Source organism: Kitasatospora sp. NPDC004799, assembly GCF_040609095.1.
In the GTDB taxonomy this organism is placed as follows: Bacteria; Actinomycetota; Actinomycetes; order Streptomycetales; family Streptomycetaceae; genus Kitasatospora.
This window is the reverse complement of sequence record NZ_JBEXJK010000024.1, coordinates 1-40,906: the sequence shown is the minus strand read 5'-3', so window position 1 is coordinate 40,906 and position 40,906 is coordinate 1. Positions and strand designations below refer to the sequence as shown.

General features: G+C 72.8%; 38 protein-coding genes. 30 read left to right on the top strand and 8 right to left on the bottom strand.

The window, feature by feature from the left end; translation table 11 throughout:
- The 20 genes from rho to ABZW03_RS05730 all read left to right on the top strand — a co-directional run.
- Positions 1-1,282, top strand: a 1,282-nt coding sequence (gene rho / locus ABZW03_RS05825) for a transcription termination factor Rho (RefSeq protein WP_355252775.1), incomplete at its 5' end; no start/stop codon positions are given.
- Between the two features lie 141 nt (positions 1,283-1,423).
- Complete coding sequence (locus tag ABZW03_RS05820; protein ID WP_355252772.1) at positions 1,424-2,548, top strand: LCP family protein; 1,125 nt, start codon at positions 1,424-1,426, stop codon at positions 2,546-2,548.
- A gap of 137 nt (positions 2,549-2,685) precedes the next feature.
- Positions 2,686-2,907, top strand: coding sequence for a 50S ribosomal protein L31 (rpmE, locus tag ABZW03_RS05815; RefSeq protein ID WP_329927982.1), 222 nt, complete (start codon positions 2,686-2,688; stop codon positions 2,905-2,907).
- Between the two features lie 132 nt (positions 2,908-3,039).
- The gene (gene prfA, locus ABZW03_RS05810) at positions 3,040-4,119 is read left to right on the top strand and encodes a peptide chain release factor 1 (protein WP_355252768.1); all 1,080 of its coding nucleotides are present in this window, start codon (positions 3,040-3,042) and stop codon (positions 4,117-4,119) included.
- A 63-nt stretch (positions 4,120-4,182) separates the two neighbouring features.
- Positions 4,183-5,049 carry a peptide chain release factor N(5)-glutamine methyltransferase gene (prmC, locus tag ABZW03_RS05805; RefSeq protein ID WP_355252765.1) on the top strand — a complete coding sequence of 289 codons (867 nt, stop codon included), beginning with the start codon at positions 4,183-4,185 and terminating at the stop codon, positions 5,047-5,049.
- A 55-nt stretch (positions 5,050-5,104) separates the two neighbouring features.
- The gene (locus tag ABZW03_RS05800) at positions 5,105-5,752 is read left to right on the top strand and encodes an L-threonylcarbamoyladenylate synthase (protein ID WP_355252762.1); all 648 of its coding nucleotides are present in this window, start codon (positions 5,105-5,107) and stop codon (positions 5,750-5,752) included.
- A gap of 32 nt (positions 5,753-5,784) precedes the next feature.
- Positions 5,785-6,426, top strand: a complete 642-nt coding sequence (locus tag ABZW03_RS05795; protein ID WP_355252781.1) for a protein-tyrosine-phosphatase — start codon at positions 5,785-5,787, stop codon at positions 6,424-6,426.
- A 275-nt stretch (positions 6,427-6,701) separates the two neighbouring features.
- Entirely contained in the window at positions 6,702-7,982 is a 1,281-nt protein-coding gene (locus ABZW03_RS05790; RefSeq protein ID WP_355252759.1) for a serine hydroxymethyltransferase, read from the top strand.
- 172 nt (positions 7,983-8,154) lie between these two features.
- Positions 8,155-9,444: an MraY family glycosyltransferase gene (locus ABZW03_RS05785; RefSeq protein ID WP_355252756.1), complete on the top strand. Its 1,290-nt coding sequence runs from the start codon at positions 8,155-8,157 to the stop codon at positions 9,442-9,444.
- A 299-nt stretch (positions 9,445-9,743) separates the two neighbouring features.
- Positions 9,744-10,187 (top strand): hypothetical protein, encoded by a 444-nt coding sequence (locus ABZW03_RS05780; RefSeq protein WP_355252754.1) that lies wholly within the window; start codon positions 9,744-9,746, stop codon positions 10,185-10,187.
- 285 nt (positions 10,188-10,472) lie between these two features.
- The gene (atpB, locus tag ABZW03_RS05775; RefSeq protein WP_355252751.1) at positions 10,473-11,288 is read left to right on the top strand and encodes a F0F1 ATP synthase subunit A; all 816 of its coding nucleotides are present in this window, start codon (positions 10,473-10,475) and stop codon (positions 11,286-11,288) included.
- A 91-nt stretch (positions 11,289-11,379) separates the two neighbouring features.
- Positions 11,380-11,616, top strand: a complete 237-nt coding sequence (atpE, locus tag ABZW03_RS05770; protein ID WP_031074289.1) for an ATP synthase F0 subunit C — start codon at positions 11,380-11,382, stop codon at positions 11,614-11,616.
- Positions 11,617-11,651: 35 nt separating this feature from the next.
- Entirely contained in the window at positions 11,652-12,212 is a 561-nt protein-coding gene (locus ABZW03_RS05765; protein WP_355252747.1) for a F0F1 ATP synthase subunit B, read from the top strand.
- Entirely contained in the window at positions 12,209-13,024 is an 816-nt protein-coding gene (locus ABZW03_RS05760; RefSeq protein WP_355252744.1) for a F0F1 ATP synthase subunit delta, read from the top strand. The genes ABZW03_RS05765 and ABZW03_RS05760 overlap by 4 nt, the downstream gene beginning before the upstream one ends.
- A 156-nt stretch (positions 13,025-13,180) precedes the next feature.
- Positions 13,181-14,755, top strand: a complete 1,575-nt coding sequence (gene atpA, locus ABZW03_RS05755; protein ID WP_355252741.1) for a F0F1 ATP synthase subunit alpha — start codon at positions 13,181-13,183, stop codon at positions 14,753-14,755.
- A gap of 32 nt (positions 14,756-14,787) precedes the next feature.
- On the top strand, positions 14,788-15,702 hold the full coding sequence (locus tag ABZW03_RS05750; protein ID WP_355252738.1) for a F0F1 ATP synthase subunit gamma: 915 nt from the start codon (positions 14,788-14,790) through the stop codon (positions 15,700-15,702).
- A 2-nt stretch (positions 15,703-15,704) separates the two neighbouring features.
- Positions 15,705-17,150 carry a F0F1 ATP synthase subunit beta gene (atpD, locus tag ABZW03_RS05745; RefSeq protein ID WP_355252735.1) on the top strand — a complete coding sequence of 482 codons (1,446 nt, stop codon included), beginning with the start codon at positions 15,705-15,707 and terminating at the stop codon, positions 17,148-17,150.
- A 186-nt stretch (positions 17,151-17,336) separates the two neighbouring features.
- A complete protein-coding gene (locus ABZW03_RS05740; RefSeq protein ID WP_355252732.1) occupies positions 17,337-17,720 on the top strand; it encodes a F0F1 ATP synthase subunit epsilon in 384 nt (127 codons plus the stop codon).
- A 148-nt stretch (positions 17,721-17,868) separates the two neighbouring features.
- Positions 17,869-18,369 carry a DUF2550 domain-containing protein gene (locus ABZW03_RS05735; protein WP_030057523.1) on the top strand — a complete coding sequence of 167 codons (501 nt, stop codon included), beginning with the start codon at positions 17,869-17,871 and terminating at the stop codon, positions 18,367-18,369.
- Between the two features lie 85 nt (positions 18,370-18,454).
- Positions 18,455-19,027: a cob(I)yrinic acid a,c-diamide adenosyltransferase gene (locus ABZW03_RS05730; RefSeq protein ID WP_355252729.1), complete on the top strand. Its 573-nt coding sequence runs from the start codon at positions 18,455-18,457 to the stop codon at positions 19,025-19,027.
- 36 nt (positions 19,028-19,063) lie between these two features.
- Here ABZW03_RS05730 and ABZW03_RS05725 read toward each other — a convergent pair whose 3' ends face one another.
- Complete coding sequence (locus ABZW03_RS05725; RefSeq protein WP_355252726.1) at positions 19,064-19,684, bottom strand: hypothetical protein; 621 nt, start codon at positions 19,682-19,684, stop codon at positions 19,064-19,066.
- 156 nt (positions 19,685-19,840) lie between these two features.
- Between ABZW03_RS05725 and ABZW03_RS05720 the strand changes: the two genes are divergently transcribed.
- The 5 genes from ABZW03_RS05720 to ABZW03_RS05700 all read left to right on the top strand — a co-directional run bounded on the left by ABZW03_RS05720 (position 19,841) and on the right by ABZW03_RS05700 (position 25,942).
- Positions 19,841-21,049 carry a histidine kinase gene (locus tag ABZW03_RS05720; RefSeq protein ID WP_355252723.1) on the top strand — a complete coding sequence of 403 codons (1,209 nt, stop codon included), beginning with the start codon at positions 19,841-19,843 and terminating at the stop codon, positions 21,047-21,049.
- Positions 21,046-21,696, top strand: a complete 651-nt coding sequence (locus ABZW03_RS05715; RefSeq protein WP_355252720.1) for a response regulator transcription factor — start codon at positions 21,046-21,048, stop codon at positions 21,694-21,696. Before ABZW03_RS05720 ends, ABZW03_RS05715 begins: the two co-directional genes overlap by 4 nt.
- Before the next feature lie 168 nt (positions 21,697-21,864).
- A complete protein-coding gene (locus ABZW03_RS05710; RefSeq protein WP_355252717.1) occupies positions 21,865-22,734 on the top strand; it encodes a 3-hydroxyacyl-CoA dehydrogenase family protein in 870 nt (289 codons plus the stop codon).
- 352 nt (positions 22,735-23,086) lie between these two features.
- Positions 23,087-23,416, top strand: a complete 330-nt coding sequence (locus tag ABZW03_RS05705; protein ID WP_355252714.1) for an STAS domain-containing protein — start codon at positions 23,087-23,089, stop codon at positions 23,414-23,416.
- Between the two features lie 246 nt (positions 23,417-23,662).
- Positions 23,663-25,942 carry an ATP-binding protein gene (locus ABZW03_RS05700; RefSeq protein WP_355252711.1) on the top strand — a complete coding sequence of 760 codons (2,280 nt, stop codon included), beginning with the start codon at positions 23,663-23,665 and terminating at the stop codon, positions 25,940-25,942.
- A 4-nt stretch (positions 25,943-25,946) separates the two neighbouring features.
- Here ABZW03_RS05700 and nucS read toward each other — a convergent pair whose 3' ends face one another.
- Positions 25,947-26,606 (bottom strand): endonuclease NucS, encoded by a 660-nt coding sequence (gene nucS, locus ABZW03_RS05695; protein WP_355252708.1) that lies wholly within the window; start codon positions 26,604-26,606, stop codon positions 25,947-25,949.
- Positions 26,607-27,085: 479 nt separating this feature from the next.
- On the opposite strand from nucS, the gene ABZW03_RS05690 reads away from it, so the two are divergent.
- Positions 27,086-27,478 carry an SCO5389 family protein gene (locus ABZW03_RS05690; protein ID WP_045694845.1) on the top strand — a complete coding sequence of 131 codons (393 nt, stop codon included), beginning with the start codon at positions 27,086-27,088 and terminating at the stop codon, positions 27,476-27,478.
- Between the two features lie 87 nt (positions 27,479-27,565).
- Here ABZW03_RS05690 and ABZW03_RS05685 read toward each other — a convergent pair whose 3' ends face one another.
- Entirely contained in the window at positions 27,566-28,714 is a 1,149-nt protein-coding gene (locus tag ABZW03_RS05685) for an LLM class flavin-dependent oxidoreductase (RefSeq protein WP_355252778.1), read from the bottom strand.
- A 390-nt stretch (positions 28,715-29,104) separates the two neighbouring features.
- Here ABZW03_RS05685 and ABZW03_RS05680 point away from each other — a divergent pair, with 390 nt between their 5' ends.
- Positions 29,105-29,428, top strand: coding sequence for an ATP/GTP-binding protein (locus ABZW03_RS05680; protein WP_355252705.1), 324 nt, complete (start codon positions 29,105-29,107; stop codon positions 29,426-29,428).
- 38 nt (positions 29,429-29,466) lie between these two features.
- On the opposite strand, the gene ABZW03_RS05675 is transcribed toward ABZW03_RS05680, so the two are convergent.
- Positions 29,467-30,234, bottom strand: coding sequence for an ABC transporter permease subunit (locus ABZW03_RS05675; protein ID WP_355252702.1), 768 nt, complete (start codon positions 30,232-30,234; stop codon positions 29,467-29,469).
- Entirely contained in the window at positions 30,231-31,235 is a 1,005-nt protein-coding gene (locus ABZW03_RS05670; protein ID WP_355252699.1) for an ABC transporter ATP-binding protein, read from the bottom strand. Before ABZW03_RS05670 ends, ABZW03_RS05675 begins: the two co-directional genes overlap by 4 nt.
- Before the next feature lie 183 nt (positions 31,236-31,418).
- Between ABZW03_RS05670 and ABZW03_RS05665 the strand changes: the two genes are divergently transcribed.
- Positions 31,419-32,216 (top strand): alpha/beta hydrolase, encoded by a 798-nt coding sequence (locus ABZW03_RS05665; RefSeq protein WP_355252696.1) that lies wholly within the window; start codon positions 31,419-31,421, stop codon positions 32,214-32,216.
- Entirely contained in the window at positions 32,213-32,533 is a 321-nt protein-coding gene (locus tag ABZW03_RS05660) for a hypothetical protein (RefSeq protein ID WP_355252693.1), read from the top strand. The genes ABZW03_RS05665 and ABZW03_RS05660 overlap by 4 nt, the downstream gene beginning before the upstream one ends.
- A 111-nt stretch (positions 32,534-32,644) precedes the next feature.
- On the opposite strand, the gene ABZW03_RS05655 is transcribed toward ABZW03_RS05660, so the two are convergent.
- From ABZW03_RS05655 to mce, 3 genes are all read right to left on the bottom strand, one after another.
- The gene (locus tag ABZW03_RS05655) at positions 32,645-33,574 is read right to left on the bottom strand and encodes a cellulose-binding protein (RefSeq protein ID WP_355252690.1); all 930 of its coding nucleotides are present in this window, start codon (positions 33,572-33,574) and stop codon (positions 32,645-32,647) included.
- Positions 33,575-33,691: 117 nt separating this feature from the next.
- A complete protein-coding gene (locus tag ABZW03_RS05650) occupies positions 33,692-38,419 on the bottom strand; it encodes a hypothetical protein (protein WP_355252687.1) in 4,728 nt (1,575 codons plus the stop codon).
- Positions 38,420-38,951: 532 nt separating this feature from the next.
- Positions 38,952-39,392 (bottom strand): methylmalonyl-CoA epimerase, encoded by a 441-nt coding sequence (mce, locus tag ABZW03_RS05645; RefSeq protein ID WP_355252684.1) that lies wholly within the window; start codon positions 39,390-39,392, stop codon positions 38,952-38,954.
- Positions 39,393-39,634: 242 nt separating this feature from the next.
- Here mce and ABZW03_RS05640 point away from each other — a divergent pair, with 242 nt between their 5' ends.
- Positions 39,635-40,828, top strand: a complete 1,194-nt coding sequence (locus ABZW03_RS05640; protein WP_355252681.1) for an acetyl-CoA C-acetyltransferase — start codon at positions 39,635-39,637, stop codon at positions 40,826-40,828.
- Positions 40,829-40,906: the final 78 nt, after the last annotated feature.

Sequence of the window (40,906 nt, the reverse complement as noted above, 5' to 3'; positions counted from 1 at the left end):
GACCGAGCAGGCCCAGCAGGGCGGCTACGAGGACGACGAGTTCGGCGAGGGCCGCCGGGGCCGGCGCGGGCGCTACCGCGACCGCCGCGGCCGCCGCGGGCGCGACGGCTTCGAGGCCGGCACCGTCGAGCCGCAGATCGGCGAGGACGACGTCCTGATCCCGGTCGCGGGCATCCTCGACATCCTCGACAACTACGCGTTCGTGCGCACCTCCGGCTACCTGCCGGGCCAGAACGACGTCTACGTCTCGCTCGCCCAGGTCCGCAAGAACGGCCTGCGCAAGGGTGACGCCATCACCGGTGCGGTGCGCCAGCCGCGCGAGGGCGAGCGCCGCGAGAAGTTCAACGCCATGGTGCGGCTGGACTCCGTCAACGGCATGGACCCGGAGAGCGGCCGCGGCCGCCCCGAGTTCAACAAGCTCACCCCGCTGTACCCGCAGGAGCGGCTGCGCCTGGAGACCGACCCGGGCGTGCTGACCACCCGGATCATCGACCTGGTGTCGCCGATCGGCAAGGGCCAGCGCGGTCTGATCGTCGCGCCGCCGAAGACCGGCAAGACCATGGTGCTCCAGGCGGTCGCCAACGCGATCACCCACAACAACCCCGAGTGCCACCTGATGGTCGTCCTGGTCGACGAGCGTCCGGAAGAGGTCACCGACATGCAGCGGTCGGTGAAGGGCGAGGTCATCTCCTCGACCTTCGACCGCCCGGCCGAGGACCACACCACCGTCGCCGAGCTGGCCATCGAGCGCGCCAAGCGCCTGGTGGAGCTGGGCCACGACGTGGTCATCCTGCTGGACTCGATCACCCGCCTCGGCCGCGCCTACAACCTGGCCGCGCCGGCCTCCGGCCGCATCCTGTCCGGTGGTGTCGACTCGACCGCGCTGTACCCGCCGAAGAAGTTCTTCGGTGCCGCGCGCAACATCGAGAACGGCGGCTCGCTGACCATCCTGGCCACCGCGCTGGTCGAGACCGGCTCGCGCATGGACGAGGTGATCTTCGAGGAGTTCAAGGGCACCGGCAACATGGAGCTCAAGCTCGACCGGAAGCTCTCGGACAAGCGCATCTTCCCGGCCGTCGACGTGGACGCCTCCAGCACCCGCAAGGAGGAGATCCTGCTCGGCAACGAGGAGTTGGCCATCGTCTGGAAGCTGCGCCGGGTGCTGCACGCGCTCGACTCGCAGCAGGCGATCGAGCTGCTCCTGGACAAGATGAAGCAGACCAAGAGCAACGCCGAGTTCCTGATGCAGATCGCCAAGACCACCCCCGGCTCCGGCGACTGACCGTAGCCGGACGGCTGTCGAAGCACGGAACCCCGGATCGCGCGAGCGGTCCGGGGTTCCGTGCGTCCGGGCCCGTTCTGTTTCGGATCCGGGACAACTTGAGGGCGTTTGGAGCACCTTGTCCGATTTACTCTGGACCGTATGGCCGAACACAAGAGGGTCCTGAGCCGCCGCCGCAGACTCCTGCGGACGGCCGCCTGCGCGTTCGCCGCGCTCGTCGTCCTCGGCGCCGGTGCGGCCCTGTTCGCCTACTTCAGGTTCAACGGCAACATCAGGAGCGTCGACATCGACGCCCGGCTCGGCGACGCCCGGCCGCCGGCCGCCACCGACGGCTCCTTCAACATCCTGGTGCTCGGCTCCGACTCGCGGACCGGCGACAACGGCTCGATGGCCGGCGGGGACACCGGCGACACCGCCCGCTCGGACACCGCGATGGTGGTGCACATCACCCAGGACCACTCCCGCGCCCAGATCGTCTCGATCCCGCGCGACACCCTGGTCACCCGCCCCGACTGCGTCGACGCGAAGGGCCGGCAGGTCCCCGGCGCCAAGCGCGCGATGTACAACAGCGCCTTCGAGAGCGGCGGCGCGGCCTGCGCGGTCAGGACCACCGAGCAGCTCACCGGGCTGCGGATGGACCACTACCTGCAGATCGACTTCGCCGGCTTCGCCCGGGTCGTGGACGCGATAGGCGGGGCCACCGTGACCACCACGGTGGCCATCCACGACAAGGACAGCGGGCTCGACCTGCCGCCCGGCGAGCACCACCTGGACGGGCAGCAGGCGCTGGCCTTCGTGCGCACCCGGCACGGCGTCGGCGACGGCAGCGACCTCGGCCGGATCGAGCTCCAGAAGCAGATGGTGCGGTCGCTGCTGAAGCAGGTCGGGGGGACCGGGCTGCTCACCAACCCGGTCAAGCTCTGGTCGATCGGCGACACCGTGACCAGGAGCATCACCACGGACTCGGCGCTCGGCTCGGTGAACTCGCTGGTGGGGCTCGCCCAGGAGCTCAAGGGGATCGGCCCGGACCAGCTGAGCATGGTCACCCTGCCGGTGGAGACGGCCCCCAGCGACCCGAACCGGGTGGTCCCGCGGCAGCCGCAGGCCGGGCAGGTCTGGGCGGCGCTCAAGGCCGACCGGCCGTTCCCGTCGGAGGTCGTCTCCGCGCAGCCGGAGAACCCCGCCCAGACGGCCCCCGCGGCCGTTCCGTCGACCTCCGCGCGGACCGCGGGGAAGCCGACCGGGAAGGCCGCTCCCGCGCGCTGAGGGGGCCCGGAATATCCCGGAACGCGACCCGGTTTGGGAAGATGCGGCCGGTCCTGGCAGACTGGTCCGTCGGTCCCGGTTCACGTGCGGTGCTCCAGCCGCCGACCCGGTGCCCTCCCGAAACCTAGGAGACCCCCTTGAAGTCCAACGTTCACCCCGAGTACGTGGTCACCCGCGTGACCTGCACCTGTGGCGCGGAGTTCGTGACCCGCTCGACCGAGACCAGCGGCGAGATCCGCGCCGAGGTCTGCTCGCAGTGCCACCCGTTCTACACCGGCAAGCAGAAGATCCTCGACACCGGTGGCCGCGTGGCCCGCTTCGAGGCCCGCTTCGGCAAGCAGCACAGCGCGAAGGCCTAGCGCTCCCTCGGCGCCGGTTCCCGGTGCCCCCGTACTCGTTGTCGGGGGCGCTGGGGGCCGGCGCCGTTCGCGTCCCCCGCGCTCTCCCCACCCCCCACACGTTTCCGAGTCCCCGGGAAGAAGGCCACCCCCATGTTCGAGGCAGTCGAAGAGCTCCTCGTCGAGCACGCCGACCTCGAGACGAGGCTGGCCGACCCGTCCGTCCACGCCGACCAGGCCAACGCGCGCAAGCTGGCCAAGCGGTACGCCGAGCTGACCCCGATCACCCGGGTCTACCGGCAGTGGCGGCAGGCCGGCGAGGACATCGAGGCCGCGCGTGAACTCGCGGCCGAGGACCCGGAGTTCATCGCCGAGGTGAAGGACTCCGAGGCGCGCCGGGACGAGCTCACCGAGGAGCTGCGACTGCTCCTGGTGCCGCGCGACCCGAGCGACGACAAGGACGTCATCCTGGAGATCAAGGCGGGCGAGGGCGGCGAGGAGTCCGCGCTGTTCGCCGGCGACCTGCTCCGGATGTACCTGCGCTACGCGGAGCGGGTGGGCTGGAAGACCGAGATCATCGACTCCAACGAGTCCGACCTCGGCGGCTACAAGGACGTCTCGGTGGCCGTGAAGACCAAGGGCAGCACCGAGCCCGGCCAGGGCGTCTGGGCCCGGCTGAAGTACGAGGGCGGCGTGCACCGCGTGCAGCGCGTCCCCGCGACCGAGTCGCAGGGCCGCATCCACACCTCCGCGGCGGGCGTGCTGGTCACCCCGGAGGCGGAGGAGGTCGAGGTCGAGATCCTCGCCAACGACCTGCGGATCGACGTCTACCGCTCCTCCGGCCCCGGCGGCCAGTCGGTCAACACCACCGACTCCGCGGTCCGGATCACCCACCTGCCGACCGGTATCGTGGCGTCCTGCCAGAACGAGAAGAGCCAGCTCCAGAACAAGGAGCAGGCGATGCGCATCCTGCGGTCGCGGCTGCTGGCCGCCGCGCAGGAGGAGGCCGAGCGGGAGGCCTCGGACGCGCGCCGCAGCCAGGTCCGTACGGTCGACCGCTCCGAGCGGATCCGCACGTACAACTACCCCGAGAACCGCATCTCGGACCACCGCACCGGATTCAAGGCGTACAACCTGGACCAGGTCCTGGACGGCGAACTGAACGCGGTGATCCAGTCCTGCGTGGACAAGGACGCGGCGGCCAAGCTCGCCGCGGCCGCCCAAGAGAACTGAGACCGGCGCGCCCCAGCCCGCGTTTCGCCCGAAGCCGGAGCGCAGAAACAAGAGGTCGTACGGATGAACCTGCTGCTCGCCGAGGTGGCCCAGGCCACCCAGCGGTTGGCCGCGGCCGGCGTGCCGTCGCCGCGCTTCGACGCGGAGGAGCTCGCCGCCTACGTCCACAACGTCAAGCGCAGCCAGCTGCACACGGTGAAGGACGCCGACTTCGACGCCCGGTACTGGGAGGCGGTCTCCCGCCGCGAGGCGCGCGAGCCGCTCCAGCACATCACCGGCCGGGCGTTCTTCCGCTACCTCGAACTGGAGGTCGGCCCCGGGGTGTTCGTGCCCCGGCCGGAGACCGAGACGGTCGTCGAGTGGGCGATAGACGCGGTCCGCGACATGGACGTGGCCGAGCCGCTGGTGGTGGACCTGTGCTCGGGCTCCGGCGCGATCGCCCTCGCCCTGGCCCAGGAGCTGCCGCGCTCGACCGTGCACGCCTTCGAGCTGGACGAGGGCGCGCTGGAGTACACCCGGCGCAACATCGAGGCCAGCCCCGACCGCGCCCGGGTCACCCTGCACGCCGGTGACGCCACCAAGGCCTTCGAGGACGACCGCTCCTGGGACGGCCGCTTCGACCTGGTCATCTCCAACCCGCCGTACATCCCGCTCACCGAGTGGGAGTACGTCGCGCCGGAGGCCCGCGACCACGACCCGCAGATGTCGCTGTTCTCCGGCGAGGACGGCCTGGACACCATCCGCGGCATCGAGCGGGTCGCGGCCCGGCTGCTGCGCCCGGGCGGCGCGGTGGTGATCGAGCACGCCGACCAGCAGGGCGGCCAGGTGCCGTGGATCTTCAACGAGGAACACGGCTGGACGGACACCGCCGACCACCGCGACCTGAACAACCGGCCGCGCTTCACGACGGCGCGCAAGGCCGCGCTGTGACCGCAGTGAGGGCCGTAGTGACCGCCATGAGCCACTCCGGAAGGGGACCGCACCGATGAGCCGCCGCTACGACTGTGCCGATGCCGGGGACCGCGCCACCGGTCTGCGCGAGGCCGCCTCGGCCGTCCGCCGCGGCGAACTCGTCGTGCTGCCCACCGACACCCTGTACGGGGTCGGTGCGGACGCCTTCTCCCCGGAGGCCGTCGGCGAGCTGATGGCCGCCCGCGGCCGCGGCCGCAACACGCCCTCGCCGGTCCTGGTCGGCTCGCCGACCACCCTGCACGGCCTGGTCACCGACTTCTCCGAGCAGGCCTGGGAGCTGGTCGACGCCTTCTGGCCCGGCGGGCTCACCCTGGTCGCCCGGCACCAGCCCTCGCTGCGCTGGGACCTCGGCGACACCCGCGGCACCGTCGCGGTCCGGATGCCGCTGCACCCGGTCGCCATCGAGCTGCTGAACGCCACCGGCCCGCTGGCCGTCTCCAGCGCCAACCGGATCGGCGGGTCCTCCCCGCTGACCTGCGACGAGGCGCAGTCCCAGCTCGGCGACGCGATCTCGGTCTACCTGGACGGCGGGGCGGCCGAGGACTCCGCCACCTCGTCGATCGTCGACGTCACCGGCAAGGTCCCGGTCCTGCTGCGGGCCGGTGCGATCAGCGTCGAGCAGCTGAGGGAGGTCGTCCCCGACCTGGAGGCCGGCAGTTGACGCCCACCGCCTCGCTCCACGCCGGGCCGGGCATAGCGCCGTACCTGAGCGTGGGCCCCAGGCCGCTGGACCACTTCCGGATCCTGTTCGTCTGCACCGGGAACATCTGCCGCTCGCCGATCGCCGAGCGGCTGACCCGGCGTGAGCTGGACACCCGGCTGAGCCCCCGGGTGGCCGGGCGGATCCTGGTCGAGAGCGCCGGCACCTGGGGCCACGAGGGCGCGCCGATGGAGGACCACGCCGCCACCGTGCTCGACGAGTACGGCGCCGACAGCGGCGGCTTCACCGGCCGCGAGCTGCTGGACGAGCACGTGGTCGAGGCCGACCTGGTGCTCACCGCGACGCTGGACCACCGCGCCCAGGTGATCTCGATGGGCCACGAGGCGGGGCTGCGCACCTTCACGCTGAAGGAGTTCACCCGCCTGGTGCGGACGATAGACCCGGGCACCCTGCCGGACCCCCGGCGCGGCGCCGACGTCACCGAGCGGGCCCGCGCGCTGGTCCGGGCGGCCGCCGCGCTGCGCGGCTGGCTGCTGGCCGCCACCCCGGAGTCGGACGAGCTGGACGACCCGTACGGGGCGCCGATCGGCATGTTCCGCAACTGCGGCGAGGAGATATTCCACGCGGTCGACCCGGTGGTCACCGCGCTCACCGGCGTCCCCGCCCCGCGCTGACCCGCGCCCCGCGCTGACCGCGCGAGCCCGCTCCGTCGCGCTGACCGCGCGAGCGAGCCGACGGCCCGCGCCGGTGCCGAAAGGGAGAAGGGCCGAGCCGCCGACGAAGGAGGTGGCGCAGTGCCCGCCGGCCGTCGGCGCCGGGTCCGGAGCGGCCCGGAGGCGAGCCGAGCGCAAGGAAGGGGCGCCGCGCCGGACGGCGGCTCGGCGGGCCGGGCACGGGCAGCGGTCCTACGCTGGGTGGCACAGTCCCCGCAGCGCCCGGGAGCCCCGCCATGACCGTCACCGATGCCGCGACCGGCCCCACCGCGACCACCGGGCGCCCCTGGGCGTCCGAGGTGCTGCACCGGGCCGATCCGCAGCTGGCCGACCTCCTCGCCGCAGAGGCCGAGCGGCGCGCCGAAACGATCCAGCTGCTGGCGGGGGAGAACCTGACCACCCGCGCCGTCCTGGCGGCCCTCACCGGCCCGCTGATCGACAAGTACGCCGAGGGGTACCCGGGCCGCCGGCACCACACCGGCTGCGCGCTGGCGGACGCTGCCGAGCTGCTGGCGATCGACCGGGCGCGTGAGCTGTTCGCCGCCCCGCACGCCAACGTCCAGCCCCGGTCGGCGACTTCGGCGATGCTGGCGGCCTACGCGGCGCTGCTGCGGCCCGGCGACGGGGTGCTGGCGATGTCGCTGGAGCACGGCGGCCACCTCAGCTGCGGCTCGCGCGCCAACTTCTCCGGCCGCTGGTTCGCCTTCACCGGCTACGGCGTGCGCGAGTCCGACGGGCTGATCGACCTCGACCAGGTCCGCGACCTGGCCCGGCAGCACCGCCCGAAGGCCATCGTGGCGGGCTCGATCTCGTACCCCCGGCACCCGGACTGGGCGGCGTTCCGGGAGATCGCCGACGAGGTGGACGCCTATCTGATCGCCTCCGCCGCGCAGACCACCGGGCTGATCGCGGCCGGGGTGGCGCCCTCCCCGGTGCCGTACGCGGACGTCACCGTGGCGGCCACCCACAAGCTGCTGCGCGGTCCGCGCGGCGGGCTGCTGCTGTGCACCGCGGAGCTGGCCGAGCGGATCGACCGGGCGGTGTTCCCGTTCAGCCAGGGCGGCGCGGCGATGAACGAGGTGGCCGGCAAGGCGGTGGCCCTCGCGGAGGCCTCCGCGCCCGGCTACCGGGCGTACGCGCGGGCGACGGTGTCCGGGGCGCGGGCGCTCGCCGCGGGCCTCGCGGAGGCCGGCCTGCGCCCGCTGACGGGCGGTACCGACACCCACCTGGTGACCGCCGACGTGAGCCCGCTCGGGGTGACCGGCGCGGAGGCCGAGCGGCGCTGCGCGGCGGCCGGGCTGCTGCTCGGCAAGTGCGCGCTGCCGTACGACCCGGCGCCGGCCGCCGAGGCCTCCGGCATCCGGCTGGGCACGGGCACGGTGACCAGTCAGGGGATGGCGGAGCCGGAGCTGGCCGAGATCGCCGGGCTGATCGCCCGGGTGCTCGCCGGGGGCGCGGTCGCCCCGGCCGCGGCGCGGGTCCGGGAGCTGGCGCTGGCCTTCGCCGACCGGGTCTGACGGCGGCCGTCCGCGGGTATCCGGATCTCCTACCCGGGAGGGCGAACCGCGATGCACGGTCCCGGCGTCCGACTCAATAAGGTGTGTGCCGTGGCGACGCACCTCGAACCCCGGGAAGGCAGGGGAGTACCTTCGGTACCTCCCCGTTCGACAGTGATGCAGGAGGCCAGTGGTGCGTGAGTATCTGCTGGTGCTGTTCTGCACGGCCGCCGTCACCTACCTGCTGACCGGCCCGGTCCGGAAGTTCGCCATCGCGGCCGGGGCCATGCCGCCGGTGCGCGCCCGCGACGTCCACCGCGAGCCCACTCCGCGGCTCGGCGGCATCGCGATGTTCGGCGGACTCTGCGCGGGCATCCTGGTCGCCTCGCAGCTCGACAACCTGAGCAAGGCGTTCTCCCAGGGCACCGACATCCGCGCGCTGCTGTCCGGCGCCGGGATCATGTTCCTGCTCGGGGTGCTCGACGACAAGTGGGGCGTGGACGCGCTGGTGAAGCTCGGCGGCCAGATGATCGCCGCCGGTGTGATGGTCTGGCAGGGCGTCACGGTGATCAGCCTCCCGGTGCCCGGCGTCGGCCCGGTCGCGGTGAGCCCCACCCAGGGCATGGTGATCTCGGTCGTCCTGGTCGTCGTCATGGTCAACGCGGTGAACTTCATCGACGGCCTGGACGGCCTGGCCGGCGGCATGGTCTGCATCGCCGCGATGGCCTTCTTCCTGTACAGCTACCGGCTCTGGTACGGCTACACGGTCTCCGACGCGGCTCCCGCCGTGCTGTTCAGCGTGCTGCTGATCGGCATGTGCCTGGGCTTCCTGGCGCACAACATGCACCCCGCGCGGATCTTCATGGGCGACTCCGGCTCGATGATGCTGGGCCTGATGCTGGCCGTCGCCGCGATCTCCATCACCGGCCGGGTCGACCCGGACCTGATCAGCAACGAGGCCGGTTCGCAGACCGCCGCCGTGCACGCCCTGGTGCCGATCTACATCCCGCTGCTGCTGCCGCTGACGGTCATCGCGCTGCCGCTGGCCGACCTGCTGCTCGCGGTGGTCCGCCGCACCTGGGCCGGCCAGTCCCCGTTCGCCGCGGACAAGCGCCACCTGCACCACCGACTGCTCCAGGTCGGCCACTCGCACAGCCGCGCCGTACTGATCATGTACTTCTGGGCCGCGCTGATCGCCTTCGGCTCGGTGGCCTTCTCGGTGACCAACACCGGCCGCACCGTCGTCCTGACGCTCGCCGGGCTCTGCCTGGTCGGCCTGGTGGTGCTGCTCGTCCCGCGGTTCCGGCCGCGCGCCCCGCGGGCGGTGCAGGCCTTCGTCCCCCCGCGCTACCGCCGGAAGCAGATCGGTCCGATGGCCGAACTGTCGGCGAAGGACAAGCAACTCCTCGGTGAAGCCGGACGCGACTCCGGCGTGGACCCCGCCGCGGTCGGCTCGCACCACAAGGCCACCGGCCGTCACTGACAAGGGAGTTGAGGGACCATCGGATCGCGTTCACCCGAACGGCGGAACTGTTGCGCCATCGGTGTGACAGGTGCCACACATTCATGGTAAAGCTCTCATCAAATAGTTTGTGATACCGTTCACGAGTACCGAGAACACGCCGAAAGACCTGACAGGTGGATGACTTCCGTCCCTGTCGGTCTCCCTCCCCGGGCCCGCCGTTCCGATGGGCGGCCCGCGGCGATGCCTCGGTCCGGTGTCACCCGCCACCCGTTGTGCCCGTCCCCCCGCCACATCGACATGCCGCCGGAGCTGCCGACATGCCGTCCACCGACGCCCGGATCCTCCGAGGCGCCGCGATTCCCACTGCGGTCGCCGGGATCATCGCCATGGCGATCTCCTTCGCCGTCGCCGGTGGGAAGGGGCTGCTCGGCGCCCTGTTCGGCGCACTGCTGGTGATGGCCTTCTTCAGCTTCGGCCAGGTCGCGCTCGACCGGCTGACCAGGTCGAACCCGCAGATCATGATGGCCGCGGCGCTCCTCGTCTACACCACGCAGATCCTGCTGGTCGGCATCGTGCTGGCGGTCTTCAAGGACACCGAGCTCTTCAACCGGCAGGCGTTCGCCTTCACCCTGCTCGGCTGCGCCCTGATCTGGACGGGCTTCCAGGTGCGCGGCGCGCTCAAGGCCAAGACCTTCTACGTCGACCCCGACGCCTCCGAAAAGAAGGGCGACGAGCCCTCCGACAAGGGGCGTCAACAGTGACGAGGCCCGACTGTCCTCCCAACGAGGGGGGCGGTGTTTATGCCGCGCTGACGGGCTGCTATCGTCCGTCGCAACAACGGAGTACGGGAAGAGGCCAGGTCTGTCCGGACAGCGGACGGATCGCCCCCCTGATCCGCGCAGTCTTCGATGATCCCGCTGTGGTGCAGTGCACCGGCGCGCGGGGTCGGCGAGAAACCCATCAAGTTCCAGTGCCGCTCCGTGGCCCCAGGCCACGCCGACACACCGAGGTTGCCGTATCCATGCGTCACGACGAAGGAGTCCGTGGTGAGTGCTGAACTCACGTCCTCGCTCGCCTCAGGCAGTTGCCACTTCGGGGACGCTGGCTGCGGCTTCCCGGCCCCGGGCCTGAACGAGTTCCAGTTCAAGCCGATCTTCTCGATCGGCAGCGTCGAGTTCAACAAGCCGATGCTGCTGTCGATCATCGTCGCGCTCCTGGTCGTCGTGTTCTTCTGGGCCGCCTTCGCCAAGCCGCGTCTGGTCCCCGGCAAGCTCCAGCTGGTCGGTGAGATCGGGTACGACTTCGTCAAGCGCTCCATCGTGCTCGAGACGATCGGCAAGAAGGGCGAGAAGTACGTCCCGATGCTGGTCTCGATGTTCTTCTTCATCTGGTTGATGAACATCATGTCGATCATCCCGTTCGCACAGTTCCCCGTGACGGCGGCGATCGCGTTCCCGGCCGGCCTCGCGGCGGTCGTGTGGATCACCTACATGACGCTGACCTTTAAGAAGCACGGCTTCGTCGGCGGTCTGAAGAACCTCTGCTGGCCGTCGGGCATCCCCGGCTGGGTCATGTTCATCCTGGTGCCGATCGAGTTCTTCTCGAACATCTTCGTGCGCCCCTTCACGCTCGCGGTCCGAGCCTTCGCGAACATGTTCGCCGGCCACCTGCTGATCGTGATGTTCTCCATCGCCTCCTGGTACCTGCTCAGCCCGTCCCTGGGCGCGCTGTACGGCTCGGCCTCGTTCATCGTGGCCGTCGGCCTGACCGCCTTCGAGCTGCTGGTCCAGTTCCTGCAGGCCTACATCTTCGTGATGCTGGCCAGCAGCTACATCGCCGGTGCCCTGGAAGAGGCGCACTGAGCCCCGGGGCCACGGCCCCGCCGAGAACCACCTCCCGGATCGCCCGGTGGCCAATCACCACCGGTTCACCACCCTGCAAAGGACAACGTCAATGAGCATCCTCGCTGAGGGCACTGTCTACGGTTCCGTCGCCTCCCTGGGCTACGGCCTCGCCGCCATCGGCCCCGGCATCGGCGTCGGTCTGATCTTCGGTAACGGTGTCCAGGCCATGGCCCGCCAGCCCGAGGCTGCCGGTCTCATCCGTTCCAACATGTTCATCGGCTTCGCGCTGACCGAGGCGCTCGCCCTCATCGGCATCGTCATGCCGTTCGTCTTCGGCAACAAGTAATCCCGCCGTAGACCCTTTCTGAGGAAGGTCCAGATATGAGCATGGCGATCGTCCAGCTCGCGGCCGAGGAGAAGATGAACCCTCTCCTCCCCGCGTGGCCCGAGATCATCATCGGCCTGCTCTGCTTCTTCATCGTCTTCGGTCTGCTCGGCAAGAAGCTCCTCCCCAGCATCGAGAAGGTGCTGTCGGAGCGCCGGGACGCGATCGAGGGCGGGATGGAGCGCGCCGAGGCCGCCCAGGCGGAGGCCCAGGCCCTGCTTGAGCAGTACCGCGCCGAGCTCGCCGAGGCGCGCCACGAGGCTGCCCGCATCGTCGAGCAGGCTCGCGAGCAGGGTGCCGCCCAGCTCGCCGAGATGCGCGAGGAGGGCCAGCGCCAGCGCGAGGCCATCGTCGCCGCCGGTCACGCCCAGATCGAGGCGGACAAGAAGCAGGCCACCGCGGCCCTGCGTCAGGACGTGGGCTCGCTGGCCACCCAGCTGGCGTCCCGCATCGTGGGCGAGTCCCTCGAGGACCACGCCCGGCAGAGCGGCGTCATCGACCGCTTCCTGGACGAGCTGGAGGCCAAGGCCGCCGTTGCTCAGGGTGCGGCCAAGTGATCGGCGCCAGCCGCGAGGCGCTCGCCGCCGGTCGGCAGAACCTGGAGAGCCTGACCGACTCCACCTCGGTGGACGCGGCCGCGCTGGCCGAGGAGCTCACCGCCGTCACGGCCGTGCTGGACCGTGAGGTCTCGCTGCGCCGCGTCCTGACCGACCCGTCGCGGTCGGGCCAGGACAAGGCCCAGCTGGTCAGCTCGCTGCTGACCGGCCAGGTCTCCGGCGAGGCCGTCGACCTGGTCTCCGGTCTGGTCCGCTCCCGCTGGTCGGGTTCGCGCGACCTGGTGGACGCGACCGAGGAGCTCGCCGCGTACGCCGAGATCATCGCCGCGGACAGGGCCGGCGCCCTGGACGACGTCGAGGACGAGCTCTTCCGCTTCGGCCGGGTGGTGAGCGGCTCGCACGAGCTGCGCGCCGCGCTGACCGAGCCGAAGGCCGGTGCCGTCGCGAAGACCGCGCTGATCAAGAAGCTGCTCGGCGGCCGCGCCAACGCCGGCACCGTCCGGCTGGTCACCGCCCTCGTCAACGTGCCGCGTGGCCGTAGCCTGGAGCAGGGCCTCGAGTCCTACTCGAAGCTCGCCGCCGCGCGTCGCGGCCGCGTGGTGGCCCTGGTCACCACCGCGGTGCCGCTGTCGGACACCCAGAAGGAGCGCCTGTCCGGTGCTCTGGGCCGGATGTACGGCCGCCAGGTCCACCTGAACATCGACGTCGACCCCGAGGTCGTCGGCGGCGTCCGGGTGCAGATCGGCGACGAGATCATCAACGGCACCGTGTCGAGCCGCCTCGAGGGCGCTCGCCAGTCGCTCGAAGGCTGAGCACCGAAGCAGCACATCCGACCCTCGGTCGGGAAACCGGCTCCCCAAGGAGCCGGCACATCGTACGGCCGGTTCGGAAGACCCGGCCGAGAGTCGAATACTTGCGGCCCTCAATGGCGGGCCGAGGATCGCAAACTAGGAGAGCAGGGAAGCCTGATGGCGGAGCTTACGATCCGTCCGGAGGAGATCCGGGACGCGCTGGCCGACTTTGTCCAGTCGTACCAGCCGGACGCCGCTTCTGTGGAAGAGGTCGGCACGGTCACTGACGCGGCGGACGGCATCGCGCATGTCGAGGGCCTGCCCTCGGTCATGGCGAACGAGCTGCTGAAGTTCGAGGACGGCACGCTCGGCCTCGCGCTGAACCTCGACACCCGTGAGATCGGTGTCGTCGTCCTCGGTGAGTTCGGCGGCATCGAAGAGGGCCAGACCGTGCGCCGCACCGGCGAGGTCCTCTCGGTCCCGGTCGGCGACGGCTACCTCGGCCGCGTCGTGGACCCGCTGGGCAACCCGATCGACGGCCTGGGCGAGATCGCCGCCACCGGTCGCCGCGCCCTGGAGCTGCAGGCCCCCGGCGTCATGGCCCGCAAGTCGGTCAAGCAGCCGCTGCAGACCGGCATCAAGGCCATCGACGCGATGACCCCGATCGGCCGTGGCCAGCGCCAGCTGATCATCGGCGACCGCCAGACCGGCAAGACCGCGGTGGCCGTCGACACGATCATCAACCAGCGTGACAACTGGCGCTCGGGCGACCCGGAGAAGCAGGTCCGCTGCATCTACGTCGCCGTGGGCCAGAAGGGCTCCACCATCGCGTCCGTCCGCGGCGCCCTGGAGGAGGCCGGCGCGCTGGAGTACACCACCATCGTGGCCGCTCCCGCCTCCGACCCGGCCGGCTTCAAGTACCTCGCCCCGTACACCGGCTCGGCCATCGGCCAGGAGTGGATGTACGACGGCAAGCACGTCCTGATCATCTTCGACGACCTGTCGAAGCAGGCCGAGGCCTACCGCTCCGTCTCCCTGCTGCTGCGCCGCCCGCCGGGCCGCGAGGCCTACCCGGGTGACGTCTTCTACCTGCACTCCCGCCTGCTGGAGCGCTGCGCCAAGCTGAACGACGCCCTCGGCGGCGGCTCGATGACCGGTCTGCCGATCATCGAGACCAAGGCCAACGACGTCTCGGCGTACATCCCGACCAACGTCATCTCCATCACCGACGGCCAGTGCTTCCTGGAGTCCGACCTGTTCAACGCCGGCATCCGCCCGGCCGTGAACGTCGGTATCTCGGTTTCCCGCGTCGGTGGCTCCGCCCAGATCAAGGCCATGCGCTCGGTCGCCGGCCGCCTGCGTCTGGACCTCGCCCAGTACCGCGAGCTGGAGGCCTTCGCCGCCTTCGGTTCCGACCTGGACGCGGCCTCCAAGGCCCAGCTGGAGCGCGGTGCGCGCATGGTCGAGCTGCTGAAGCAGGGCCAGTACCAGCCGTTCCCGGTCGAGGAGCAGGTCGTCTCCATCTGGGCCGGCACCACCGGCAAGATGGACGACGTCCCGGTCGCCGAGATCCGCCGCTTCGAGCGCGAGTTCCTGGACCACGTCCGCCTGCAGCACAAGGACCTGCTCGCCGGCATCGTCGAGACCGGCCTGCTGGCCGACGGCACCGTCGACGCCCTGACGAAGGCCATCGAGTCCTTCAAGGCGGGTTACCAGACCGCTGACGGCAAGCTGCTCTCCGAGCAGGCCTGAGTCCGGTAGCGAGGGAAAGGACGTAACGACCCATGGGAGCACAGCTTCGGGTCTACAAGCGCCGGATCCGCTCTGTCACCGCGACGAAGAAGATCACCAAGGCGATGGAGATGATCTCCGCGTCGCGCATCGTCAAGGCGCAGCGCGCGGTGGCCGCCTCCACTCCGTACGCCGACGAGCTCACCCGCGCGGTGACGGCGGTGGCCACCCGGTCCAACGCCAAGCACCCGCTCACCACCGAGAACCCGGACGCCAAGCGCGCCGCCGTCCTGCTGATCACGGCGGACCGCGGCCTGGCGGGCGGCTACTCGACCAACGCCATCAAGGCCGCCCAGACGCTCACCGAGCGCCTGAAGGCCGAGGGCAAGGACGTGGTGACGTACATCATCGGCCGCAAGGGCGTCTCGTACTACACGTTCCGCGGTCTGACGATCGCGGACTCGTGGACGGGGTTCTCGGACAAGCCGACGTACGGTGACGCGAAGACGGTGGCGGCCGACCTGATCGAGGCCTTCACGGCCGAGACCGGCGGTGTGGACGAGCTCCACCTGATCTCGACCGAGTTCGTGTCCATGCTGACGCAGAACGCGGTCGAGGCCCGGCTGCTGCCGCTGAAGCTGGACGAGGTCCAGCTCAGCGACCAGTCGCCGGCCAAGGCGGAGATCTTCCCGCTGTACGACTTCGAGCCGTCGGCGGAGGGCGTCCTGGACGCGCTGCTGCCGCGGTACGTCGAGAGCCGGATCTACAACGCGCTGCTGCAGTCGGCCGCTTCCGAGCACGCCGCCCGCCGCCGCGCGATGAAGAGCGCGACGGACAACGCCGGCGAGCTCATCAAGTCGCTCACGCGGCTTGCCAACTCGGCCCGTCAGGCCGAGATCACCCAGGAAATCAGCGAGATCGTCGGTGGCGCCAACGCGCTCGCTGACGCGAGCCGCGGGAGCGAATGAGTATGACCACCACTGTTGAGCCGACCACGGCGACGGGCCGCGTCGCGCGGGTCATCGGCCCGGTCGTCGACGTGGAGTTCCCCGTCGACGCGATCCCGGACATGTACAACGCCCTGCACGTCGAGGTGGACAACCCCGACGGCACGGGCAAGAAGACCCTGACCCTCGAGGTCGCCCAGCACCTCGGCGACGGCATGGTCCGCGGCATCTCGATGCAGCCGACCGACGGCCTGGTCCGTGGTTCGCAGGTCACCGACACCGGTGCCGCGATCTCCGTCCCGGTCGGCCAGATCACCAAGGGCAAGGTGTTCAACGCCCTCGGCGACGTGCTGAACGTGGACCAGGCGGAGTTCGACAAGCAGGTCGAGGTCCGCTGGCCGATCCACCGCAAGGCCCCCGAGTTCAAGGACCTCGAGTCCAAGACCGAGATGTTCGAGACCGGCATCAAGGTCATCGACCTGCTCACCCCGTACGTCCAGGGTGGCAAGATCGGTCTGTTCGGTGGTGCTGGTGTCGGCAAGACCGTTCTGATCCAGGAGATGATCTACCGCGTCGCCGAGAACTTCGGTGGTGTGTCGGTGTTCGCCGGTGTCGGCGAGCGCACCCGTGAGGGCAACGACCTCATCGACGAGATGGTCGACTCGGGCGTTCTGGACAAGACCGCGCTGGTCTTCGGCCAGATGGACGAGCCGCCGGGCACCCGTCTGCGCGTCGCGCTGTCCGCGCTGACCATGGCGGAGTACTTCCGTGACGTCGAGAAGCAGGACGTGCTCCTCTTCATCGACAACATCTTCCGGTTCACCCAGGCCGGTTCCGAGGTGTCGACCCTGCTCGGCCGCATGCCCTCCGCGGTGGGCTACCAGCCGAACCTGGCCGACGAGATGGGCCTCCTGCAGGAGCGCATCACCTCGACCCGCGGTCACTCGATCACCTCGATGCAGGCGATCTACGTCCCCGCGGACGACCTGACCGACCCGGCGCCGGCCACCACCTTCGCCCACCTGGACGCGACCACCGTTCTGTCGCGCCCGATCTCGGAGAAGGGCATCTACCCGGCCGTCGACCCGCTGGACTCCACGTCCCGCATCCTCGACCCGCGGTACATCGCGCAGACCCACTACGACACGGCCGTCCGTATCAAGGGGATCCTGCAGAAGTACAAGGACCTCCAGGACATCATCGCGATCCTCGGTATCGACGAGCTGTCCGAAGAGGACAAGATCACGGTGCACCGCGCCCGTCGCATCGAGCGCTTCCTCTCGCAGAACACCTACGTGGCGAAGCAGTTCACCGGTGTCGAGGGTTCGACCGTGCCGCTGTCGGAGACCATCGAGGCCTTCAACGCGATCGCGGACGGCAAGTACGACTCCGTCCCGGAGCAGGCCTTCTTCATGTGCGGTGGCATCGAGGACCTCGAGAAGAACGCCGCCGAGCTGGCGAAGAAGTAATCGCGGCCGGTAGCAGCTGTGCGTGACCGTGAGGGGTGGCCCCCGAGCCTGGGGACCACCCCTCACGTCGCATCGGCTGTGATTCCGGTCAAATCCGTGCCGCCGGTTTCATGCCGGGGGCGCGGGGCCGTTATTCTTACCGAAACTCCCGAGTAATCGGGCGTTGCATGAGCCTAGGAGCCCACGTTGGCTGAGCTGCACGTCGAGCTGGTCGCAGCCGACCGCAAGGTGTGGTCCGGTGCGGCCACCATCGTCGTCGCCCGTACGGCCTCCGGTGACACCGGCATCATGCCGGGCCACACCCCGGTGCTGAGCGTGCTGGAGACCGGTCCCGTCACCATCCGCACGGTGGACGGCGGCACCGTGGTCGCCGCGGTGCACGGCGGCTTCATCTCCTTCGCCGACAACAAGCTGTCTCTGCTCGCGGAGATCGCCGAGCTGGCGGACGAGATCGACGTCGCGCGTGCCGAGCGCGCGCTGGAGAAGGCCAAGTCGGACCTGGACGCGCACGCCGAGCGCCGCGCCGAGGTCCGTCTGTTCGCGGCGCGCGGCCTCAAGGCCCACGCCTGAGTGCGCCGGACCCCGGCTTAGCGGGGTCGACCGACGGTCCCGGGGACGCGTGAGCGTGACCCCGGGACTGTCGTCGTAGTTGGTAGGTCAGCGCGGTCGCTTGATACGACCGCTACGGGGAACGCGGGTAGCGAGGAGGTGGGTGAGCATGGTCCTCGCGCTTGTGGTGTGTGCGGCGGTCGTGGCCCTGGGTGTGATCGGGCTGATGGCCTTCGCCGTCCGGCGCCGCCTGATCCAGCGGGTCGGCGGCACGTTCGACTGCAGTTACCGGCTCAAAATGCCCGCCGACGCCTCGACGCAGCCCGACCTCGACGAGAACGGCAAACCCACCTCCGCCCCGGTCCCCCCGACCGACGGCAAGGGGTGGGTTTTTGGTATCGGCCGGTACAGCGGTGACTCGATCGAGTGGTTCCGGGTCTTCTCGTACGCCCCGCGGCCGCGCAAGGTGCTGCCGCGCCGGGAGATCGAGGTGCTCGGCCGGCGCTACCCGGAGGGCCAGGAGGAGCTGGCCCTGCTGTCCGGGTCGGTGGTGCTGCGCTGCCTGCACAACGGGGCGCCGCTGGAGCTGGCGATGAGCGAGGACGCGCTGACCGGTTTCCTGGCCTGGCTGGAGGCGGCCCCGCCGGGGCAGAGAGTCAATGTCGCGTAGCGACGGCGCTCGATGGGGGCGCTCTCGCGCCACGGGGTTCCGAGACGGGGTTAACGCCGCCTAACCGGGCGGCTAGTCTGGCCGCATGGTCAATCTGACGCGCATCTACACCCGTACCGGCGATGACGGCACCACCGCGCTCGGCGACATGAGCCGGACCAGCAAGACCGACCCGAGACTGATCGCGTACGCGGACGCCAACGAGGCCAACGCCGCGATCGGCGTGGCCCTGGCGGTCGGGGAGCTGCCGGAGGACATGGCGGCGGTGCTCGTCCGGGTCCAGAACGACCTGTTCGACGTCGGCGCCGACCTGTCCACCCCGGTGGTGGAGGACCCGAAGTACCCGCCGCTGCGGGTCCTGCAGTCCTACATCGACCGGCTGGAGGCGGACTGCGACGAGTACCTGGCCCGGGTGGAGAAGCTGCGCAGCTTCATCCTGCCCGGCGGTACGGCCGGGGCGGCCCACCTGCACCTGGCCTGCACGGTGGTGCGGCGGGCCGAGCGCTCGACCTGGTCGGCGATCGCGGAGCACGGCGACAGCGTCAACCCGCTGACCGCGAAGTACCTCAACCGGCTGTCCGACCTGCTGTTCATCCTGGCCCGGGTGGCCAACAAGGAGCGCGGCGACGTGCTCTGGGTCCCGGGCGAGAACCGCTAGGCCGCGCCCCGGGTCCTACGCGGCGTACAGGGCCGTTCAGGGCCGGTCGGCCGGGGTGCGGCCGGGGGCGGAGCCGACGAGGGTCTTGTCGGTGACCACCCGGCCGTTCTCGACCCGCACGCCGGCCGGCGGCTCCTTGGGCCAGATCGAGTAGCAGGCGGCCACGACCACGTTGACCCCGGCCGCGATCCCCAGCTTGAGGTACCACTGGGCGAAGGTGCCGAAGTGGGCGGCGCCCGCGGAGAGCGGGACGAGCAGGGTGATCAGGCCCAGCGTGACCGCGGCCGACACGACGGTCCGGCCGGCGATCTGCCACTCGTACCTGGTCCGCTCCGGCCCGTACTTGGGCGAGGGCAGCGGCTTGGGACCGCCGGCGAAGCGGTGCAGGAAGTGCCGGTCGGCCCAGCGGACCAGCGAGGGGCCGTAGCCGATCGAGAAGCCCGCGTAGCTCGCGGCCAGGGCGTGCGTCCAGCTCGCGGTGGCGCCGCCGCGCAGGTCGAACACGGTGAGTGCGTAGAGGGTGAGGTCCACCACCGGCAGGCCGACCAGCAGCGCGGTGCTGGTGCGGCGCCACCGGAGCAGGTAGCGGGTGGCGAGGCCGAGGCCGAGCAGGATCCAGAAGGAGATCTCGGCCGCGACGATGAGAGTGACGATCACGTTCTGCTCCCGGATGTTCGACGGTGCTTCCAGCCTCGTGCGCGGGCGCGCCGCTGTCGTCGTCGCCCGGTGCCGTCCGGTGCTGCACCTTTCGATGTAGCGGGCTCCTCCGTGGACCGGAGCCCGGGCGGGCGCCGGGGGTGGTGGGATGGGACCGTGCCCCTTTCGTTCCCCGCGCTCCCCGCGCGCCGCCAGGACCAGCTGATCGCCCTGTTCGGGCTGCTCGGCGGCACGGTGCTGATCGTCTTCAGGGCGTACGACCAGGCCGGCCGGGTGCCGCCGTGGGCGGTGGTGCCGCCGCTGCTGGTGATGGCGGGGCTGGAGCTCTTCCGGCGGACCAGGCCGGTGCTGGCGGTGTCGGTCGGCGGGCTGGTCTTCGTGGCGAGCGTGTTCCTCGGCAACCTGACGGCCACGCTGATCCTGTACACCGACCTGCTGTACGCGGCAGTGGTCTACGGCAGCGCCCGGATGTCCCGGGTGCTGCACCTGACCGGCGGGGCCACGGTGGTGGTGCTCACCACCATGGCGGCGGGGTACGTCGGCACCTCCTTCGCGCTGCTGGTGGTGGTGCTCAGCGCGCTGGTCTTCCTCGGCCCGGTGTGGACCGGCGACGTGGTGCGCAAGCACCGGCAGCAGGCGGAGGCCGAGCGGCTGCGGGCGGAACAGACCGCGCTGCTCTCGGAGATGGACCGGCGTGAGGCGGTCGTCGCCGAACGGGCGCGGATGGCAAGGGAGTTGCACGACGTGGTGGCCAACCACCTGTCGGCGATCGCGATCCACGCGACCGGCGCGCAGTCGGTGGCCAGGCGCCGGAACCTGCCCGCGGACGACCCGCTGGTGGAGGTGCTGGCGGTGATCCGGGAGAACAGCGTCCAGGGATTGGCCGAAATGCGTCGCATGATCGGACTGCTCCGGGACAGCGGCGGGGGAGAGGCGGACGAGTCGTACGCGGCGCCCGACCTGGCCGCGGTGGACGCCCTGCTGGCCAAGGCCCGGGCAGCCGGCCAGGACGTCGGGCTGGACTTCGAGCTGCACGAGCACGGCGAGCGCGGCGAGGTGCCGGTGCCGGTCGGACTGGCCGCGTACCGGATCGTCCAGGAGTCGCTGACCAACGCGCTCAAGCACGCCGGGCCCGGACTGGTCAGCCTGCGGCTGGAGTTCGCGCCCGAGGAACTCCGGATCGCCGTCGACAGTCCGTACCGGAGCGGGCCGGGCCGCGAACTGCCCGGGGCCCGGGCCGGGCTGGTGGGCATGGCGGAGCGGGCCGGGCTGCTCGGCGGCAGCTTCGAGGCCGGGCCGGAGGACGGGTGCTGGAGGGTGCGCGCGGTGCTGCCGCGCGCCGGGGCGAACGAGGAGCGGGCATGACGATCCGGGTGCTGGTGGCGGAGGACCAGGCGGCGGTACGGGCGGCGCTGGTGATGATCCTGCGCGCCGAGCCGGAGTTGGAGGTGGTCGGGCAGGCCGCCGACGGCGAGGAGGCCGTCCGGCTGGCGCTGGAGCTGCGGCCGGACGTGGTGCTGATGGACGTGCAGATGCCCCGGCTGGACGGCGTCTCGGCGACCCGCGAGGTGGTCGCCGCCGGGGCCGGCCAGGTGCTCGTGCTGACCACCTTCGACCTGGACGAGTACGTCTACGGCGCGCTGCGGGCCGGCGCGTCCGGGTTCCTGCTCAAGGACCTGGAGGCGGACACCCTGGTCGAGGGCATCCGCACGGTGGCGCGCGGGGACGGGATGCTGGCGCCCTCCGTGACCAAGCGCCTGATCGGGGCCTTCGCCCGCCCCGGGCGGCCGGTCGTCCCGGAGGCCCGGACGGCGGTGGGCGCGCTGACCGGCCGCGAGCGGGAGGTACTGGCCTGCATCGGGGCCGGGATGTCGAACGGGGAGATCGCGGCCCGGCTGGAGATGGCGGAGGCGACCACGAAGACGCACGTCAGCCGCATCCTGGCGAAGCTGGGCCTGCGCAGCCGGGTGCAGGCGGCGATCCTGGCCCAGGACCTCGGTCTGACGATCTGATCACCTGACCACGTCGGTCGCAGATCACACTCCCGATCGCTACTGCCCGGGCGGATTGGGCACTAAAGTCCGGGCCAGAGCGACGCGGCTCCTGCGGTGGGTGACCCCTGCCCTGAGCCGCCTTCAGGGCCCGCCCGCGAGGCGGCGACGGCATCGGGAGACCCAGCCATGAGCAATGCGTCCAGCAAGCAGATCGCCGTGATCGGTGCCGGCCTGATGGGCGCCGGCATCGCCCAGGTCTCCGCGCAGGCCGGCCACCCGGTGGTGCTGCGGGACGTCACCGAGGAGGCGCTGCAGCGCGGCCTCGCGGGCATCCGCGCCTCGTACGAGAAGTTCGTCGCCAAGGGCCGGCTGAGCGCCGAGGACGCCGAGGCCGCGCTGGGCCGGATCACCACCACCACCGACCTGGGCGCCGTCGCCGAGGCCGACATCGTGGTCGAGGCCGTGTTCGAGCAGCTGGAGGTCAAGGAGGGCGTCTTCCGCGAGCTGGACAAGCTCGCCAAGGACGGCGCCGTGCTGGCCTCCAACACCTCCGCCATCCCGATCACCCGGATCGCCGCCGCCACGCGGCGCCCGGAGTCGGTCGTCGGCGTCCACTTCTTCTCGCCGGTCCCGATGATGAAGCTGGTCGAGCTGGTCCGCGGCTACAAGACCAGCGACGAGACGCTGGCCGCCGCGAAGGCCTACGCCGAGGGCGTCGGCAAGGAGGTCGTGGTGGTCAACCGCGACGTGGCCGGCTTCATCACCACCCGCCTGATCACCGCGCTGGTCGTCGAGGCCGCCAGCCTGTACGAGTCGGGCGTGGCCACCGCCGAGGACATCGACACCGCCTGCCGGCTCGGTTTCGGCCACGCGATGGGCCCGCTCCAGACCGCCGACCTGACCGGCGTGGACATCCTGCTGCACGCCGCCCGCAACATCTACACCGAGACCCAGGACGAGAAGTTCGCCCCCCCGGAGATCATGGCCCGCATGGTCACCGCCGGTGACCTGGGCCGCAAGAGCGGCCGCGGCTTCTACCCGTACGAGGGCAAGTGAGCCGCCGGCGCTGAACGACCGCGGGCCGTACGGTCGGAGCACCGTACGGCCCGCTCCGCCGGGGCGGGTGAGTTTCCTCACGCCGGGTGCCGCAGACGGGTGATTTGGGCGGTAATCGAGCGTAGGTGTGGGGCCGACCTGCGTATATTCCCTCGGACGGGTGAAGTTGCTTCAGATCCGGCCGGAACCAGCAACCTGCGGAGCCGGTTCACCGTCAGATGAGGGAACCCGGCATTCCGCCCGGGTCCGGACGTGGGGCCGCGGCCCCTCCGGATGCACCCGCCGCTCCCGCACCCGGCACGGCCGGGGCGGACCCGCCCCGCACCAGGCCGCCCAGGCGAAGGAGGAGAGCATGCGCATCACCGGCGACCACACGGCGCTGGCCATCGAAGGCCGCCTCGACGTGCGCACCGCCGCCGACGCGCGGGCCCGGCTGCACCAGGCCGTGGACGGCGGCCTCGGCGACCTCGTGCTCGACCTCGCCCGGCTGGAGTTCTGGGACGCCACCGGGCTCGGCGTGATCATGGGCACCCACCGGCGGGCCGGCCGGATCGGCCGCCGGCTGGTGCTGCGCTCCGTCCCGGCCCAGCTGCAGCGGCTGCTGGTGGCCACGAAGCTGCACCGCATCCTGGCCGTCGACGGCGCCGCGGGCGTCGCCGAGGCGCAGGGGGCCGCGCTCTAGTCACCTCCGCGCCGCGCGCCGCACCGTGCGCCCGCCCGCCCCGACTCCGCCCGCGCAACGCCCCTGGTCAGCGCCGCCGACCGGCCGTCCGCCGCGGACCGCTCTGCACGGCCGGGGCCGAATGTGCGAGAGTCTGCCCGTCAGAAGACGGCCGCCGGGGCTGCCTCCAGCCCGGCCGCGGCCGCTACCGGGACGTCAGCCGGGCGGCGCGGGGCGCCGACGGCCGAGCACGATGCGGAGCAGAACGTGGCACAGCCATCCGGCGAGTTCCGGCAGGAGCCGGTCCGCACCCGTGGCGGCGAACTGGTCTCCGGCGCCCTGCTGGTGGGCGTCGGCGCCCCGGAGGGCTCCGAGGTCAGGCCCTGCCCCGAGGAGTGGCGCCCGCGCCCGCGCCGGATCGGACGCAGCGAGCCCGCCCGCGGTCCGGTCGGCGGCGTCGGCCGCGCGGTCGGCCCGCTCGCGCTCGGCGCCGGGCCCGCCGACCTGCCGATGCTGGACCGCGAGGCCGACGTCACCGAACTGCTCGGACTGCTCGCCGACGGCCGCTCGATACGCCTGGTCGGCCAGGCCGGCTCGGGCCGCAGCGCACTGCTGTCGGCCGTCGCCGAGGCCGCCGCCGACCTCGCCCCCGGCGGTGTGGTGCAGCTCTGCGGCCACCGCCGGACCGTCCCCGACCTGCTCCAGGACCTCTTCGCGGCCACCCACCACGCCCCCGGCTACCGCCCCGATCCCGGGCAGCTGGCCGCCCACCTCGCCGAGGTCGGCGCGATCGTGGTGATCGACGCCGCCGAGCCCTCCGGCGCCGAGCTGGAGCAGCTGCTCGCCGCCGCCCCCGGCTGCGCCTTCCTGATCTCCGCCGCCCCGGACAGCCCGCCGCTGCCCGCCGGCTCCCGGCTCCAGGACCACCTGGTGGCCGGGCTCTCCCGCTCCGCCTGCCTCGCCCTCACCGCCCGGCTGGCCGGGCGGCCGCTGGACGTCGACGAGAAGGCCTGGGCGGTGGACCTCTGGTTCGAGTCCGAGGGCCTGCCGCTGCGCTTCGTCCAGGCCGCCGCGCTGCTGCGCCAGCGGGACGTCGCGGTGGACGCGCTGGTCGCCGCCGAGGACGACCGGCTGGGCGTCTTCGGCGCCGTCGACGAGCCCCGCCACGACCCGGACCCGGCGATCCGGGAGAACGCGCTGCGCAGCACCGTCCCGCTGCCCTCGGTGGCGGAGACCGCCTCGCCGGCCGTCCGGCTCGCCGAGGGGCTGAGCGAGCCCGCGCAGGCCGTGCTGCGGCTCGCCGTCGCGCTCGGCGGCGAGTGCCCGACCGCGCCGCACCTGCCGGCGCTGATCGACGTCGGGCAGGGCGAGGCCGCCCTCGCCGAACTCGCCGACGCCGGACTGGCGGTGTCCATCGGCGGGCACCACCGGCTGACCGCCGGCGCGCTCGACCTGCTCGCCCCGCACTGGCCGGCCCGCGGCTGCGTCGACGGCGCCGCCCAGCACTTCGCCTGGTGGGTCGGGCACGGCTCGGTGACGCTGGAGCAGGTCGCCGCCGAGGCGGAGGTGCTGATCGGGGTGCTGCTCGCCGACCGCACCGCCGGGCGGCACGAGGCGGTGGTCCGGCTCGCCCGCGCGGCGGCGCCCGCGCTGGCGCTGTCGCTGCGCTGGGGCGCCTGGGAGCGGGTGCTCCAGCTCGGCCTGGAGGCGGCCCGCCGCACCGGCTCGGCGGTCGACCAGGCCTGGTTCCACCACGAGGCGGGCGTGCACGCGATCTGCGTCCAGCAGCCCTCCCGGGCCGTCGCCGAACTGGAGACCGCGCTCACCCTGCGGAGCACGGCGGGCGAGCAGCGCGGGGTGGCGGCCGCCCGCCGGATGCTCGACCTGCTGCGTGCCGAGGGCCGGCAGCTGCCGGCCGCCGCGCCCGCCGCGCCGGCGTCCGGCCGCGCGCCGGTGATCCGCAAGATCGCGGCCCGGGTGCCGGCCGGGCTGAAGTCCAGCCGGCGGCGCCGGGCGGTGGTGGTCTCCACGGTGGTGCTGACCCTGGGGGTGCTCGGCACGGCGGTGGCGATGAGCTTCAGCGGGCCGGAGGAGGCCCGGGGGACGGACCCGCACAGCGGCCGGCTGGATGGCGGCGGCTCGCAGGACCCGCCGTTCCCGCAGTCCTCCGGCAGCGCCTCGCCGGGAACGGCCGGTGCCGCGCCGGGCAGCCCGGCGGACCGGCCGAGCAGCGCGGAGCCGTCCGCGAGCGGCAGCGCCTCGCACTCGCCGAGCGCCTCGCCGACGAAGAGGGCGAGCTCCTCGCCGGGCGCGGGGGAGTCGTCGGCCCCGCCGCCGTCGCAGCCGCCCGCTCCGGGCCAGCCGCAGCCGCCGGCCCCGCAGCCGGGTCAGCCGCAGCCGCCCCAGCCCACCGGGCAGCCGTCGAAGCCGACCGAGTCGAGCCACAGCCCGTCGTCCCCGCCGTCCACCCCGAGCACGCCGCCGGCCACGTCGGGCTCGCCGACGACGCCGAGCGGGACGGCCAGTCCGACCACGGGGCCGTCCTGAGCGGTCAGAACAGCTTGAGCTTGTCGTCGTCGATGCCGCGCAGCTCGTCGTAGTCCAGGACCACGCAGCCGATGCCGCGGTCGGTGGCCAGGACGCGGGCCTGCGGCTTGATCTCCTGCGCGGCGAAGACGCCCTTGACCGGGGCCAGCAGCGGGTCCCGGTTGAGGAGTTCGAGGTAGCGGGTGAGCTGCTCGACCCCGTCGATCTCGCCCCGGCGCTTGATCTCGACGGCCACCGTGGCGCCGTCGGAGTCGCGGCAGAGGATGTCGACCGGGCCGATCGCGGTGGGGTACTCGCGGCGGATCAGCGACCAGCCGGCGCCGAGCACCTCCATCCGGTCCGCGAGCAGCTCCTGGAGGTGGGCCTCCACGCCGTCCTTGATCAGGCCCGGGTCGACCCCGAGCTCGTGGGACGAGTCGTGCAGCACCTCCTCCAGCGTGATGATGAGCTTCTCGCCGGCCTTGTTCTCCACCGTCCAGACCCCGTCGGCCTCCTTGAGGACGCACGGCGGGGACATCCAGTTGAGCGGCTTGTAGGCGCGGTCGTCGGCGTGGATGCTGACGCTGCCGTCGGCCTTGACCAGGATCAGCCTGGTGGCGGACGGCAGATGGGCGGAGAGCCGACCGGCATAGTCGACTGAGCAGCGGGCAATTACGAGACGCACGGTCGACCACGCTAGCCCACCGGGGCCAGTTGATGCGATTCCGCGACGGCAGGGTGAAGAAAGCGCGAACCCGGCCACCATGGAGGTCCCGCGGTCCCGCCGCCGCCCGTCGAGGTCTGGCGCCCTTCTCAGCGAGTCGCTACGGTGTGTGACGGCACGCTCGCGGGACCGCTGTCAACGGGGACGGAGACTTCCGATGAACGGTCCGACGGGATCCGGCCAATCTGGTGCACCGCACCATGTTTCCGGAGTAATCCGCAGGAATGACCGGCCTGCCGCGCCGTTGACTGCCACGCTGTTCTGAGCGCGTTCGGTGTCCGGGACGTCACGTCCCGTGGTGCCGCCGCGGTCGCGAAGGCGCCGGAAACCCCTGTCCCTCGGTGTTCCGGACGCCCCACGCGCATCGCCACCCTCACTGTGAGCTTGACCTACGCACGACCACCCGGGCGCCGCGCGGGTGGACCGCGAGAGGAGAATCCATGTCGCTCGACGTCTCACCGGCCCTGCTGGAAAAGGCCGAGCGGGGCGAGGTCGACGAGCGGGAATTCGTCGACTGCGTCCGCGTCTCGCTGCCGTACGCCTGGGACCTGATCAGCTCGCTGGTCGCCCAGGCGAAGGTCGACGGCACCGACTTCGCCGACAACCAGGTACCACCGCCCAGCGAGCAGGCCCGCGGCCAGCTGCTGCGCGCCCTCGCCAGCGACGCCATCCGGGGCGCCCTCCAGCGCCACTTCGGGGTCCGGCTGGCCTTCCAGAACTGTCACCGGGTGGCGGTGTTCCTGCCGTCCGAGGCCAACGAGGCCCGGTACGACCGCTTCACCTCCGTCCGGGAGCAGCTGCTCAACCAGTCCGAGGAACTGCGGGACTGCTGACCCGGCGGGCCCCCGCCGCGGCGCCGGCCGCCCCGTCCCCCGGTGCGGGGGGAGGGGCGGCGGCCCGGGCCCGTCCGCCCGCGGCGTTCAGCCCAGCTGCGGCAGCACCTCGGAGCCGAGCCGGGCGATGTTGTGCAGGGTCGCCGCCTGGTCGCCGCTGCCCTCGGCGAGTAGGGCGAAGCGCCGGATGCCGGTGCGCTCGGCGGTGGCCAGCAGCCGGTCGGCGCACTGCCGCGGGGTGCCCACCGCGTGCAGGTCGCAGAGCAGCTCGGTGTACTGGCGCGGGTCGCGCATCCTGCGCTCGCGGCCGTCCACGGTGCGGTGGGCGCCGAGCCCGTACTCGAACCAGCCGGGCATCGCGTTCAGCAGGGTGGACCGGGCCGCCGCGGCGCGGTCGTCGACCTGGGCCACCCCGGCCGCGACGTGCCGGCGGCCGATCCGGCGCAGCTGCTCCTCGCCGCGCCCGGCGGCCAGCCAGGCCGTCCGGTAGAGCTCCAGCATCCGCAGCTTGTCCTCGTCCCCGGAGTGCATGCCGAGCAGCATCGGCAGGCCGCGCTCGGCGGCCAGCCGCACCCCGCCCGGCGAGGTGCAGGCGACCACCACGGGCGGGCCGGCCACCGGCAGCCCGGCGGCGGTGAGCTCCTCGCCGAGGCCCTCGTCGTCCCGGCGCTGGCGCGGGAAGCGCACCGGGCCGGACCGCCCGTCGAGGCCGAGCCAGCTGCTCAGGCCCGGCCGCCGCACCGGTTCGGTGGCCCGCGGCACCACCGCGACCTCGGGGAAGGCGAACTGCGGGCCGTCCGCGCCCACCCGGGAGCCGCGCAGCCAGCGCAGCAGCAGGTCCAGCCGCTCCGGGAAGCCCTTCTCGAAGGCGTCCACGCCGCCGCCGAACACGTCCAGGTCGATCCACGGCCCGCCGCGGCCCACCCCGAGCGTGAACCGCCCGCCGGAGGTGAGGTGCAGCAGCGCGGCCTGCTCGCCGAGCCCCACCGGGTGGCGGGTGGAGAGCACGCTGACCGCCGTGCCGACGCCGATCCGGCGGGTGCGGCCGAGCAGCATCGCGGCCAGCGTGGCGGCGTCCGGGCACACCCCGTACGGCACGAAGTGGTGCTCGGCCAGCCAGACGCTGTCCAGGCCCGCGCCCTCGGCCTCGACGGCGGAGCGGACGGTGCGCTCCAGCGCCTCGCCGTGGCTCTGCCCGGGGAACTGCGCGGACAGCAGGAACAGGCCGACCCGCACCGGCCCGGTGGCCGGGGGCAGCGCGCCCGCCCGCTGGGCCGTCGGCAGCGGCTCGCCCGCGACGGCCGTCACCGGCGGGACGGAGGTCAGCGTCGGGCCGGGGGCGGCCGGCCCGGCCCCGGCGGGCCGACCGCTCTCGGCGCGGGCGCTGGTCTTGCTCATCGTGGGGCCTCCTCGGGTGCGCGCAGGGTCTGCGGGCCCCGCCTTCTCCCCTCGTGGGTATCCGATGTCATGTGCCAATGGCACGCGGAACCCGGGATTTCCCCGATGATCGGGTGGATCTCGGCAAAAACGCCGAAGTGCCGGTCGGAGCCGTGGTAGTGGCCGTGCGGCGGCCCGGCCGGCCGTAGGCTGGAACGACTCAGAGCCCAGGAGGAGAGGGAGTCCGCCGTGTCGCCGCGCCGCAACCGGATCAAGAGCGCCGCCCCCCGCGAGAGCGCGGAGTCGGCCGCCCCGCTCGGCGGCTCGCTGCGCCGTACCGAGAGCTACCAGGGCGACGACTGGGTGGTCCAGACCGTCGCCGGGACGGCGGGGCGGTTCTACCGCTGCCCGGGCTGCGACCAGGAGATCCCGCCGGGGACGGGCCACGTGGTGGCCTGGCCGATGCACGGCGCGGGGGTGGACGACCGGCGGCACTGGCACCGGGCCTGCTGGGGCGCGCGGGAGCGCCGGGCCTCCAACGTCCTGCGGGGGCGCGGCGCTCCGCGGTACTGACGGTCCCTCCGGCCCGGCCGGGCGCCGCCGGGCAGGCCCTACGCGTCGCGCCGCTTGAGCACCAGCGCGCCGCCGACCAGCGCTGCCGCCGTCCAGGCGAGGCAGATCAGGAAGCCGGTCCACGGCCCGTACGGCTGGCCGTGCTGCTCGTACACCAGCAGCATCCGCGAGCCCGCGTAGTCGGGGAAGTAGTGCGCCAGGGTCTTGACCTTCGGCACCGCCGAGAGGATCGGCGAGAGCAGGAAGAAGAACGGCACCAGCACGCCGAGCGCGAGCGTCTGGTTGTGCAGCATCGTGGTGACGCCCGCCGCGAACAGGCAGAGCAGCGTCAGGTACAGCGCGGCCCCGAACACCGCCCGCAGCACGTTCGGCTCGCCGATCGAGGTGGAGTGCTCGCCGAGCAGCGCCTGCCCGAGGAAGAAGGTGGCGAAGGCCGTCACCACCGAGACCGCGAGCGCCAGCGCGCCGAGCACCACCGCCTTGCCGGCCAGCAGGGTGGCGCGCTGCGGGACGGCGGCCAGGGTGACCCGGATCATGCCGCTGCTGTACTCGTTGCCGATCGCCAGCACGCCGAAGACGATGATCGCCAGTTCGCCGAGCATGATGCCGGAGAAGGACGTCCCGGTGGCGTCGAACGGGGACTGCTCGTGCCGGCGGAACTCGGTGAAGTTGTTGTTGGTGAGCAGGGACAGCAGCGCGCCGATGCCGACCGTGACGACGAAGGTCAGCGCGAGCGTCCAGACCGTCGAGCGGACGCTGCGGATCTTCGTCCACTCGGAGCGCAGGATCGCCGGGAAGGACGTCATCGCAGTTCTCCTCCTGCCGGGCCGGTCTGTCGTGCCGGTCCGCCGTTCCAGCCGGCGCCCCACTCGGCGGGCGCGCCGGCCGCGTCCAGGCCCGGTCCGTCGCCCGCGTGGTACTCCACCGAGTCGGCCGTCATCTGCATGAAGGCCTCCTCCAGTGAGGCCTGCTGCGGGCTGAGTTCGTGCAGCACCACGCCGTTCGCGGCGAACAGCTCGCCGAGCCGCGCGATGTCCCCGTCGACCACCTCGTAGGAGCCGTCGGGGCCCGGCTCGGGCCGCAGGCCGGCCTCGGCCAGCACGTCGAGCAGCCGCTCGGGCTCCGGGCCGCGCAGCCGTACGGCGGAGCGGGAGTTGCGCCGGATGAACTCCGGCATCGACAGGTCGGCGAGCAGCCGGCCCCGGCCGATGACCACCAGGTGGTCGGCGGTGACGGCCATCTCGCTCATCAGGTGGGAGGAGACGAAGACCGTCCGGCCCTCGCCGGCGAGGCGCTTCATCAGGTTGCGGATCCAGAGGATGCCCTCCGGGTCCAGGCCGTTGACCGGCTCGTCGAACATGACGATCTCCGGGTCGCCGAGCAGGGCGGAGGCGATGCCCAGGCGCTGGCCCATGCCGAGGGAGAAGCCGCGGGCCCGCTTGCGGGCGACGGGGGTGAGGCCGACCAGGGCGAGCACCTCGTCCACCCGGCGCTCGGGGATGCGGTTGCTCTGGGCGAGCCAGAGCAGGTGGTCGCGGGCGGTGCGGCCGGGGTGGACGGCCTTGGCCTCCAGCAGCGCGCCGATGTACTTGAGCGGCTCGCTGAGCTGCCCGTAGTGCTTGCCGTCGATGGTGACCCGGCCGGCGGTCGGGCGGTCGAGGTCGAGGATCATGCGCATGGTGGTGGACTTGCCGGCGCCGTTGGGGCCGAGGAAGCCGGTCACCACGCCCCGGGGCACCTGGAAGCTGAGCCGGTCCACCGCGAGCGTCTTGCCGTAACGTTTTGTCAGGTCGTGCAACTCGATCATCCGCGCTCCCTCAGTTCCTTGCCAGGCTAGGACAAAGGGGATACCCCGGCCTGCTGAGTGAACCTGCTGAGTGGGTCCGACGGGCGCGCCGGAATAGGTTGGGAACATGAGCGAGCGAAGCGAGCGAATCATCGAGAGGCGCGTGTGGGCGAACGCCCCTGCCGAGCGAAGCGAGGTGGGCGCGTGAGTGAGATCCCCTCTGCAGTGTCGGTCCGCGAGAGCGGTACCGGAACGCCACTCGTGCTGCTGCACGCCTTTCCGTTGAACGCCTCGATGTGGTCGTCCCAACTGGACGCGCTGCCCGGCCTGACCGGGGACGAAGCGCGGGTGCTCGCCCCCGACCAGCGGGGGTTCGGCGGCACCGCGCTGGGCGCCGACGAGCCCTCGCTGGACCTGGTCGCGGACGACCTCGCGCTGCTGCTGGACGCGGCCGGGATCGAGCGCGCGGTGGTCGGCGGGCTCTCCATGGGCGGCTACGTGGCGCTGGCCTTCGCCCGCCGCCACCCCGGCCGGCTGGCCGGCCTGCTGCTGGCCAACACCCGGGCCACCGCCGACACCGACGCGGCCCGGGCCAACCGGGAGCGGATCGCCGCCGCCGTCACCGCACGGGACAGCGTGCGGCTGCTGCTGGACGAGCAGGTCGCGGCCGGGCAGCTCGGGCCGGACTCGCAGCACCTGGTGGAGCGGGTGCAGGCGATGGTCGCCGCCGCGCCGCCGGCCGCCGTCGCCTGGGCCCAGCGCGCCATGGCGGCCCGCCCGGACTCCCTGGACGTGCTGGCCGGCCTGCGGGTGCCGGTCGCCATCGTGGCGGGCGCCCAGGACGCCCTGGTGGCGCCGGAGGAGGCCGAGCGGATGCTGCGGGCCCGCCCGGACGCCGAGCTGACCGTCCTGCCCGGGGTGGGGCACCTGAGCGCCCTGGAGGCGCCCGAGGCCTTCGACGCCGTCGTGCGCACCCTGCTCGCCCGGGTGGCCGCCGGATGAGCCAGGAGAGCCAGGACGCGGCGGCCTGGGACTTCTCGGCGCTGGAGGTGACCGGCCGGATGCCCGTGACCAACCGGGGCGAGGGGCTGCTCGAACTGACCCTGGAACCGCTCGGCGAGGACTACTGGATGCGCCCGGGGGAGACCTTCATCGTCACCTCGTACGGCGACTACGGGCCCGGGCACCCCTTCGAGGTGCAGTACTGGCCGGACTCGGTGTCGGTCTGGTGCACCTCCTGGTTCGGCACCGTCTCGGACGACGAGGGCAACCAGCTCAGCAGCGGGCACCAGCGGCCGGACGGCGCCTACCCGAGGTAGCCGCCCGCCGCCGACAGCCCGCAGAAGCGCCCGAGGTGATGACGGCGCGACAGCCGACAGGCCCTCACCCGGGCGGGTGAGGGCCTGTGCTGCTGCCCGGTCGGGCGTGCGTCAGCGCGACTGCTGGGCGGGCACGCCCATGGTGTCGTCGTTCGGCAGCGAGGCGGCGGCCACGGCCGCGCCGGTCAGCGTCGCCAGCATCTCGCGGACGTTGGTCAGCTGGGCGTTGATGCTGTCGCGGCGGTTGGTGAGCGCCGCCAGCTCGCGCTCGGACTCGCTGCGGATGCGGTCGGCCTTGGCGTTGGCGTCGGCCACGATGTCCTCGGACTGGCGCTGGGCCGTCTCGACGGTCTGGCGGGCGCGGCGCTCGGCGTCGGTGCGCAGCTTCTCGGCCTCCAGGCGCAGCTGCTCGGCCCGGTGCTCGATCTCGGCCAGGCGCTTCTCGGCCTTGGCCTGACGGGCGGCCAGGTCGCGCTCGGACTGCTCGCGGCGCTTGGCCAGGTTGGTCTCGAACTCCAGCGCGGCCTGGGCGGCCTTGGTGCGGGTGTCCTCGAAGAGGGCGTCCGCCTCCTCGCGCTTGTTCTGGGCGTCCTTGTTGGCCTCGGCGCGCAGCTGGGCGGCGTCGCTCTTGGACTTGTCGACGATCCGCAGACCCTCGTCCTCCGCCTTGGCCTTGCGGTCCTTGGCGTAGTTCTCGGCCTCGGTGCGGACCTGCTGGGCGGCGGCCTCGGCGAGCTCGCGGTGCTGCTCGGCGGCGCGGTGCGCCTCGTCGCGCAGGTCCTTGGCCTCCTCCTCGGCGAGTCGCAGGATCTTCTCGACCCGGGCGCCGAGACCGGCGTAGGAGGGCTCCGACTCGGTGACCGCCGCCTGGGCCGACTGGGTCTCCAGGTGGAGTTCCTCGATGCGCTTCTCCAGCGCACTGATCCGGGTCAAGGCACTGTCACGGTCGGCCACCAGCTTGGTGATCCGCTCGTCGACCTGGGCGCGCTCGTACCCACGGCGCACCAGGTCGAAGCCGTGAGGGGAGTGACTGTCGCTCATGGGGTTCTGGGCTTCCTGTCGTCAAACCGCTGAGGTGGTTGAGGGAATCCTGACACGGTACCGGAGTGTCGACGGCTGTACGCCGTTCTCTCACGGACAATGACCGCCAATGTCCGCTCAATCGGGTGGTGAGCTCTTGGAGCGATTGCCACCCGACCGGGGGGAGCCAACTCCGGCACCGGCCTTGGCGCCCCCGTCCTTCTTGGTGTTGCTTCCCCCGTTGGCCTGGGCGACCGGTGACGGTGCCTCGAACGCCTCCAGGGCGGACAGCACGTCCTGGACCCTGGAGATCTCGGTGTTGATGTCCTTGCGGCGGCGCACCAGTTCGTCCAGCTCGCGCCGGCCCTCGTCGGTGACCCGCTTCGCCTCGGCCTTCGCCTCGGCGAGCAGCCGCTCGGCCTCCGCCTTCGCCAGCTCGATCTGCTCGTCCGCGGCCTCGTCGGCGTCCCGCAGCCGCTTCTCCGCCTCGGCGGAGGCCCGGTCCAGCCGCTCCTCGGCCTCGGCCTCGGACGACTGCAGCTTGGCCTCGGCCTTGACGATGAGCGCCTCGGCGCGGTCGGTGGAGTCGGCGAGCTTGGTCTCCGCCTCCTTCAGCAGGCCCTCGGCCTTGCGGACGGCGGAGATCCGGACCTTGCTGGCCTCCGCGGAGGCCTCCGAGGTCAGCTCGGCCGCGCGGTCCTCGGCCGCGGCGACCAGGGCCGCCGCGCGGTCCTCGGCCTCGGCGACGGTGGCCACCGCCTGCTCCTCGGCCTCGGTCAGCTGCTCCTGGGCCGCCGTCACCAGCGCGTCGACCCGCTCGCCGGCCGACTTCATGGCGGCCGCGTTCTCCTTGCGGGCGCGCTCGTGCAGCGCCTCGACCTCGGCGTCGGTGCGCTCGCGCAGCTCCTCGGCGCGCTCGCGGATCGCGGTCGCGTCCCGGCGGGCCTCGGCGAGCAGGGCGTCCGCGTCGGAGCGGCCCTTCTCGACCTCGGCCTGACCGGCGGCCTCGCCGGCGGCGACCAGCCGGTCGGCCTCCTTGCGGGCGGCGGCGACCATGGCGTCCGCCTGCTCCTCGGCGGCGGCGGTGGTCGCCAGCGCGGTGGTCTGGGCGTCCTCGCCGAGCGCCTCGGCGTCCGCGAAGGCCTTCTCCAGGACGGACTTGGCCTGCTCGCGGGTGGCCCGGTCGAACTGCTCGGCGGCCTCCCGGGTCTCCGCGTCGTAGGCGTCGGCGCGGGAGTGGGTGGCGGCGTCGTACTCGTCGGCCAGGGTGCGGGTGGCGAGGGCGTACTCCTCGGCCTCGGCGCGCAGGCCGGCCGCCAGCTCCTCGGCGTCGGCGATGCTGCGGGCGCCCTGGGCCTCGGCCTCGGCGACCGTACGGGCGGCCTGCGCCTCGGCGTCGGCCCGCAGCTGCTCGGCGGCCTCCTGGGCGGCGCGCAGCTCGGCCTCGGCGTCCGCGCGCAGCTGCTCGTCGTAGGCCCGGGCCTCGGCGCGCAGGCGGCCGAGCTCCTCCTCGGCGGCCTCCCGCTCGGCGGCCAGCTCCAGCTCGGTCTGCTCGCGCAGGGCGGTGGTCTCGGCCTCGGTGCGGGCGCGCAGGTCGGCGGTCTCGCGGTCGACGAGCTCGCGCAGCTCGGTGGTCTCGCGCTCGACCAGGGTGCGCAGCTCGGTGACGTACGCGTCGGCGGCCTCGCGCTGCTCGGTGGTCTCGCGCTCGGCGAGGACCCGCAGCTCGGTGGCGTGCTGCTCGGCGGCCTCGCGGACCTCGGCGGCCTCCTCCTCGGCGGCGGCCTTGAGCGCGGCGATCTGCTCGGCGGCGGCCTCGTGCATGCCGGCCACCGACTGGCGGACCTCGGCGGCCTCCTCCTCGGCGGCGGCCACCAGTTCGGCGCCCTCGGCCTTGGCGGCGGCGATCAGCTCGGCGCGGTCGGCCCGGGCCTGCTCCAGCTCGGCGGCGGCCTCGGCGCGGATGCCGTCGGCGGTGGCGCGGGCCTCGGACAGCTCGCGGCCGGCCTCGGCCCGGACGGTCTCGGCCTGCTCGTTGGCCAGCGCCAGCTCGGCGGCGGCCTTCTCGCGGGTGGCCTTGGCGTCCTTGGCGGCCTCGGCGCGGCGCTGCTCGGCGGTGGCCTCGGCGCGCTCCAGCACCTCGTCGGCGGCGGTGCGCTGCTCGGCGGCGTAGGCGTCGGCCGCCTCGCGGACCTCGGCGCTGTGCTGCTCGGCGGCTTCGCGGAGCCGGGCGTCGTAGGCGTCGGCCTGCTCGCGGACCTCGGTGCCGTACTGCTCGGCGGCCTCGCGGACGTCGGTGCTGTACTTCTCGGCGGCTTCGCGGACCTCGGCGCTGTGCTTGTCGGCCGCCTCGCGGACCTCGGCGCTGTGCTTGTCGGCCGCCTCGCGGACCTCGGCGGTCTCGGCCGCGGTGCGCTTGGTGAGGTCGGTGGCGTGCTGTTCGGCCTCGGTGCGGACGCGGTCGGCGTAGGCCTCGGCGTTCTCGCGCTGCTGGGTGGTCTCGCGCTGGGCCAGGGCCCGCAGATCCGCGGCGGCCTGCTCGGCCTCGGCCAGGGCCTGCGCGGCGGCCTGCTCGGCCTGTTCGCGGGCGGCCTCGGCGGCGTCCAGGTGCTCGGCGGTCTCCTCGCGCTCGCGGCGCAGCCCGTCGGCGGCCTCCTCGCGCTCGCGCCGGCTCTCCTCGCGCAGCGCGTTCGCGGCGGCCTCGGCCTCGGCCCGGGTCCGGGCGGCCTCGGTGTCGGCCTCGGTGCGCACCCGCTCGGCGTCGGCGACCGCGGCGTCCCGGACGGCGTTCGCCTCGGCCTGCGCCTCGGTGGTCAGGGCCTCCGCCGCGGCGGTCGCCTCGGCGCGCACCCGCTGGTCGAACTCGGTTGCGTCGCGCCGGAGTTCGGCGGTCTCGCGCTCGGCGGCGGCCCGGTTCTCGGCGGCCGCGGCCTTGGCGGCGGCGAGCGCGTCCTGGCCCTGCTGCTCGGCGGCCGCGGTGATCTTCCCGGCCTCGGCGCGGGCCCGGGTCAGGGTCTGCTCGGCCCGCCCCTGGGTCTCGGCGGCCTGCTCCTGGGCCTGCGCGCGCAGCCGCTCGATCTCCCCGGCGGCACCCGCGCGCAGCTCGTCCGCGTCGGCCTTGGCCTTGGTGAGCAGCTCCTCGGCGTTCTTCGCCGACTCCTCGATCTGGACCACGGCCTGACGGCGGGCCTCGCCGCGCACCCGGTCGGCCTCGGCGGCGGCCTGGGCGCGCAGCTCCTCGGCCTCGGCCCGCAGCCGGGCCGCCTCGTCCTGCATCCGCTCGATCCGCTCGCGGATCGCGGCGGCGTCGTCCAGGGCGGCGTTCTGGGCCTGCTCGACGGCGGCCTGGGCCTGCTCGCGCAGCCGCTGCGCCTCGGCGGCGGCCTCGGCCCGGATCCGCTCGGCCTCGGCGGCGGCCTCGCTGCGCGCGGTCTCGGCGTCCTGGTTGGCCCGGCCGAGCACCTCCTCGGCGGTCTTGGCGGCCTTGGCGAGGTGGACGGTGGCGTCCTTGGCGCCGGCCGCCCGGCCCTCCTCCTCGGCCTCGCCGCGCAGCCGCTGGGCGTCGGCCTCGGCCCGGGCGCGCAGCTCGGCGACCTCCCGCTCGGCCAGCGCGCGCAGCTCGGCGATCGCCGCCTCGGCCTCGGCCTTCAGTTCGGCGGCCACCGACTCGGCGGTGGCCCGCAGCCGCTCGCTCTCCTCGGCCGCGGCGGCCTTGGCGGCGTCGGCCTCGGCCTTCTTGGTGGCGGCCTCGGTACGGATGGCCTCGGCCTCGGCACGGATCGCCGAGGCCTCGTTGGTGGCCTGGGCGACCATCCGGGCGACCTCGGCCCGGGCGGTCTGCGAGCGCTGCTCGTTGGCGGCCTCGCCGTCGGCGACCTTGCGCTCGGCGGCGGCTTCGGCGTCGGCCTGGAGCTGCTCGGCGGCCTGCTCGGCCTGGGCGCGCAGCTGGGCGGCCTCGTGGCGGGTGCGCTCCGCCTCGGCGATCGCCTCGGCGCGCAGCCGCTCTATCTCGGCCTTGGCCGCGGCGAGCTGCTGCTCGGCCCGGGCCTGCTCGGCGGCGGCCTGCGTCTTGAGCCGGCCGATCTCGGCCTGGGCGGCGGCCAGCTGCCCCTCGGCGGCGGCGTGCGCGGCGGCCAGCTGCTGCTGGGCCTCGCCCCGCGCGGCGTCCACGTCGGCGGCGGCCTGGGCACCGGCCTGCTGGGCCTGCTCGGAGGCGGCGCGCAGCAGGCGCTCGGCGTCGCTCTGGGCCCGCTGCAGCGCGGCCTCGGCGGCGGCCTGGGCCTCACCGCGGGCGGCGTCCACGTCGGCGGCGGTCTGGGCGCGGGCCTGGTCGGAGAGGGCGACGGCCTCCGCGCGGGCGGCGGCGACCATCCGCTCGGCCTCGGCGCGGGCCTCCTGGAGCAGTCGCTTGGCCTCCTGCTCGGAGCCGACCCGGGTCTGCTCGGCCCAGCCGTTGACGTGCTGTTCGGCGGAGCGGCGCAGTTCGGCGAGCTCGTCCTCCAGCTGCCGACGGCGGGCGGCGAGGTCGGCCTCCAGCCGGGCGGTGCGCTCGGCGGCCTCGGCCATGATCCGCTGGGTGGCGGCCTGGGAGTCGCGCAGCTGGCGCTCGGCGTCCGCGCGCAGCTGCTGGGCCTGCATCTCGGCGGTGCGGAGCATCTGCTCGGCCTGGCCGGAGACGGCGTCGAAGGCGCGCGGCTGGGCGAGCATGCGGCGGGACTCGTGCAGCTTCGCCCGCAGCACCTCCACCTGGTAGGCGAGGTCTTCGGCATGCTCGACTGCCTTGTCCCGCTCCTTCCGAGTCCGACCCATCTCGGCCTCGAACTGGGAGAGGTGATCGTCAACCTCGTAGCGGTCGTTGCCCCGCACTCCGCGGTCCCATCCATCTCCTGGTCGCGTCCTCGACCCGGCCGGTGCCGGGCGCCCGTTTCCCGGGCGCCGGTCCGACTGGTCCTTGCATCCGCAGCCCGTGGACGGTCCCCCGCCATGCCGGGGCCGCCCGCCGCGGTCGTCGGAATCCGGGGCGCGGGAGCGCGGGGGTGCCGCGTTCCCCCGTCCGAGTGGACTCCTGGGCGAACTCTTGCCTTGTGGAGAATGGTGACAGATCCGTCTTGCGACTGTTCAGCCGTGCCCGCGTAATGGACTCCCCTTGCGACGGGCCGACCGCCGGCGGGCGGACGGGCCTGTCTTCGGCCGTGCCCGTCGCCTCCGTCCCCCGGAGCCTTCGCGCACCTGGGCATTGTAGTGGGAGCGCACTGCGGGGGAATGGCCGCAGGGGTGTTTTCCGGCTCTTCCCGCCAGGTTACTGACGGGTCATGACCGACGGACCGTCGGCTGCCGCCGGGGCGGACCGCCGGTTGCCGCCGGGGCGCCGCCCGCCCCGGGGCCGTCCGGACGGGGATCAGTGCTCGTCGTGGCCCTGCTGCGCGGAGGTGACCAGCTCGGTCAGCACGCCGCCGCAGTCCTTGGGGTGCAGGAAGGTGATCCGCGAACCCATCGAGCCGATCCGCGGCTGGTCGTAGAGGACCCGCACGCCCTTGCCGCGGATCGCCTCGGCGTCGCCGTCCACGTCGGCGGTGCCGAAGGCGATGTGGTGCACGCCCTCGCCGTTCTTCTCCAGCCACTTGGCCACCGTGGAGTCGGGCCGGGTGGGCTCCAGCAGCTGGAGGTAGGAGGCGCCGCCGTCGTCGGTGCCGTTGATCCGGAGCATGGCCTCGCGGACGCCCTGCTCCTCGTTGACCTCGGAGTGGAAGACCTCGAAGCCGTAGGTGGCGCGGTAGAACTCGACCGTCTTGTCGAGGTCTCGGCAGGCGATGCCGATGTGGTCGATTCGGGTCAGCACGACGGCCTCCGGGTGGTGGGGAGAAGGTGCACCCAGTGCAGCGCATGCCCCGCGACCGACGCCAGTGCCCGGCGTGCGAGCCTGCTCACACGGCGGGCGGTTCACCCGGAGCGGGTCGGCACGGTGTTGACTGGAGGGTGCCAGTGCGCTCGATCACACCGTCGCTCCGGTGACGGGCGGGTAACAGGTCAGTACATTGAGCGCATCCTCACCTGGCCACGACGTGCGAAGGGGCCCGTCCCATGACCAACACCACCTCTGTGATCGTTGCCGGTGCGCGGACCCCGATGGGCCGCCTGCTGGGCTCCCTCAAGGGCTTCTCCGGTGCCGACCTCGGCGGCGTCGCGATCAAGGCGGCCCTGGAGCGTGCCGGGATCACCGGCGAGCAGGTCCAGTACGTGATCATGGGCCAGGTGCTCCAGGCCGGCGCCGGCCAGATCCCGGCCCGCCAGGCCGCCGTCAAGGCCGGCATCCCGATGAACGTCCCGGCGCTGACGATCAACAAGGTCTGCCTCTCCGGCCTCGACGCCATCGCGCTGGCCGACCAGCTGATCCGGGCCGGCGAGTTCGACATCGTGGTGGCCGGCGGCCAGGAGTCGATGACCAACGCCCCGCACCTGCTGCCGAAGTCCCGCGAGGGCTTCAAGTACGGCGCGATCGCGATGCTCGACGCGATGGCCCACGACGGCCTCACCGACGCCTACGAGAACATCCCGATGGGCGAGTCCACCGAGAAGCACAACACCCGCCTGGGCATCCCGCGCGAGGTGCAGGACGAGATCGCCGCCGCCTCCCACCAGCGGGCCGCCAAGGCGCAGGCCGACGGGGTCTTCGACGCCGAGATCGTCCCGGTCGCCGTTCCGCAGCGCAAGGGCGAGCCGGTGCTGTTCAGCCAGGACGAGGGCATCCGCGCGGACACCACCGTCGAGAGCCTGGCCAAGCTGCGCCCGGCCTTCACCAAGGACGGCACGATCACCGCCGGCACCTCCTCGCAGATCTCCGACGGCGCCGCCGCCGTGGTCGTGATGAGCAAGGCCAAGGCCGAGGAGCTGGGCCTGAGCTGGATCGCCGAGATCGGCGCGCACGGCAACGTGGCCGGCCCGGACAACTCGCTCCAGTCGCAGCCGTCCAACGCGATCAAGCACGCGCTGGCCAAGGAGGGCCTGGAGGTCGCCGACCTCGACCTGATCGAGATCAACGAGGCCTTCGCGGCCGTCGCCCACCAGTCCATGAAGGACCTGGGCGTCTCCTCCGACATCGTCAACGTCAACGGCGGCGCCATCGCCCTCGGCCACCCGATCGGGATGTCCGGCGCCCGCGTGGTGCTGACCCTGGCGCTGGAGCTGCAGCGCCGCGGCGGCGGGGTCGGCGCGGCCGCGCTGTGCGGCGGCGGCGGCCAGGGCGACGCGCTGATCGTGCGCGTCCCGAAGGCCTGATCAACCGAGCTGATCCCCAGGGCCGGGGGGGGGGCGGGGGGGTGCGGCGCCGCCGCCCGCGGCCTGAGGGAGGCGGAG

Coding starts and splice junctions, on each gene's coding strand:
- ABZW03_RS05820 (WP_355252772.1), top strand. CDS start 1,424: ATGGCCGAACACAAGAGGGTCCTGAGCCGCCGCCGCAGACTCCTGCGG.
- prfA (WP_355252768.1), top strand. CDS start 3,040: ATGTTCGAGGCAGTCGAAGAGCTCCTCGTCGAGCACGCCGACCTCGAG.
- prmC (WP_355252765.1), top strand. CDS start 4,183: ATGAACCTGCTGCTCGCCGAGGTGGCCCAGGCCACCCAGCGGTTGGCC.
- ABZW03_RS05800 (WP_355252762.1), top strand. CDS start 5,105: ATGAGCCGCCGCTACGACTGTGCCGATGCCGGGGACCGCGCCACCGGT.
- ABZW03_RS05790 (WP_355252759.1), top strand. CDS start 6,702: ATGACCGTCACCGATGCCGCGACCGGCCCCACCGCGACCACCGGGCGC.
- ABZW03_RS05780 (WP_355252754.1), top strand. CDS start 9,744: ATGCCGTCCACCGACGCCCGGATCCTCCGAGGCGCCGCGATTCCCACT.
- atpE (WP_031074289.1), top strand. CDS start 11,380: ATGAGCATCCTCGCTGAGGGCACTGTCTACGGTTCCGTCGCCTCCCTG.
- ABZW03_RS05765 (WP_355252747.1), top strand. CDS start 11,652: ATGAGCATGGCGATCGTCCAGCTCGCGGCCGAGGAGAAGATGAACCCT.
- atpA (WP_355252741.1), top strand. CDS start 13,181: ATGGCGGAGCTTACGATCCGTCCGGAGGAGATCCGGGACGCGCTGGCC.
- ABZW03_RS05750 (WP_355252738.1), top strand. CDS start 14,788: ATGGGAGCACAGCTTCGGGTCTACAAGCGCCGGATCCGCTCTGTCACC.
- atpD (WP_355252735.1), top strand. CDS start 15,705: ATGACCACCACTGTTGAGCCGACCACGGCGACGGGCCGCGTCGCGCGG.
- ABZW03_RS05735 (WP_030057523.1), top strand. CDS start 17,869: ATGGTCCTCGCGCTTGTGGTGTGTGCGGCGGTCGTGGCCCTGGGTGTG.
- ABZW03_RS05730 (WP_355252729.1), top strand. CDS start 18,455: ATGGTCAATCTGACGCGCATCTACACCCGTACCGGCGATGACGGCACC.
- ABZW03_RS05715 (WP_355252720.1), top strand. CDS start 21,046: ATGACGATCCGGGTGCTGGTGGCGGAGGACCAGGCGGCGGTACGGGCG.
- ABZW03_RS05710 (WP_355252717.1), top strand. CDS start 21,865: ATGAGCAATGCGTCCAGCAAGCAGATCGCCGTGATCGGTGCCGGCCTG.
- ABZW03_RS05705 (WP_355252714.1), top strand. CDS start 23,087: ATGCGCATCACCGGCGACCACACGGCGCTGGCCATCGAAGGCCGCCTC.
- ABZW03_RS05690 (WP_045694845.1), top strand. CDS start 27,086: ATGTCGCTCGACGTCTCACCGGCCCTGCTGGAAAAGGCCGAGCGGGGC.
- ABZW03_RS05675 (WP_355252702.1), bottom strand. CDS start 30,234: ATGACGTCCTTCCCGGCGATCCTGCGCTCCGAGTGGACGAAGATCCGC.
- ABZW03_RS05670 (WP_355252699.1), bottom strand. CDS start 31,235: ATGATCGAGTTGCACGACCTGACAAAACGTTACGGCAAGACGCTCGCG.
- ABZW03_RS05660 (WP_355252693.1), top strand. CDS start 32,213: ATGAGCCAGGAGAGCCAGGACGCGGCGGCCTGGGACTTCTCGGCGCTG.
- ABZW03_RS05655 (WP_355252690.1), bottom strand. CDS start 33,574: ATGAGCGACAGTCACTCCCCTCACGGCTTCGACCTGGTGCGCCGTGGG.
- ABZW03_RS05640 (WP_355252681.1), top strand. CDS start 39,635: ATGACCAACACCACCTCTGTGATCGTTGCCGGTGCGCGGACCCCGATG.